The sequence below is a fragment of the Aureibaculum koreense genome, from assembly GCF_034296135.1.
Lineage (GTDB): Bacteria > Bacteroidota > Bacteroidia > Flavobacteriales > Flavobacteriaceae > Aureibaculum.
The window spans coordinates 346,028-403,698 of the sequence record NZ_JAXKVV010000001.1; the positions used below are offsets into that span (position 1 = coordinate 346,028).

Annotated in this window: 43 protein-coding genes, 5 tRNA genes and 2 pseudogenes (2 of these 50 running past the window's edge); 5 read left to right on the forward strand and 45 right to left on the reverse strand. The window is 34.8% G+C overall.

From position 1 onward, the window contains the following. The 20 genes and pseudogenes from rpoB to lysS all read right to left on the reverse strand — a co-directional run. Positions 1-2,327: the 5' portion of a DNA-directed RNA polymerase subunit beta gene (gene rpoB / locus UMM65_RS01705; protein ID WP_321974731.1), read on the reverse strand. Its footprint begins 1,489 nt before the window's first position; only the first 2,327 of its 3,816 coding nucleotides appear in the window; the start codon lies at positions 2,325-2,327; its stop codon lies beyond the left edge, outside the window. A gap of 133 nt (positions 2,328-2,460) precedes the next feature. Further along, positions 2,461-2,838 (reverse strand): 50S ribosomal protein L7/L12, encoded by a 378-nt coding sequence (rplL, locus tag UMM65_RS01710; protein WP_321974732.1) that lies wholly within the window; start codon positions 2,836-2,838, stop codon positions 2,461-2,463. A 48-nt stretch (positions 2,839-2,886) separates the two neighbouring features. Further along, positions 2,887-3,402 carry a 50S ribosomal protein L10 gene (gene rplJ / locus UMM65_RS01715; RefSeq protein ID WP_321974733.1) on the reverse strand — a complete coding sequence of 172 codons (516 nt, stop codon included), beginning with the start codon at positions 3,400-3,402 and terminating at the stop codon, positions 2,887-2,889. A 12-nt stretch (positions 3,403-3,414) separates the two neighbouring features. Then, positions 3,415-4,113 carry a 50S ribosomal protein L1 gene (gene rplA / locus UMM65_RS01720; protein WP_321974734.1) on the reverse strand — a complete coding sequence of 233 codons (699 nt, stop codon included), beginning with the start codon at positions 4,111-4,113 and terminating at the stop codon, positions 3,415-3,417. Between the two features lie 21 nt (positions 4,114-4,134). Next, positions 4,135-4,572, reverse strand: coding sequence for a 50S ribosomal protein L11 (rplK, locus tag UMM65_RS01725; RefSeq protein WP_321974735.1), 438 nt, complete (start codon positions 4,570-4,572; stop codon positions 4,135-4,137). A gap of 68 nt (positions 4,573-4,640) precedes the next feature. Beyond that, positions 4,641-5,189: a transcription termination/antitermination protein NusG gene (gene nusG / locus UMM65_RS01730; RefSeq protein WP_321974736.1), complete on the reverse strand. Its 549-nt coding sequence runs from the start codon at positions 5,187-5,189 to the stop codon at positions 4,641-4,643. Between the two features lie 6 nt (positions 5,190-5,195). Next, positions 5,196-5,387 (reverse strand): preprotein translocase subunit SecE, encoded by a 192-nt coding sequence (secE, locus tag UMM65_RS01735; RefSeq protein ID WP_415859539.1) that lies wholly within the window; start codon positions 5,385-5,387, stop codon positions 5,196-5,198. Positions 5,388-5,460: 73 nt separating this feature from the next. Continuing rightward, positions 5,461-5,533: transfer RNA gene (locus UMM65_RS01740), tRNA-Trp, on the reverse strand. A gap of 74 nt (positions 5,534-5,607) precedes the next feature. Next, a complete protein-coding gene (tuf, locus tag UMM65_RS01745) occupies positions 5,608-6,792 on the reverse strand; it encodes an elongation factor Tu (protein WP_321974737.1) in 1,185 nt (394 codons plus the stop codon). Positions 6,793-6,850: 58 nt separating this feature from the next. Further along, positions 6,851-6,922: transfer RNA gene (locus tag UMM65_RS01750), tRNA-Thr, on the reverse strand. A 281-nt stretch (positions 6,923-7,203) separates the two neighbouring features. Beyond that, positions 7,204-7,276 (reverse strand) — tRNA-Gly (locus UMM65_RS01755). 247 nt (positions 7,277-7,523) lie between these two features. Continuing rightward, positions 7,524-7,606: transfer RNA gene (locus UMM65_RS01760), tRNA-Tyr, on the reverse strand. Between the two features lie 37 nt (positions 7,607-7,643). Beyond that, positions 7,644-7,717: transfer RNA gene (locus UMM65_RS01765), tRNA-Thr, on the reverse strand. A 99-nt stretch (positions 7,718-7,816) separates the two neighbouring features. Continuing rightward, the gene (gene hpf / locus UMM65_RS01770) at positions 7,817-8,122 is read right to left on the reverse strand and encodes a ribosome hibernation-promoting factor, HPF/YfiA family (RefSeq protein WP_321974738.1); all 306 of its coding nucleotides are present in this window, start codon (positions 8,120-8,122) and stop codon (positions 7,817-7,819) included. 6 nt (positions 8,123-8,128) lie between these two features. Further along, the gene (locus UMM65_RS01775) at positions 8,129-9,019 is read right to left on the reverse strand and encodes a tyrosine-type recombinase/integrase (protein WP_321974739.1); all 891 of its coding nucleotides are present in this window, start codon (positions 9,017-9,019) and stop codon (positions 8,129-8,131) included. Between the two features lie 107 nt (positions 9,020-9,126). Continuing rightward, positions 9,127-9,324 carry a 30S ribosomal protein S21 gene (gene rpsU, locus UMM65_RS01780; protein ID WP_321974740.1) on the reverse strand — a complete coding sequence of 66 codons (198 nt, stop codon included), beginning with the start codon at positions 9,322-9,324 and terminating at the stop codon, positions 9,127-9,129. Positions 9,325-9,499: 175 nt separating this feature from the next. Further along, entirely contained in the window at positions 9,500-11,992 is a 2,493-nt protein-coding gene (locus UMM65_RS01785; protein ID WP_321974741.1) for a zinc-dependent metalloprotease, read from the reverse strand. Positions 11,993-12,112: 120 nt separating this feature from the next. Beyond that, positions 12,113-13,594 (reverse strand): SLC13 family permease, encoded by a 1,482-nt coding sequence (locus UMM65_RS01790; RefSeq protein WP_321974742.1) that lies wholly within the window; start codon positions 13,592-13,594, stop codon positions 12,113-12,115. 336 nt (positions 13,595-13,930) lie between these two features. Then, positions 13,931-14,361, reverse strand: a pseudogene (tnpA, locus tag UMM65_RS01795) (IS200/IS605 family transposase). Positions 14,362-14,423: 62 nt separating this feature from the next. Beyond that, positions 14,424-16,115 (reverse strand): lysine--tRNA ligase, encoded by a 1,692-nt coding sequence (lysS, locus tag UMM65_RS01800; RefSeq protein WP_321974744.1) that lies wholly within the window; start codon positions 16,113-16,115, stop codon positions 14,424-14,426. Between the two features lie 241 nt (positions 16,116-16,356). On the opposite strand from lysS, the gene UMM65_RS01805 reads away from it, so the two are divergent. The 3 genes from UMM65_RS01805 to lipB are packed head-to-tail and all read left to right on the forward strand — an operon-like array spanning position 16,357 to position 17,964. Beyond that, a complete protein-coding gene (locus tag UMM65_RS01805) occupies positions 16,357-16,515 on the forward strand; it encodes a YqaE/Pmp3 family membrane protein (protein WP_321974745.1) in 159 nt (52 codons plus the stop codon). A 7-nt stretch (positions 16,516-16,522) separates the two neighbouring features. Then, complete coding sequence (locus UMM65_RS01810; protein ID WP_321974746.1) at positions 16,523-17,260, forward strand: hypothetical protein; 738 nt, start codon at positions 16,523-16,525, stop codon at positions 17,258-17,260. Beyond that, the gene (gene lipB, locus UMM65_RS01815) at positions 17,257-17,964 is read left to right on the forward strand and encodes a lipoyl(octanoyl) transferase LipB (protein ID WP_321974747.1); all 708 of its coding nucleotides are present in this window, start codon (positions 17,257-17,259) and stop codon (positions 17,962-17,964) included. Before UMM65_RS01810 ends, lipB begins: the two co-directional genes overlap by 4 nt. A 116-nt stretch (positions 17,965-18,080) precedes the next feature. Here the strand turns inward: lipB and UMM65_RS01820 are convergent, their stop codons facing one another. From UMM65_RS01820 to UMM65_RS01835, 4 genes are all read right to left on the reverse strand, one after another. Further along, on the reverse strand, positions 18,081-19,130 hold the full coding sequence (locus UMM65_RS01820) for a nucleoid-associated protein (RefSeq protein ID WP_321974748.1): 1,050 nt from the start codon (positions 19,128-19,130) through the stop codon (positions 18,081-18,083). 90 nt (positions 19,131-19,220) lie between these two features. Beyond that, the gene (locus UMM65_RS01825; RefSeq protein WP_321974750.1) at positions 19,221-19,907 is read right to left on the reverse strand and encodes a TapB family protein; all 687 of its coding nucleotides are present in this window, start codon (positions 19,905-19,907) and stop codon (positions 19,221-19,223) included. Between the two features lie 2 nt (positions 19,908-19,909). Beyond that, positions 19,910-21,238, reverse strand: a complete 1,329-nt coding sequence (locus UMM65_RS01830) for an OmpA family protein (protein WP_321974751.1) — start codon at positions 21,236-21,238, stop codon at positions 19,910-19,912. Between the two features lie 139 nt (positions 21,239-21,377). Next, complete coding sequence (locus UMM65_RS01835) at positions 21,378-21,980, reverse strand: ribonuclease HII (RefSeq protein ID WP_321974752.1); 603 nt, start codon at positions 21,978-21,980, stop codon at positions 21,378-21,380. A 355-nt stretch (positions 21,981-22,335) separates the two neighbouring features. Between UMM65_RS01835 and UMM65_RS01840 the strand changes: the two genes are divergently transcribed. Next, on the forward strand, positions 22,336-24,306 hold the full coding sequence (locus UMM65_RS01840; RefSeq protein ID WP_321974753.1) for a putative porin: 1,971 nt from the start codon (positions 22,336-22,338) through the stop codon (positions 24,304-24,306). 80 nt (positions 24,307-24,386) lie between these two features. Here the strand turns inward: UMM65_RS01840 and nhaC are convergent, their stop codons facing one another. Continuing rightward, the gene (nhaC, locus tag UMM65_RS01845) at positions 24,387-25,883 is read right to left on the reverse strand and encodes a Na+/H+ antiporter NhaC (RefSeq protein ID WP_321974754.1); all 1,497 of its coding nucleotides are present in this window, start codon (positions 25,881-25,883) and stop codon (positions 24,387-24,389) included. A gap of 144 nt (positions 25,884-26,027) precedes the next feature. Here nhaC and UMM65_RS01850 point away from each other — a divergent pair, with 144 nt between their 5' ends. Beyond that, positions 26,028-26,606 (forward strand): DinB family protein, encoded by a 579-nt coding sequence (locus UMM65_RS01850; RefSeq protein WP_321974755.1) that lies wholly within the window; start codon positions 26,028-26,030, stop codon positions 26,604-26,606. Between the two features lie 271 nt (positions 26,607-26,877). Here the strand turns inward: UMM65_RS01850 and UMM65_RS01855 are convergent, their stop codons facing one another. The 20 genes and pseudogenes from UMM65_RS01855 to UMM65_RS01950 form a co-directional block, all read right to left on the reverse strand. Then, positions 26,878-27,306: a DUF6526 family protein gene (locus UMM65_RS01855; protein ID WP_321974756.1), complete on the reverse strand. Its 429-nt coding sequence runs from the start codon at positions 27,304-27,306 to the stop codon at positions 26,878-26,880. A gap of 66 nt (positions 27,307-27,372) precedes the next feature. Next, positions 27,373-28,464: an acyltransferase family protein gene (locus UMM65_RS01860; protein WP_321974757.1), complete on the reverse strand. Its 1,092-nt coding sequence runs from the start codon at positions 28,462-28,464 to the stop codon at positions 27,373-27,375. 107 nt (positions 28,465-28,571) lie between these two features. Further along, a complete protein-coding gene (locus UMM65_RS01865) occupies positions 28,572-29,888 on the reverse strand; it encodes a sugar MFS transporter (RefSeq protein ID WP_321974758.1) in 1,317 nt (438 codons plus the stop codon). 206 nt (positions 29,889-30,094) lie between these two features. After that, positions 30,095-31,255 (reverse strand): alpha-hydroxy acid oxidase, encoded by a 1,161-nt coding sequence (locus UMM65_RS01870; protein WP_321974760.1) that lies wholly within the window; start codon positions 31,253-31,255, stop codon positions 30,095-30,097. Between the two features lie 12 nt (positions 31,256-31,267). Beyond that, a complete protein-coding gene (locus UMM65_RS01875) occupies positions 31,268-33,646 on the reverse strand; it encodes an alpha-L-fucosidase (RefSeq protein ID WP_321974761.1) in 2,379 nt (792 codons plus the stop codon). A 112-nt stretch (positions 33,647-33,758) separates the two neighbouring features. After that, positions 33,759-35,915 carry a beta/alpha barrel domain-containing protein gene (locus tag UMM65_RS01880; protein WP_321974762.1) on the reverse strand — a complete coding sequence of 719 codons (2,157 nt, stop codon included), beginning with the start codon at positions 35,913-35,915 and terminating at the stop codon, positions 33,759-33,761. A 118-nt stretch (positions 35,916-36,033) separates the two neighbouring features. Then, entirely contained in the window at positions 36,034-38,586 is a 2,553-nt protein-coding gene (locus UMM65_RS01885) for a sulfatase-like hydrolase/transferase (protein WP_321974763.1), read from the reverse strand. Beyond that, on the reverse strand, positions 38,583-39,494 hold the full coding sequence (locus UMM65_RS01890; protein ID WP_321974764.1) for an alkaline phosphatase: 912 nt from the start codon (positions 39,492-39,494) through the stop codon (positions 38,583-38,585). Before UMM65_RS01890 ends, UMM65_RS01885 begins: the two co-directional genes overlap by 4 nt. 9 nt (positions 39,495-39,503) lie before the next feature. Continuing rightward, positions 39,504-40,838 carry an alpha-L-fucosidase gene (locus UMM65_RS01895; protein ID WP_321974766.1) on the reverse strand — a complete coding sequence of 445 codons (1,335 nt, stop codon included), beginning with the start codon at positions 40,836-40,838 and terminating at the stop codon, positions 39,504-39,506. A 2-nt stretch (positions 40,839-40,840) separates the two neighbouring features. Further along, positions 40,841-41,095 (reverse strand): glycoside hydrolase family 95-like protein, encoded by a 255-nt coding sequence (locus UMM65_RS17605; protein WP_415859541.1) that lies wholly within the window; start codon positions 41,093-41,095, stop codon positions 40,841-40,843. A gap of 54 nt (positions 41,096-41,149) precedes the next feature. Next, positions 41,150-43,199, reverse strand: a pseudogene (locus UMM65_RS01905) (glycoside hydrolase family 95 protein); the annotation flags it as partial. 17 nt (positions 43,200-43,216) lie between these two features. Continuing rightward, positions 43,217-45,031, reverse strand: coding sequence for an alpha-L-fucosidase (locus tag UMM65_RS01910; RefSeq protein WP_321974769.1), 1,815 nt, complete (start codon positions 45,029-45,031; stop codon positions 43,217-43,219). After that, positions 45,015-46,445, reverse strand: a complete 1,431-nt coding sequence (locus UMM65_RS01915; RefSeq protein ID WP_321974770.1) for an alpha-L-fucosidase — start codon at positions 46,443-46,445, stop codon at positions 45,015-45,017. The genes UMM65_RS01910 and UMM65_RS01915 overlap by 17 nt, the downstream gene beginning before the upstream one ends. A 17-nt stretch (positions 46,446-46,462) precedes the next feature. After that, entirely contained in the window at positions 46,463-47,869 is a 1,407-nt protein-coding gene (locus tag UMM65_RS01920) for a sialate O-acetylesterase (RefSeq protein ID WP_321974771.1), read from the reverse strand. Between the two features lie 15 nt (positions 47,870-47,884). Beyond that, complete coding sequence (locus tag UMM65_RS01925; protein WP_321974772.1) at positions 47,885-49,999, reverse strand: GDSL-type esterase/lipase family protein; 2,115 nt, start codon at positions 49,997-49,999, stop codon at positions 47,885-47,887. Continuing rightward, on the reverse strand, positions 49,999-51,450 hold the full coding sequence (locus UMM65_RS01930) for a sulfatase-like hydrolase/transferase (protein WP_321974773.1): 1,452 nt from the start codon (positions 51,448-51,450) through the stop codon (positions 49,999-50,001). The genes UMM65_RS01925 and UMM65_RS01930 overlap by 1 nt, the downstream gene beginning before the upstream one ends. A 9-nt stretch (positions 51,451-51,459) precedes the next feature. Continuing rightward, the gene (locus tag UMM65_RS01935; RefSeq protein WP_321974774.1) at positions 51,460-52,314 is read right to left on the reverse strand and encodes a fumarylacetoacetate hydrolase family protein; all 855 of its coding nucleotides are present in this window, start codon (positions 52,312-52,314) and stop codon (positions 51,460-51,462) included. Between the two features lie 29 nt (positions 52,315-52,343). Further along, positions 52,344-53,942, reverse strand: a complete 1,599-nt coding sequence (locus UMM65_RS01940) for a sulfatase family protein (RefSeq protein ID WP_321974775.1) — start codon at positions 53,940-53,942, stop codon at positions 52,344-52,346. A gap of 133 nt (positions 53,943-54,075) precedes the next feature. After that, entirely contained in the window at positions 54,076-56,367 is a 2,292-nt protein-coding gene (locus UMM65_RS01945; RefSeq protein ID WP_321974776.1) for an alpha-L-fucosidase, read from the reverse strand. Between the two features lie 4 nt (positions 56,368-56,371). After that, on the reverse strand, positions 56,372-57,671 hold the 3' portion of the coding sequence (locus UMM65_RS01950) for an alpha-L-fucosidase (protein ID WP_321974777.1). 173 nt of this gene lie beyond the right edge of the window; only the last 1,300 of its 1,473 coding nucleotides appear in the window; its start codon lies off the right edge, out of view; the stop codon is at positions 56,372-56,374.

A 57,671-nucleotide genomic window follows, 5' to 3' on the forward strand; every position in this document is an offset into this window, starting at 1 on the left:
TACCCTTTCCAAGGCATAAAAGCTACTTTCATATTTCTACCCAAGGCTAACTCACCTTTTTCAGTAGCGTACCCTTCACATAAAACTTGACCTTTAACAACTTTATCACCTTTAACAACAATGGGATGTAAGTTAATAGATGTACCTTGATTGGTTTTTCTAAACTTTATTAAATCGTAAGTTTTTTCATCTTCAGTAAAACTTACTAATCGTTCTTCGTCCGTTCTGTCGTATTTTATAGTGATTTTATCAGAATCAACATATTCAACAACTCCATTTCCTTCTGCATTTATCAAAATTCTTGAATCCGTTGCTACTCTACGTTCCAAACCTGTACCTACTATTGGAGACTCAGGTCTCATTAAAGGTACTGCCTGACGCATCATGTTAGATCCCATTAATGCACGGTTAGCATCATCATGCTCTAAGAATGGAATTAAAGAAGCAGAAATCGAAGAAATCTGATTTGGTGATACGTCCATATAGTTTACTTCCTCAGGAGTTACCAATGGAAAATCCCCTTCCTCTCTTGCTACAACTTTATCTAATTCTATTTTACCCTCTTTATCTAAATCTAAATTAGATTGGGCAATTTTTTTACCTTCTTCCTCTTCAGCACTCAAGTAAATCGGTGTTTTCTTAATATCAACTTTACCTTCAACCACCTCTCGATAAGGAGTTTCAATAAAACCTAAATTATTCACTTTAGCATAAACAGATAAAGAAGAAATCAGACCAATATTTGGTCCCTCTGGTGTTTCAATTGGACAAAGTCGACCATAATGTGTATAGTGAACATCACGAACCTCAAATCCTGCTCTTTCCCTAGATAAACCTCCAGGGCCTAATGCTGATAATCTTCTTTTGTGTGTAATCTCTGCCAATGGATTGGTTTGATCCATAAATTGAGACAACTGGTTGGTACCAAAAAATGAGTTAATAACCGAAGATAATGTTTTTGCATTAATCAAATCTATAGGCGTAAACACCTCATTATCACGCACATTCATACGTTCTCTAATGGTACGGGCCATACGAGAAAGACCAACACCGAACTGACTTGCCAACTGCTCTCCAACAGTTCTAACACGACGGTTTGATAAGTGGTCAATATCATCAACTTCAGCTTTAGAATTTACTAACTTGATTAAATTCTTAATAATTGTAATGATATCTTCTTTGGTAAGGACACGTTCATCAATATCAATATCCAACCCTAATTTTTTATTCATTCTGTAACGACCAACCTCACCTAAATTGTAACGTTGTTCAGAAAAGAACAATTTATTGATAATACCTTTTGCAGTTTCATAATCTGGCGGTTCAGCATTACGCAACTGACGGTAAATATGTTCTACTGCCTCTTTTTCAGAGTTGGTAGGATCTTTTTGTAAGGTGTTATGTATAATGGCATAATCACCCATTTGATTATCTTCTTTGTGTAAAAGAATTGTTTTAGCCCCAGCATCGAGAATTTCCTCAATATGCTCTTTTTCAAGTACCGTGTCCCTATCTAAAATAATCTCGTTACGTTCAATAGAAACAACTTCTCCAGTATCTTCATCAACAAAATCTTCGTGCCAAGTTTTCAATACCCTTGCCGCTAATTTGCGATCCAATACTTTTTTCAAACCACTTTTTGAAACTTTAATTTCATCAGCAAGATCAAAAATTTCTAGAATATCTTTATCTCGTTCAAAACCAATAGCACGGAATAATGTTGTTACCGGTAATTTTTTCTTTCTATCAATATAAGCATACATTACTTGGTTGATATCCGTAGCAAATTCTATCCATGAACCTTTAAAAGGAATTACCCTGGCAGAATATAATTTTGTACCATTGGCATGAAAGGATTGACCAAAGAAAACCCCTGGCGAACGGTGCAATTGCGATACAACGACACGCTCAGCACCATTGATGACAAACGTACCACTTTGCGTCATATAAGGTATTGTACCTAAATACACGTCTTGTACAATAGTTTCAAAATCCTCATGCTCAGGATCGGTACAATACAATTTTAGCCTTGCCTTTAACGGAACGCTATATGTTAAGCCTCTTTCAATACATTCCTGAATGGAATATCGTGGCGGATCAACAAAATAATCTATAAATTCTAATACAAATTGATTTCTGGTATCGGTTATTGGAAAATTGTCTGAGAAAGTTTTAAATAAACCTTCATCACCTCTTTCGTCTGCTTTGGTTTCCAACTGGAAAAAATCTTGAAAAGATTTTACTTGAATATCTAAAAAATCTGGATAGTCAGTAATAAGCTTTGCAGATGAGAAATTTACTCTTTCGGTACTTGTATTTGTTGCCAATGGAGATATTTTTTAATTAAAAAAACGATGAACTTTTAAGAACGAATATATACGCAAAATGGTTTAGGTCAATCACGAACCTTCGTAATGACCTAAACCTTAATTGTTTAGTCCCGTTTAACGGGAAGGGAGCTTATTTAAGCTCAACCTCAGCTCCAGCTTCTTCTAAAGATGTTTTAAGACCTTCGGCCTCTTCTTTAGATACTCCTTCTTTAATTGCTTTAGGAGCACCATCAACTAATTCTTTAGCGTCTTTAAGACCTAAACCAGTTAATTCTTTAACTAATTTTACAACCGCTAGTTTAGAACCACCAGCCGCTTTTAAAATTACATCAAATTCTGATTTTTCTTCTGCCGCATCTTCACCAGCACCAGCACCAGGTCCTGCTACTGCTACAGCTGCTGCTGCAGGCTCTATACCGTATTCGTTTTTTAAAATATCAGCTAATTCGTTAACCTCTTTTACAGTTAAGTTAACTAATTGTTCTGCGAAATCTTTTAATTCTGCCATTTTTGTTTGTTTTAATTTTTTATTATTTAGTTTATAAGTGCGTACTTTTTATTTTTCTGATAAAGTCTTAATAATTCCAGATAATTTCTGACCACCTGATTGTAATGCCCCAATAACATTTTTAGCTGGAGACTGTAACAATCCGATAACTTCACCAATAAGTTCCTCTTTAGATTTAATGCTTACAAGAGTATCTAATTGGTTATCACCAACATAAATTGACTCTTCGATATAAGCTCCTTTGAGAACCGGTCTGTCAGATTTTTTACGGAATTCTTTAATTACTTTTGCTGGAGCATTACCAACTTCTGAAATCATTAAAGAGGTGTTCCCTTTTAAAACTTCTGGCAATTCTCCAAAATCTTTATCAGATTTTTCCATTGCTTTGGTAAGCAATGTATTTTTAACAACTGCCAATCTTACATTAGCTTTAAAACAAGCTCTACGTAATTTTGTAGTGTTTGAAGCATCTAAGCCTGATATATCCGCAAGGTATATAGTGCTATTATCAGCTAATTGGCTTGTTAAGTCGTCTATTACTTGTGATTTTTGTTCTCTAGTCATTTTTCTAAACTTTTAACTTGCTACAACTGATTTGGTATCTATTTGGATGCTAGGACTCATGGTACTAGACATAAATACACTTTTTACATATATTCCTTTGGAAGTTGTCGGTTTCAGCTTCATTATTGTTGTAAACAATTCTTTAGCATTACCCGCAATTTTATCGGCATCAAAAGATGCTTTTCCAATGGCAGCATGAATGATTCCTGTTTTATCAACTTTAAAATCAATTTTACCACCTTTAACATCTGCAACAGCTTTTGCAACATCCATAGTTACGGTACCGGTCTTAGGGTTTGGCATTAAGCCACGCGGACCCAATACTCTACCTAAAGGACCTAACTTACCCATAACACTTGGCATGGTTACAATTACGTCAACATCTGTCCATCCTCCTTTTATTTTTTGAAGGTACTCGTCTAATCCCACATAATCAGCACCCGCTTCTTTAGCTTCAGCTTCTTTATCTGGTGTTACCAATGCAAGAACTTTAACATCTTTACCAGTTCCATGAGGTAATGTTACCACACCGCGAACCATTTGATTTGCTTTTCTAGGATCTACTCCCAAACGAACCGCAACATCTATAGATGGATCAAACTTTACATTAGATATTTCTTTTACTAAAACAGAAGCTTCATCTAAAGTATATGCTTTTGTAGCATCTACCTTTGCTTTTGCTTCTTTTCTATTTTTAGTTAATTTCGACATTTTTTTATAAAATTATAAAGTTTAAGCAGGAAAACTTCCTTTAACTCTTATTCCCATTGATCTTGCTGTACCTGCAACCATTTTCATTGCTGATTCAACCTTAAACGCATTCAAATCTTGCATTTTATCTTCAGCAATGGTTCTAATTTGGTCCCAAGTTACTGTCGCTACTTTTTTACGATTAGGTTCTCCTGAACCCTTTTTCGTTTTAGCAGCTTCTAGTAATTGTACTGCTGCAGGTGGTGTTTTTACAACAAAGTCAAAAGACTTATCTTTAAAAACAGTAATTACCACTGGTAATACCTTGCCCGGTCTATCTTGAGTTCTAGCATTAAACTGCTTACAGAACTCCATAATGTTTACCCCGGCAGCACCTAAAGCAGGTCCAACAGGTGGTGAAGGGTTTGCTGCTCCTCCACGAACTTGTAATTTTACAACCTTACTAACTTCTTTTGCCATTTTTTAAACTTTAGTTTAGACTATATTCAATGGAAAGCTTAAATTTAGTCCTAAATATGTAACACTTATTATACTTTTTCAACTTGCATATAGCTTAATTCTAAAGGAGTTTTTCTCCCAAAGATTTTAACCATAACTTCAAGTTTACGTTTTTCTTCATTTATATTTTCGATAGTACCGTCAAATCCGTTGAATGGTCCATCAATAACTTTAACCGTTTCTCCTTTTACGTAAGGGATAGCAACATTTTCATTTTGAACCGCCAATTCATCAACTTTACCTAACATTCTGTTCACTTCCGACTTTCTCAAAGGCACAGGGTCACCACCCTTAACCTCTCCTAAAAAACCAATTACCCCAGTAACGGATTTAATAACATGTGGAAGTTCTCCAGTTAAATTAGCCTGAATCATTATATAGCCCGGAAAATAAACCTTTTCTTTATTAACTTTTTTTCCTTGACGTATTTGAATAACTTTTTCTGTAGGCACCAGCACTTGGTCGACATGATCGGAAAGACCCAATCGAGCAATTTCATTCTCAATATAAGTCTTAACTTTATTTTCTTGACCACCTATAGCTCTTACCACATACCATTTCTTTACAGAATCAGTCATATTCTTTTAATTAAATATATTAAAATATTGTTCTAAACCTAATTGAAATACTTTATCAACGCCAAATACGGCTAAAGCAAATAAAACAGTAAAAATAGCTACTACAACAGTAGATTTTTGAGCTTCAGTAAAAGATATCCAAGTAACCTTTTGGTTTAATTCTTCAAAAGACTCTTTAATGTATGTAACAATACCCATTATATTTATTTTTTGTAACGCCTAATCTAACTTACTTAGGGTAAATTTAATTTTGAATCACTCTATTTATTTGCACGGGTGGAGAGGCTCGAACTCCCGACACCCGGTTTTGGAGACCGGTGCTCTACCAACTGAGCTACACCCGTATAGAATATTAGGTGCTCCTTTAAAAGGAGCACCTATTCCTATAATATATAATTAACTAAAAGTCTCAGGTGTCTTACAATATTTCAGTTACCTGACCAGCACCTACTGTTCTACCACCTTCACGTATTGCAAAACGTAAACCTACGTTCATTGCAATTGGCTGATGTAAATCAACAGTAATAGTTAAGTTATCACCAGGCATTACCATTTCTACACCAGAAGGCAAGTTAATAGTGCCTGTAACGTCAGTTGTTCTTACATAGAACTGAGGACGATAATTGTTATGGAATGGAGTATGACGTCCACCTTCTTCTTTTTTAAGGATATAAACCTCTGCTTTGAATTTATCGTGTGGAGTTACAGAACCTGGCTTACAGATTACCATACCTCTTTTAATTTGATCTTTTTCAATACCTCTTAATAAGATACCAACGTTATCACCAGCTTCACCTCTATCTAATATTTTACGGAACATTTCAACTCCAGTAACGGTAGAACCTAATTTTTCAGCTCCCATACCTATAATATCAACAGCATCACCAGTATTGGCAACTCCAGTTTCAATACGTCCAGTAGCCACAGTACCACGACCAGTAATTGAGAATACATCTTCTATTGGCATTAAGAAAGGTTTATCAACATCACGTGCAGGCAATTCAATCCAACTATCAACAGCTTCCATTAATTCCACAACAGAATTAACCCATTTTTCTTCACCATTTAAAGCCCCTAAAGCAGAACCAGAAATTACAGGTCCGTTATCACCATCGTACTCATAGAAGTTTAATAAGTCTCTTACTTCCATATCAACAAGCTCTAATAACTCTTCATCATCAACCATGTCAACCTTGTTCAAGAAAACAACAATTCTAGGAATACCAACTTGGCGACCTAATAAGATATGCTCTCTAGTTTGAGGCATAGGTCCATCAGTTGCAGCTACAACCAATATAGCACCGTCCATTTGGGCAGCACCAGTAACCATGTTCTTCACATAATCCGCGTGACCAGGACAATCAACGTGTGCATAGTGACGATTTTCAGTCGCATACTCAACGTGAGATGTATTAATTGTTATACCTCTTTCTTTTTCTTCTGGAGCATTATCAATTTGGTCGAAATTTTTAACTTCTGAATAGCCTTTATCAGCTAAAACCTTTGTAATTGCTGCAGTTAATGTTGTTTTACCGTGGTCAACGTGTCCAATTGTACCAATATTTAAGTGTGGTTTTGAACGATCAAAATTTGCTTTTGCCATGATTGTTTAATTTTAAATCTTAGTTATATATATTTAGTTATTCTTGTATTCAATTTTGAGCCAATGACGGGAATTGAACCCGTGACCTCTTCCTTACCAAGGAAACGCTCTACCCCTGAGCTACACCGGCTAATCAGGTTTTAAGTTCAAAGTACAAGACTAAGAACAATAACTCAAAGTTATTCAGCGAAACAACTTTACATTAAGTAATTTCATTTAGAGCGTGAGACCATGATTTAAGGCATGAAAACATCTACTCTTTGAGCGAGAGACCCACCTTCATTACATTTCGGACGGGCAGGCCAAGTTTACCTCGACTTCGCTCGGCACAGGCTTCTCACCCTGTATTTCAAAACCTCAACAAACTTTTCCTTAAAACAAATGGATTTTGTCAATGTTTTAAACTCTTTGAGCGAGAGACCGGGTTCGAACCGGCGACATTCAGCTTGGAAGGCTGACGCTCTACCAACTGAGCTACTCTCGCATTTTATCTATATAAATAATATAGAGATGGTAAATCAATATTTCAATAAACTTTTTAATTCTTATTTTGAGCTTTACAAAAGCAAGCTTTTGACGATGAAAATTCAATTTTAAACTTGTTCAGTTCCACTATCAAGGATTACCTCACTATCGTTCGGTGATCCTTTCGGGTGGCCCCGAACATAAAATTTTCTCTTCACAACTTTACAAAAGCAAGCTTTTGACTTTTGCTCTTAGAAAATTTTATGTGGGGAGAGCAGGATTCGAACCTACGAAGACGAAAGTCAGCGGAGTTACAGTCCGCCCCAGTTGGCCGCTTTGGTATCTCCCCAAAAATTTAATTCAAAGAACTAATTTCAATATTATTGAGCCGATAGAGGGACTCGAACCCACGACCTGCTGATTACAAATCAGCTGCTCTAGCCAGCTGAGCTATATCGGCTTATTATATAAAAAAACAAACCGCTTTTTCTAACGGTTTGCAAATGTATAAAGTTTTATTTTTTTTACAAAACTTTTATGTCTATTTTTTTATTTATTATTACGCATGGTAAGATCGTTGTTTTTCTTTCTTTTTACACAGCTGTCTTTTTAACGATTCTGTTATCAAATCAATCGCTTCTTCAAAACTCTTACATTGCTTTTTTACTATTAATTCATCGCCAGGGATAAGCAACTTGATTTCTGCAATTTTATTTTCCTTTTCACTAGTGTTTTGTACTTTTAAATAAACATCTGCTCCAATTATTTTATCATAAAATTTTTCAAGGTTTTCTGTTTTGGTCTGAACAAAGCCTACAAGACTTTTATCAATATTAAAATTTACTGATTGAATATTTACTTTCATAATAAATTAGGTTTTAGAGCTCCTTGGATGAGCTTGGTTATAAACTTTTTTTAATTCATTTAAACTACTATGGGTATAAATCTGTGTCGAAGCCAAACTTGAATGCCCCAACAGTTCTTTAACTGAGTTTAAGTCTGCCCCTTCGTTTAATAGATGTGTTGCAAATGAATGCCTAATAACATGAGGGCTTTTTTTAACTTTAGAAGATACTTGACCAAAATACTCATTTATTATTCTATAAACAAGATTTGGATATATTTTATTGCCTTTGTTTGTTATAAAAAGATAGTTGCCAGTATAATCTAATTGTTTTCTTTCAGAAAGATAATCGGTTAACGTTTGTTGTACAGAATTTAATAAAGGAACATACCTTTCTTTATTTCTCTTACCTATTACCTTTAGCGTAGCATTGTGAAGATTAACGTCACTCAATTTTAATTCAATAAGTTCTGCCCGTCGCATTCCGGTTGAATATAATAACTCAACAATTAATTTGTTTCGGATGCCTTCAAAATCTATATCGTCGAAATTCAAATTATCTAATACTTCTTCAACTTCTGCTTGAGAAAATGGAACTTGCATTTTCTTTGAAACTTTTAACGCTTGATGGCTTAACAGCGGAGTTTCCTTTATTTGCTTGGTTTTGACCAAATATTTATAATACGTTTTTAAACTGGTAATTTTTCTGTTGATAGTTCTGTTAGATTTTTTTTGATTAACCATTTCTACAATCCATGACCTAACTTGACCGTAGTTTATTTCAGTCAACTTATCTGAATTATAAGTTTTTTGACAAAATAATTTAAAAGATTTTAAATCGTCTTGATATGCTCTAACGGTATGCGGTGAGTATTTTTTCTCTGAAGTAAGATAATCGATAAATTGAATTATTGACATAAAAAAAACCGTTAGTAAACAAAGCTACAAAATATGTAGTGGTTTTACTAACGGTTTAACTTATTTTTAGTAGAAATCAGATACCTATATATAATAGGTATAATTTACTAACCTTGTTCTTCTTCTGTTCTAATGTTCTGAACATATTGAGCTTTCTGAATCTGAGCTCTTCTTTCAACTGAAGGTTTTGTAAAATGTTTGCGATCACGCAACTGCTTCATAGTTTTAGTTCTATCAAATTTTCTCTTAAAACGTTTTAACGCTCTATCGATATTCTCACCATCTTTTACTGGAATTATTAACATAATGTTGCACCTCCCTTCATATGTACTCTTTTAGATTTTTAAAAAAATATGGACTTTTTCCATTTCCGTTTTCTTAACGGACGGCAAAGATACAAAACTATTTGCGATTAAAACATATATAGTATTATAAAAAAAAATCCGACTTACGCCGGATTTTTAAAATTTCCAATTTCAGTTACTTCGGATCTAATATGTTCTCTATCCTTTCAGCAATATCTTGTAGGTGAATTCTTTTCATGCCTGATGAACTTGCAGCAGCAGATCTTGCCGATCTTTGTATACTTTTAAGTTCAGCTCTAACTACAGGTCTAATGTCAGATTCTTTTACATTTACATTAGTTCTGGTTACCCATCTTCTAAATTGAGCTGGGATAGGCGTTTGCTCTTTTGTCATTAAATATTCCATCCTATCGATATAGGCACGTTGTAAGTTTCTTCTATACGTATCTATTGAACGTCCGTTGTAAACCTCGCTCCAAACACCTCTTCTTAAATCTCGCATCATATCTAGCAAACTATAAGCTTTGTTTCCGTTCAGTGTTTCATTCTCTATCATTCTGGCCATTCTGCCAAAATCGAGAATATTATCTAAAGTTCTGGCTTGCATACCTCTAATTCTTTCAACGGCACCGGCACTTTCAAATTTATTGAAAAGATTATCATCAATCATCCATGTTGGTGTTTCAAATAAATTTTTATGCAAAAATTGTAAAGATTCTTTTTGTTTCTCTTTTGCAACATGTGTATATATTGCCCCTTCTTGGTCTGATGTTTTATAATTTTCGTATATACCACCAATATTTGAAGTTACATGACCCATATAACGGTTATATTGAGAAATTACATGACCGTACATTGTTTCCAGATCATCATAATTTTCACCTTCTTTTGATGTCCATTTAATCAAGTTAGGAATAATACGCTTAAGGTTTGCAATTCCATAATCACTAGCTTTTATCGCATCGTCACCTAAATCTTCTGTTTGAGAACTTGGGTCAATAGCCCCACCGCCCTGCTGACGACCAAATCTGTACATTGGGTCCCCTGCATGTTTTAAAATCCATGAACCCAATGTTTTCTTTTCATCCGTTGGCGTCTTAGCATCTAAAATCGGTCTGTAACCCCAAGCTATAGCATATTTATCGTAAACCCCAATATTTGGCATTAAAGCCACACCTTCGTCTTCTGGCTGGGCAATATAGTTAAAACGAGCATAATCCATTATAGAAGGAGCCGTACCATATTTTTGGGTAAATGTTTTTGAACGTAAGGAATCGACAGGATATGCAACGCTACTCCCCATGTTATGTGGCAAACCAAGTGTATGACCTACTTCATGAGCAGAAACAAAACGAATTAAACGGCCCATAACCTCATCTTTAAATTCAGCAGTTTGAGCATCAGGATTTATAGCAGCCGTCTGTACAAAAAACCAACCGTTTAATAAACTCATTACATTGTGGTACCAGTTAATATCCGATTCTAAAATTTCACCAGAACGCGGATCACTTACGTGAGGGCCATTGGCGTTAGGGATTGGCGAAGCCAAATACCGAACCACAGAATACCGAACATCTTCAGGACTCCATTCCGGGTCTTCCTCAACAGTTGGCGGATCTTTTGCTATGATAGCGTCTTTAAACCCAGCAGCTTCAAAAGCCACCTGCCAATCTTCAATACCATCTTTAATATACTGTCTCCATTTTACAGGTGTTGCTCTATCAATATAGTAAACAATTTGCTTTTTAGGAATAACCAATTCGCCCCTCTTAAACTTCTCTATATCTTCATCTTTAACTTCTAAACGCCATCTATCCAAATAGGTAACTCTTTCGCTTTTTTGAGCTTCTAAACCATAGTCTATTTGACTAGAAGTAAACCAACCAACCCTTTCATCAAACATTCTACGTTGCATGGGTACTTTTGGCAACAACACCATAGAATTATTAATTTCAATAGAGATTGTACCTGTACTTGAATTTGATGGTGGCGAACCCGCCATATATGTTTTTACATGACGAGCTTCTATATTTTCAGGATAACTTTTAATACTTTCTATAAAAGATTTATCTGCATCCAATCTTGTAACTTTGTATTGCTTTCTTCTAGAGTCAGGCAAACCTAATGCCTTAACATCCTTATTAAAAAAATCAGTTACGTCTATAACCGTGGCAGTGGAATCTTTACTAAAAGCTTTAATCGGAAAAGTAAATAGTATAGGTTCAAAATTTGAATTTACAACCGCTTCGTGCACAGGCAAAGAATCTGCCGCAACTACGGAATGCGAAACCACTCTGGCAATTATTTTTTTACCGTGTTTCTGCCAACGGACAACTTTTGTGTTTTGCTTACCTCCACCAAAACCAATACCCGAAGCTGTTTTAGCAATACGGGTTACCATTAACATTTCACGTTCTAACAAAGAATCTGGAATTTCGTAAAAATACTTTTCATCCAATTCATGTACCTTAAACAAACCTTCGTCTGTTTTTGCCTCTTTCGTAATTACTTTGCTGTAAGGTTGAATGTCTCCTTTTTTAGCAGGTGGTTTTTTTGCTGTTTCCGCCGCTTTAGCCTTTGATTTACTTGCTTCTTTTGTACTTGAGCAGGAAGCAGTTAACAATGCCATTATAACAACAGTCATTGCAATAGGTAGTCGTTTGAACATAAATTTAATGGAGTAAAAGGGTTAATTAAAAAATTTTTAAAAAAGCGAAAATATTGAATAATGATTAATTTATTCTTAATGAAATGTTAAAGAAGTAGTTAATTTCTAAATTATAACGTACTACTTTTTCAATTCCTCAGGAAAACCTTGAACTGTCAAATCCCATAATTCAGGTAAAACGAAATACACAAAAAGCGTTAGAATAATTATGGAAATAACATTCATAACAATCCCTTTAGATACCATATCAGGTATCCGCAAATAACCTGAGCCAAAAACCACGGCGTTTGGTGGTGTTGCCACAGGTAACATAAAAGCACATGACGCAGCGACAGCGGCGGCAGTCATAAGTATAAACGGATGTACATCAACAGTTAACGCCATTGGTGCCAGCACAGGTAAAAGCATGGCTGTTGTAGCTAAATTAGAAGTAATCTCTGTCAAAAAATTAACAGAGGCAATCAATACAAAAACTAATAAAATCAATGTTAATCCACCAAAAGCGGTCATTTGATTACCGAGCCAAAACGCCAATCCGCTAACTTCAAATCCTTTTGCCAATGCCATACCACCACCAAATAAAATAATGATGCCCCAAGGTAACTTTACGGCTTCGTCCCAATTGATTAATTTTTCTTTTTTATCTTTTGATGGGATTAAAAACAAAAGTACTGCAAAAGCTATTGCAATAATGGTATCATCCAATTGAGGCAATATTTTTTCCAATAAAAAAGAACGCGTTATCCAACAAAAGGCGGTTAGTGCAAACACAAATGTCACTACTTTTTCTTCGTAGGAAATTTTCCCTAATTTTTGTAAAAGCCGCTTTATTTCTGCTCTACCTCCTGGGAATTCTTTTTGCCTAAAAGTAAATGCAAATCGTGTTAAATATTTCCAGCATATAAATAGAAGTACCACAGAAATTGGAAAGCCGAACATAAACCATTGCGAAAAAGTAATTTCGTAGCCATAGGTTTCTTCGACTACACCGGCCAATACTAAATTTGGTGGTGTGCCAATAAGCGTGGCGATACCGCCAATTGAAGCACTATAAGCAATGGATAACATTAATGCTTTACCGAATATTTGGTTTTCGTCTTCAGCGGTATTAGGGTTATCTTTTAACTGTTTTATAATGGCGATACCAATGGGTAACATCATTACCGAAGTAGCTGTATTTGAAATCCACATGGAAAGAAATGCGGTGGCTAACATAAACCCTAAAATAATTTTCCGAACATCAGACCCGATGAGATTGATAATATTTAAAGCAATACGTCTATGAAGATTCCATTTTTCAATGGCAATGGCAATGATAAATCCGCCCAAGTATAAAAACACATATTTATGTCCGTAAGAACCACTTGTTGAAGCAATATCCAACCCACCAGACAATGGAAATAAGACAATGGGTAACAAGGCAGTAACTGCAATAGGAATGGCTTCGGTTATCCACCAAATGGCAATCCATAAGGTAGCGGCTAAAACCGCATTGGCCTCTTTTGATAATCCTTCAGGATGGAAAAACAGCAATGTTAAAGCAAAAACTATTGGGCCGAGAATTAGTCCTATTTTTTGGGTTATGGTTGTGGAGTTAGACATTAGATTTTAGACGTGAGACATTAGAATCTATGGGTAAATCTAATGACTTTTTTTGAGCTAAAATGTTTGTTGTAACAATTGTCCCCTTGAGGGGACAATACTCACATTGAAATTTCTATAGAATATTACTCTTTTGGTAAATCTAATAATACAAATTGGAGTTTATATCCTACAATTTTGCATCATTTAAAAATGGATAAATCCATCCATATTAAAAAACGGGATAAATCCATATTAAAAAACGGGATAAATCCCATTTCTATTCATTGAATTGCATCCTGATTTATCAGGATGTAAAAATTATGAAATCATATTAGGGCTTTAGCCAAAACATTATTAATTATCCTCAAATCCAAATTTTGAAATAAATTCTTGATATTCATCTTCAAAACTCTTTTACCATGGTGGATTTCCTGATTTTTTATATAATTCCTTACTTTATCAATCATTGACTCAGAAACGGAAACTGCAAAATATTCATCTTGCCATTGAAATTTCTTTTTTGTTAAATTCTGTTTATTAATCCAAAAAGAGGATTCTCCTTTAATCAATTGCATTACTTTTTGAATGGTTTGATCTCGCCCCAAAGAGACCAAACAATGACAATGGTCTGAATAACCGTTAATAAAATCAATAAAAATGCCTTTTTCTTTGGCATTTTCCCGTATGTGGTGCCATACTTTCTTTCTCAACTCCTTAGAGTCAAGATATGGAACTCGATTTTTTGTACTCCAAACAAAATGTATGTATGTTTTTACAAATGGCATTAAATAGACGTTTGCACGATTAAATAATATTAAAATGGAATAAACCCAATTTCCATTCAAATTTAAACCACCTCGACAAACAACCCATCATCATTTTTTACAACTTTAGCCAATTTATGCTTAGTCAGTCCCTTAATGGTTTTATCCCACTTTTTATTGCTTAGTCCTGATTGCGATTTAAGTTCGTTTAAATCCATGGGTGAGTTTGCTTTTAACAATTTCAACACAGCTTTTTCTTCATCCGTCATTTCAATTGCTTTCTTTTCAGGTCGCATTTGTGGGAAAAACAACACTTCTTGAATGGATTGTTGATTGGTCAAAAACATAATCAATCTGTCCATACCAATACCTAAACCAGAAGTTGGTGGCATGCCATATTCTAAGGCACGTAAAAAGTCATAATCTATAAATTCGGTGGCTTCATCATCACCTTTTTGAGCCAATTTTAATTGATGTTCAAAACGTTCTCTTTGATCAATTGGGTCATTGAGTTCAGAATAGGCATTGGCAACTTCTTTACCACAAACCATCAATTCGAACCGTTCGGTCAGTTCTGGATTCGTACGGTGTTCTTTACACAACGGACTCATTTCTTTTGGATAGTCTGTTATAAACGTAGGTTGAATATAATTACCCTCGCATTTTTCACCAAAAATTTCATCAATCAATTTACCTTTACCCATAGTTTCGTCAACTTCAACATCCATTTCTTTTGCCGCTTTACGGATTTCATCTTCCGTTTTGTTGGTAATATCAAATCCAGTAAATTCTTTAATGGCATCCGTCATAGTAACACGTGGATATGGAGCTTTAAAATCGATATTATGTTTACCAAAAGTAGCTTTAGTAGTTCCGTTGACTTCTTTTGCACAGTATTCCAAAAGATTCTCTACAAACTCCATCATCCAATTATAATCTTTGTATGCTACATAGATTTCCATAGCCGTAAACTCAGGGTTATGGGTTCTGTCCATTCCTTCATTACGGAAATTTTTGGAGAATTCATACACACCGTCAAAACCACCAACTATCAGTCTTTTTAAATACAGTTCATTGGCGATACGCATATACAAAGGCATGTCCAAACTGTTATGATGCGTAACAAATGGTCTTGCTGCTGCTCCACCGGGAATGGGTTGTAATATTGGTGTTTCCACTTCAAAATAGCCCGCATCATTAAAATAATTACGCATGGCATTAAAGAGCTTAGTCCGTTTAACAAAAACCTCTTTGACGTGTGGATTTACCACCAAATCTGCATAACGTTGTCGGTAACGCAACTCGGGGTCGTTAAATTCATCGTGGATATTTCCTTCGGCATCTACTTTTGGTAATGGTAAGGGTCTCAGCGTTTTACTCAACAAAGTAAAATCCTTTACTCTAATGGTTTTTTCACCCACTTTAGTGAGGAATAATTCCCCTTCAATACCTATAAAATCGCCAATATCCAATAGCTTTTTATAAACATCGTTGTATTTACTTTTATCATCACCAGTACAAATTTCGTCGCGATTAAAATATACTTGAATTCGCCCATCACTATCTTGCAACTCCGCAAAACTGGCATTTCCTTGAATACGACGAGACATTAAACGCCCTGCAACTATAACTTTTTTACCTTGCTTAAAATTAGATTTTACCTGTTTTGAAGTATGATTTACAGGAAATAAATCTGCCGGATACGGGTTGATTCCTAACTGACGTAATTTTTGTAATTTTTCTCGCCTAACTATTTCTTGTTCTGACAATGCCATAAAAATGCTATTAATTTGGCGGCAAAGATAGTACTTTGGGATTGAAGATTTAAAATTTGAGATTTAAAATTTCTTTGCCTTCCAAGGCCTGACTACTATTCTGTAACAAACTTAGTCAAAAAACGTCCTATTAATTGATAAAAAGTTCCTGTGCTTTATGATTTTATGCATTTCTTAAAAACCGCGAACTGAAGTCTGAATACTGCCAACTTTTTAATCTATATTTGTAAACGAAATTATTATGGGTTGTTTTAGGGTATTACTCTCAATTATTTGTCCTCCTTTAGCGGTTATTGACCAAGGTTGCGGTTCAATTGTAATTGTACTAATTCTCACTTTATTCGGCTGGGTGCCAGGTGTAATAGCTGCACTGATTATTTTAAACAATCCTAAAAACTAAATTTACAATGTTAAAAAAATTCTTATTTATTATTAGTTTACTATTACTTGTTACGAGCTGTACTTTTACCGAAGAAGTTCATTTTAACAAAGACGGAAGCGGATCTTATAATTTTGAAGTTGACATGAGTGAAATGTTACAAGAAATGAAAGATATGGGTACAAAAGAAGACTCATTAAGCGAACCTGAAGTTATAGATACTACTTATTATTTTAGAGATATTCTTGAAGAAAAAAAAGATAGTATTGCCCAATTGTCTGAAGAAGATCAAGCTTCTTTACGAGCTATTGCGGATATGAATGTACATATGCAAGTTGACGAGGAAAAAGGTAAGATGTTAATGGCTTTTGGCTTAGATTTTAAGGATGTTTCCGATATAAAAAACATAGAAGAAAAACTGTCTAAAGCCATGGCGGTTAATAAGAAGCAAACGAACAATCCACCTATGTTCAACAAGTCGAATGTAACTTTTAGTTTTGATGGTAAAAATTTTACTAGAAAAACAATACCTAAAGACTTAACAAAAGAAGAGGAAGAAGAAGTAGATAAAGGTATAGAGCAATCAGGTTCTTTTCTGGAAGGAAGTACATATAAATTAATCTATCATTTTACGAAAAAAATAAAAACCGTTACCTATAAAGATGCCAATATAAGCAATGACGGCAAAACACTTACCATTGAAGTGCCAATGGATTCTTTAATAAAACACCCAACACTATTGGATTTTAAATTAAAATTGAATTGATAGTAAAAAATAAGAACATACTACTTCAAGATTTAGGTACAAAAGATTACAAAGAAACTTGGGATTATCAGGAAGAATTGTTCGATGCCATTGTTCAGATAAAACGCAAGAACAGAAATGAAAATTTAAATATTGAAACTCCAAATCACTTTTTATTTGTAGAGCATCCACATGTTTATACGTTGGGCAAAAGTGGTGATCTAAATAATTTATTATTAAGTGAAAAACAGCTCAATGATAAAGGCATAACCTTTCATAAAATAAATCGTGGTGGCGATATAACTTATCACGGATTTGGCCAAATAGTTGGCTATCCTATTTTGGATTTGGATAATTTTTTTAATGATATAGGCAAATACATGCGTGGCTTGGAAGAAACCATCATTCGCGTATTGGCAGAATACGGATTAAAAGGAGAACGCAGTAAAGGCGAAACAGGTGTTTGGTTGGACGTTGGCACTCCATTTGCCAGAAAAATTTGTGCTTTGGGCGTAAGAAGCAGTCGCTGGGTAACTATGCACGGTTTTGCACTAAATGCAAATACCAATTTAGGTTATTTTGATCATATTATTCCCTGTGGCATTCGTGGCAAAGCAGTTACTTCAATGGAGGTCGAATTGGGTAAAAAGTTAAACATTGAAGAAATAAAGTCAAAAATTCTTAATCATTTTGGAGATGTTTTTGAATGTGCTATCTTAAAATGAATCTTTACTCGCTTTGAACGAGAACTAACTGAATATAATCCGTCTGCTCGTTCTGAATGACAGATAAAATTGAAGACCGTGGTCAAAAAACTGCCAACTGAAGACTGATAACGATATCAATCCTCCTCATTAAAATAGACTTTATAATATTTCATTTTACGGTTTTCGTCATAACCTTTTTCTAAATATTCTTCAGCGGCATCAGGGGCGTCAATATCCAATTTAATTTGGATGTTTGTATCTAGTTTTATCTCCGTTTTTATCTTTTTCTTTTGCTTTTTTACAACGGCTTCAGAAATAGAAAACTGATTACGCACCAATACGCCATTAATATCTTCAAATTGTTTTTTATAACCATCAAAGAGTTCTTTTCTATTATCTTCTTCAAAAACGGTTTCTTTAAAATCGTGTACATTTACACTTTCATTTTCTTTAAAAAAATCTATAGTTTGTGCTAAAAACTGATTTTGTTGCTGATTGCCAAACTCTTGTTTTATAACTTCTTCAGAAAAATCTTTACATAAATCTATATATACTTGTGTATGACGGTTGCTATCATCAGCATATTTGATATTTAGGAAATTTTGAATCCAATATTGAGCGTCATAGTTATTATTATCAACAGTTAAAACAGTATATCCAGCATCGTCTTGTGAGTTAATGACCAAACAACCTTTGTCCAATTTTTTGGTACTAATTCCTTTTTGAACAAAAACATCAAAACTATTATTCTCTAAATACGTTTGAAAAAAATCGGCTTTGTTTTCGATTTTAAATATCCCTAAAGCTTGTGTATTTACATCTCTATATTCAATGTCTTCAAATAATGCCACAATAACATCTCCCGTTTTTATTTGGGCAGAATTGGACTGTTCGAACAAATGCTTTACAATATTTCTAGAAATTTCTATAAAACTATTATCATCTTTAAATACATGTTGAGCATAGCTATTTATTTCATTTAAACTAATATCCGCATGATGATTAAAACGATAACTTTCCGTTAAATTCCCAAAAGGTTTTAACAAAAAAGGTTGCATTAATTTGTAACTATCTTCATCAAAAGTTATTACATCTTCAGAAAATACATTTTTAGCTTCGTTAAATTTATTACCTACTTTATGAATAATGAATTTTGAAATAAAAGCCTTGTTTCTTTTGATCATTTGAATAGTAATTTAAGAATGGCAAATGTAAGGCTTACATTTTTTAATTTTCAATATAGAAAACTATTTTTCTTTCTGAATTTTGTAAAATTATTTGATGATTTTAGTCAATTCTTGAGAGCCAATTAGTTTTCCCTTTTTATTGTATGATTCAGATTTAACTATAGCCTTGTCTTCACTATGCCATTCTACTCCACTACCCTTTACTTTTATAAAACCTATTTTGCTTTCAAAATCATAAGACAACTTAGTGCAATCAAAAGTTCCAGCAGAGGTTGTAATCTTTTCATTTCCTACAATTTTTCTATTGGTTATATCCATGGTAACGGTAACAATTTTCAAATCATTATTAAATACTTTAACCGTGATAGATCCATCGTTCAAATTAGTACCAACTTCCATAGTACTAGGAAATTCTAGGATATCACCCTGCATTTCAACCGTGAAATCATCACTATTATAACTAGAAATCTGACTGCTATCAAAAAATCGAATCATATCTATTGCAATCATCCCTTCAGTACATGACACTTTATATTCTGAACTGAATGTTTCCTCCTTTTCAGTTGCAGTAGTCATGTTGATCAGAGCAGTGACTTTACCATCTTGATTACTTATATTTTTAGTTTTGTGCGTGCTTTTTGAAGTTTCTTTACCCTTCTTATCAAATTGGGTATATTCTAATGTTACACCTTCATTTAAAATTAAAAAATCGCAATCTTGGGCAACTATTTGTAATGTAAAAAGCAAGGTAACACCTAGTATAATTTTTTTCATAACTACATTTTTATAAATTCAACTCTTCTGTTTTGGGCTTTACCATCGGGTGTATTATTATCACCAACAGGTACACTTTCGCCTTTACCCTCGGTTTGTAATCTACTGGCATCAATATTATAAACTGAAATTAGAGCATTTTTTACCGCATCAGCTCGTTTTTTGGAAAGCGTTTTATTAGCTTCGTCACTACCATCGGCATCTGTATGACCAATAATATTTAATTTCATATCGCTCTCTTGTAATAATACTTGAGAAATTTGTCGGATTATTCCATACGATTGAGGTTTTATATTGGCGGAGCCTGAATCAAATAAAATACCATTGGTAGAAACCTTACCTTCCTCTATGAGTTTTCTTCGTAAATCAACCCCTCCTTCTGCTACTTTAACATTTCTTATAAATACGCGTTCTTTGCCATCTTTAAAATTATTCAAATTGAATTTTAAGGCACTTAAAACATTTCCTTGAGGAATCATTCTAGGTACATCAACATATTTTTCTTCGTTTACCCATAATCTATAACGCTGTTTATTAACCGCAATTGAAATATGTGGTTGATTCAATATCTCATCTCTAATATCTACCTGAATATCTGTATTTATATCTCCTCCACTTCTATTAACATAGTTTTTAACTCGTATTGGAAATGCTCCATACTGACCAAAAGGAATAGTCGCATGTACATAGTTATAACCATGATCGAATTTATTATCATCACTCAAGGATATTGTTAACCTTGCAGTAGAAGATGTTTTATTATCTATTCCGTCAGCTAGTATGTCAAACTCAATAGTGTATGATTCAGGCAACTTAGGCACATCAGGTATATAATAAATATTGTAACCAGAAATAAGTTCTAACCATTTATCGGACGAGTCATTTATAGTAACCAATTCTCCACTTCCGTTAGTATTCCATTTTGATGGAAAATCGCCTATATAATCTTTAGAAAAATCATCAAAAAATAACAAGTTATCTCCAGGCACAAAATCAAATTTACTGTAAACTTCCATTGATTTTGATCCATTGTCGCTTTCTGAAGTTTGACTTGGATTGGTAGGACTATCATTAGGTACTTTAGTGGTTGGCGATTGTGTTTGTCCGCCATTTGTTGGGCTTTTGCCTTTTTTACCAGGTTCCAAAATACTGTCTAAAACTTCGTCCGTTTTCTTTTCGGTTTCTTGTTCAACCCTACGTTCTACAGTACGTTCGGCGGCTTTTTGTGCCTTTTTACCTAATTTTTTTAGTATTTGAGCTTCTATGCTTTGCGGCAAAAAAAGAAAACCAAAAACAAATACGCTCAACAATATTTTAATTGAAATTTTCATGTCTTTATATTTTAAAAATGTGTTTTTAAGTAAATCAGTAGCGTTTAATACGTAATGAACGCTATGGAGAGCCTAACAAAATTAGTAAAAGAATACGGTCAAGTCAAGTTATACATTAAAAAAGGGGAAAAATCCCCTTTTAAAATTTCAACTTTAATTGCTCAGGTAACAATTTAAAAGATTTTCTATGATGCTCCGTAACACCGAATTCTTCAATTGCCAACCTGTGCTGTTTGGTAGGATAGCCTTTGTTCTGTTTCCAATTATAGTGCGGAAAATCATGGTGTATTTTTTCCATATATTCATCACGGTAGGTTTTTGCCAATATGGATGCTGCTGCAATACTCATATATTTGCTATCGCCTTTTACAATGGTTGCGTGCTGAATCTTTTTATAAGGTTTAAATTTGTTACCATCAATAATAATAAATTCAGGCTCGGTTTTGAGTTGCGAAATAGCTTGGTGCATTGCTAAAATAGAACTTTGTAAAATATTGATTTCATCGATTTTGCCTTGCCAAACAAAACTGACTGAAAAGGTTAAGGCATTCTTCTCAATAAAAGGTCTTAATTCAATTCGTTGTTTTTCAGAGAGCTGCTTTGAATCGTTTAATAACGGAAGCTCAAATTTTTCGGGCAAAATCACTGCCGCGGCCACCACTGGGCCAGATAAGCAACCTCTGCCCGCTTCGTCCGTGCCTGCTTCTAATTTGAATCCTGAAAAGTTGAGTTGTAAGGACATAGATTGAATGTATTATTGTGAATTTTTTGCAACGAATTCACGAATAATTACAGAAATAATTTAAAAAAATGACTCTAATAACCGAACTCTGCTCAGTTAAATTAGTGAAATTGACATGTAATTAAAGCAATATATTCAAAATTTCAATTCGCGAATTCGTGGCAGTTTTTTTAATCCAGTAGTTCTCAATGAGTACCAAAAATAGTTCTAATTGTTAAAATCAATGCGAAATTTTATCAAAAATCAAAAAAAATCATTCTGGTTCACTCTATTATTCTGGCATTTAACAAAATTTTTAAAAGATTCCCGTTTTTACGGAAATAAAAACTTTTACCTTTGTCGCAATTGTTAGCCTATGCACAAATTTGTTTTTTTAATTTTTATCTTGTTTTTTAGTGGTCTGGTATTTGCTCAAATTACCCCTGAAGAACGGGATTTTAACCGTGGTTTTGAAGAGACGGGAAGAGATACTATTGATGATAGAATGATCGATGTTCAGTTGAGCGGTAAAACACATTATACAGATTATAAAATAATTTCTTATAAAGGTGATACTACTTATGTCGATACCACTTTAACTATCAATAAAGACTACAAATTCAATTATTTACGTAAAGACAATTTTGAACTGATACCCTTTCATAACCAAGGGCAAACTTTTAACAGTTTAGGTTATGATTTCTCAGAAGTTTCGTTATTTCCAGCAATGGGAAATAGAGCCATGCACTTTAATTACTATGAAGTAGAAGATATCAATTATTACAAAGTGCCTACACCAACTTCCGAATTGGCATACAGAACTGGTTTGCAGCAAGGTCAATTTTTGGATGCTCTGTTAACTTTTAATACTTCTGAACGCCAAAACATTTCTATTGCTTACAAAGGTTTGCGTTCATTGGGCAAGTACAGAAGTTCATTAAGCAGCCACGGAAATATGCGTTTTACGTACAGTTATCAAACTAAAAATGATGCTTACAATATTAAAACTCACATTACGGCACAAGATTTATTTAATGATCAAAACGGCGGTTTGCCCGAATTGTCTTTAGGCTATTTTGAGACCAAAGACCCAAATTTTAGCGATAGGGGCAGAATTGAAACGAACTTTTCAGATGCTTCGAACTCATTGAGAGGAAATAGATATTTTTTAGCACACGATTATAAAATATGGCATCGCATTGATACTGCTAAAACTAAAGAAAGTTACTTAAAAGTAGGACATATTTTTAATTATGAACGCAAACACTATTACTATGAGCAAGATGCCGCAAATGATATGTTTGGTGATGCTTTTGACACGAGTATAAGAGATAAATTAAATTATATTACCTTGAAAAATGATGCCTTTGTGGCATTAAAATCGCCCTTGGTATTAGGTGAAGTTAAATTCAAAGCCACTCAATTTAACTATAATTATAATTATAACAGTGCCGTGTATTTTGGCGATTTTTTAATTCCCTCCACCATTAAAGACAACTCCATTTCAGTTGGTGGATCTTGGAAAACAAATTTTAAGAAATTCAATATAGATGTAGAAACGGCCACTACTGTAACTGGAAAACTTATTGGAAATTATTTTAAAGGCTCCGCAAGTTTTAAGCAGGACAGTCTTTTTACTTTTAAAGGTACTTTACTGACCAATAGTAAATCGCCCAACTTAAACTTTGAGCTAAATCAGAGTAATTACATTAATTACAATTGGTCTAACTCCTTAAAAAATGAACGTACTAGAACACTGTTGTTCGATTTAAAATCGGATCGGATTTTAAATGCTTCCGCACAGATTACACAGATTGATAATTATACTTACTTTACGGATATTTCAACTACAGAATCTACAGATATTAAGCCTTTTCAATTTGATAAAACCATAAATTATCTAAAATTAAAAGTTTCTAAAGAGTTGAGGTTGGGCAAATTTACCTTGGACAACACCATCATGTACCAAAAGGTGGCACAGGGCAGTTCTGTTTTTAATGTACCTGAATTGGTGACCAGGAACACATTGTATTTCGCAGATCATTTGTTTAAAGGAGACCCTTTATATCTTCAAACTGGAGTTACTTTAAAATATTTTACGGCTTATAATATGAATAGTTACAGTCCTGTTTTATCAGAGTTTTACGTACAAAACGGAGAAAAAATAGGTGGATATCCCATGTTGGATTTCTTTATAAATGCCCAAGTACAACGTACACGGTTATACTTAAAATTTGAACATTTTAACTCAAGTTTTGGTAAAACCGCAGATTATTATTCAGCCCCTACTTATCCTTATCGGGATTTTGTAATACGTTTTGGGTTGGTTTGGAATTTCTTTATTTAGAAGCCCCTCCCAAGAAGCCCCTCCCAAGATTTGCAAGGGCAAATCTTGACCTCCCCTCAGGGGAGGTATCCTTGATAGGATCAATCCTTTGCAAAGTTTTCCTTCCCTCTCAACATCCTTATCTTAATATTTAAAGCAGCAAATAATAAAGTAGTAAAAGGGCTTAAATAATTGAAAAAAGCAAATCCCATATAAGAAAAAGTATCTACACCCAACACACCTGCCTGATAAGCACCACAAGTATTCCATGGAATTAAAACCGAGGTTACAGTACCTGAATCTTCTAAAGTTCTACTTAAATTTTCAGGAGCTAATCCTTTATCTTCATAGGCTTTTTTAAACATTTTACCTGGAATAACAATGGCTAAATATTGGTCGGATGCCACGATATTCAATCCTAAACAACTTACCACAGTACTTGCAAACAATCCAAAAACAGAAGACGCTAAACTTAACAAGGCTTTTGTAATTCTAGCTAAAGCCCCAATAGCATCCATAACACCACCAAAAACCATTGCACAAATTATTAAAAATATGGTCCAAAGCATTCCTTTCATACCTCCAGCACTAAATAGCTCATTGAGCTTTTCATTTTCAGTAACTATTTCCGTATCAATAAAAATAGCATTGATTATTGATTGAAAACTACTGCCCGATAAACTTTTTAAAATATTCGACTGAAATATAAATGCAAAAACCGCCGCCAATAGCACACCTATTGTTAGAGCCACAAGCGGTTTTGTTTTCATCAAAATTAATACGATTACAACCAACGGAACAATAAATAAATAAGGGGAAATATGAAATGTTGTATTAATAGTATTTAATAAACTACTTACATCCGCACTTCCGCTCGTATCCGTAGTTGCACTTAAAATACTAAAAATTATTAAGGTTATTATAATTGTAGGCACTGTTGTAAATGCCATATACTTTATATGCGTAAATAAATCGGTACCTGCCATTGCTGGGGCAAGATTCGTGGTGTCGCTCAAAGGCGACATTTTATCGCCAAAATAAGCACCGGAAATTACGGCACCGGCTATCATTCCCGATGGAATTCCCAATGCGGCACCAATACCGACCAAGGCGATTCCTACAGTTGCAGAAGTTGTCCATGAACTACCTGTCGCAATTGAAATTACTGCGGCAATTATTACAGAAGCTGGTAAAAATATAGCTGGACTCAGCAATTGCAATCCGTAATATACCATTGCCGGAATTACACCGCTCACCAACCATGTTCCTGCCAAGGCACCAACTAAAAATAAAATTATTATAGGAATAAAAACGCTTTTCCAATTTTCCCAAATTTCAGCAACCATTCTACTTAATGAAACTTTATTGTAAAATCCAACAATAGCGGCGATGCCACCACCCATTAATAAAATAAACTGATTGGAATACTCCCCTAACCATTCACCTCCGGCATAAAAAATATTATACGCTAACAACCCCATTAAAATGATAACTGGAATCAAAGCTTCCCAAATATTGAGTTCTTTATTATCTATAATTTTCTGATGTGACTCCTCAGAAGTGATGTCAATTTTGGAAATATTCTTTTTATCTTCCATTAGGTTGGTTTTATACTGTAATGATACAAAAAATCCTAAAGATTATAAAAATGCATTATAAATTCTAATTATTAGGTCAAATACGCTCAATACCAGTAAATTAAAAATTATTATTACCTTTATTGCAAACTAAACTATTTTATCATGAAAAAATTTATTATTTATTTTACCCTCGGACTACTCGTTATGAGTACTATTGCTTTTATGAAAGTTGAAAGCAAAACAACTAAAACTGCCGACGTAGAGGCGTATCTAACAACATTAAATGGTTCAAAAACCTACACATTGCAAATAGCGGAAGCAATGCCTTCTGATAAGTACGACTTTCGACCCACCGATTCGGTTCGGAGTTTTGGCGAACAAATGGCCCATATTGCCATGTCTTCAAAATTTTTAGTGGATATGTTTGTAAAAGGAGAGCCCATGCCGAGCCAAGAAGATTTTGCCGCTGCCGCTAAAATGGAAAAGGAAATGGGAGCTTCTAAAGAAGCTTGTATCAAAGCACTTACAGAAGCTTATGATTTGATTGCTGCTACTTATGAAAACATGAGTGACGATCAATTGGCAGAAACATTTGTTGTGGCTTTTGACCCCAAACAACCATCGTTCCCAAAAGAAAAAGCGTTTCAATTTATTAGTGAGCATAATGCCCACCATCGTGGACAAGCTTTGGTAGCTTTGAGGATGCAAGGTATTAAATCGCCAGATTACAAATTGTATTAAAAATTTATTGATTATCCGTTATTAGCAATAATATTGTGTACGTCATGCTGAACCTGTCTGCCGCCAGGCAGGCTCGTTTACTCATGCGTTTTTTATTGTTTTTTAATTAAATTCATGAATCTTCGATTTCAGCATCTCATAACTACTTAAAATTCAGATATTTATTTGATGCGACCCTGAAACAAGTTCAGGGTGACGAACCGATTATGTCACATTATGGATAATCAAAAAAAATTAAAAACGGTTTGAATTTAAACGTTCAAGCCGTTTTTTATACCCTGTAATAATCGCCTCTCCAGTTTTTAATTGATTTTTTAATCGCCTTTTCTGATAATTTTTCAGTAATGGCTTTTTTGGCCAGATCAGGAAATTCTTCATCAGATGCAAAACGTAATCCTATGATTTGACGCATGGTCAAATTCATATCTAATGGTTTTCCTGTAAGCAAATAATGCCTAAAATTTTCTTCAGCCTTAATAGCTCTATCTTGAGCTCTTAATGAAAATACCCTTGCGTAAAATGCGGTCAACATTATTAATATGGCTCCAAAAACGAGTAATGAAGCATTGTATAAGTTTTCCTCGTAAGATTTTACAAGATTAACAATGGTTCCTATAACTAAAATAGCCGAGCCTAATAATGTAAAAAAGTGATACAAGGGAACAAAACGAGGGTGATTTTTATAATTTTGGGTATTCATAATATTGGAGTTAAGATTAATTGAATGGGTATAAGTTAGGCATTATATTTTTACTAATGGACAAACTCAAACCTTGATAAAAATCTTTTTCTTGTACATTACGTAACCCAATAATAAATAAAATGCAATAACGGTCAAAGCATAGGTAAGCGAGGCCAGTTTATCGACGGAAATCCAACTGGTATAAAATGTTTCGTATAACCAAGAATGTATATTATAGTTCTCATCTATTTTTGTAAGATAGAATGATTTTGCTATAAAACCAGAAAGAAAAAATATGGTAATGGCATTCATGCCCACATATTTAAAAATTCTTCCTACTTTGACTTTTTTAACATCTGTAATAAAATAAACAATAGCTAAAATTACGGTTGCCCACCCACTTGTTACCAAAACAAAACTACTGCTCCATATAGCTTTGTTTAACGGAAACCAATTGCTCCAGCCGTAACCTAAAACCAATAACAACAAACCGATAATTAATAAGCTTCTTGTTTTTCTAAATTCTCTGGAAGCCAAAACTCGACCTATTAAAATTCCAGAAATGCAAGTAGCGATAGCGGGTAATGTACTTAACAAACCTTCTGGGTCATAATCATCTTTCCACATGTGATTTCCTAACACTTTTAAATCAATATAATTTGCCCAGTTGTTAGGTGCTCTATTAAAAGTTGGTTGAGTTCCGTCGGGTAATGGAACAAATCCTAAAAACAACCAATAACCGATTAAAATGGTAACACCAATACCTAGAAGTTGTTTCCAATTAAAATTAAGAAATAGAATTGCAGAAATAAAGAACACGACACCGATACGTTGTAATACACCAGGAAACCTTAAGGTTTCAAAATCTTTAAAGAAAGGCCAATAAGGCAAAAACCAACCCAAAAATAATCCCAATCCAATCAGTTTTAAACTTCTGATGGTTATCTTTTTATAGGTTGACCCAGTATTAGCTTTATTTTTATAGGCATAAGAAATTGAAATGCCCACAATAAATAAAAAGAATGGAAAAATCAGATCTGTTGGTGTTAGCCCGTGCCAATCTGCATGTAATAAAGGTGCATAAACACTACCCCAACTACCGGGATTGTTAACCAAAATCATAGCGACTATGGTTAAACCCCTGAGTATATCAACAGACTCTACTCTGTTTTTCATTTTAGAATCTTATTTAAATAGGGAACATACCCCTAAGAACTTCGCTAGGTGGCTTTGAAACATAACATATTTTGTATCTAACTAATCCTAAAGGGACAATCCTAGTTTTATTTCTTTTTCAGCCCTAACTTATGTCCCCAAATAGCATAATATAAAATGATTGCATAACATGGTAGTAAAATCCAATAACTACTATTGGCTGCAGTTGACATTGCTTCTGCTTCTGTTACACCACTTGCAATCAATTCATGCTTTCCTGAATCAACCAATCTACCATATAATGGTGGAATAATTGCACCCCCAGAAATTGCCATTATTAGTAATGCCGATGCGGTCTTAGTAAATTTCCCTAATCCCTTAAGCGTTAAGGGCCATACTGCCGGCCACACTAAGGCATTTGCAAAACCTAGAGCAGCTATAAATACTACAGAAGTAAAGCCAGACGTTGATAATATACAGATAGAAAAAATGATTCCCAATACAGCACTTATTCTTAATGCTAAACTCTGACTTAGATATTTTGGTATTAAAAATACACCTATAGCATACGCCACGACCATGGCCATCAGTGTATAAGAAGTAAAAAACTTAGCCTCTTCGCCTGGAAAACCTAATGAAATACCATAGGCAATAATGGTGTCACCAGCAATAACTTCTGCTCCTACATAAACAAATAATGTTAGTACCCCCAACCACAAATGTGGAAATTGTAAAATACTGGTTTTAGCTGTTTCGCCTTCTTTCAATTCTTCTTCAGCCTCTTCTTCAACATGAGGAAGTGGGGCTTTTAAAATTAATATACCTAAAACGAATAGTACAGCTGCCATTGCAATATAGGGTGTTACCACACTATCTGCCATAGTCTGTAACAACTGTGATTTTTCTTCGTCTGAAACCACTTGCACCTTCTCTTTTACTTCATCAATACCAGACAACAGCAATGCCCCAAAAATTAAAGACCCTAGTGCTCCAGCCACTTTATTAGCAATACCCATTATTGCAATTCTTTTAGCACCGCTTTCGATAGGTCCTAAAATTGTAATATAAGGATTTGCGGCGGTTTGTAATAAAGTCATACCTGTGCCTTGAATAAAAATACCTGTTAAAAAGACCCAATAAGTCCTTGCTTCCGCTGCTGGTATAAACACTAATGCACCAATAGCCATTATAATCAAACCAATGGACATCCCTTTTCTGTATCCTACCTTCTTAAGCACATAAGATGCGGGTAGAGCCATTACCACAAAGGAAATATAAGAGGCTGATGCTACCCAATATGATTGTGCTTCCGTTAGCTCATTGATGGTTTTCATAAAGGGAATTAACGCTCCGTTAATCCAGGTTACAAATCCGAAAATAAAGAACAGTCCAGCAATAATTGCTATAGGTATAAGATTATTGTTGCTTTTGTTAGTAGTTGACATAAGTTTATTTTATTAAGGTTGTTTTTAAAAAAGACGGTAATGTACTAAATATATTTATTAATAAATATAATTTTCTACAATTGACAATTTAGCTTCGTTGAACAATACATTATAGGCTACAAAAAGTTATTTGACCTCACCCAGAACTGTTAAAAAACAGTTCTGACCTCTCCCAAGGTGAGGTAAAAAATACATCGGGATAATATTCAGATCAAGTGATTAGGGAAATCTTTAACATTTTCGCAGCAAACTTGTTCCATAACTTGTTGCAATTCTGTTTTTAGCAACGAAATTGTATGATTTCCTCCTTTTGATCCTAAGGCCGCAACGCCATACATAAAAGAACGCCCCATAAAAGTAAATTTTGCACCGCTTGCCATAGTTCTGGCAATATCTGGTCCTGAACGAATACCACTATCCATCATTACGGTAACTTTATCACCGTATTTTTCAGCGATACGAGCCAAAGGTTTTATGGTTGATTCGCCTGCATCCAATTGTCTTCCTCCATGGTTAGAAACTATAATACCGTCCAATCCTAATCGTAACGCTTTTTCAGCATCCGCTTCATTGGCTACTCCTTTTAAGACCAACTTCCCTTTCCACATATCGCGAATCGGTTTTATTTTTTCTTCATTCAATCTACCTGAAAAAGTTTCGTCCATAAATTTTCCCAACTGGGTCAAATCTAAATTTTTGGGCATATATGGTCTTAGCACTTCAAAATTAGGTTGTCCGTGTCGCAATGTTTCCATTGCCCATCTTGGTTTTCCCAATACTTGCACTATGTTTTTGATTGACATCTTTGGAGGCATTGCTAGTCCGTTTCTAATATCTCTAGGTCTGAATCCGAAAGTTGGGACATCACAAAGAATAACAAGTACCGGACACCCGGCAACCTCGGCACGTTTTAGAATATCGTCTCTTAACCTGTTTTTAGTAGGATGATACAATTGAAACCAAGCATTACCTTCCGTAATTTCGGCAATCCGTTCTATACTTGACGTGGTAACTGTACTTAATACAAACGGAATATTATGTTCAAAAGCGGCCTTTGCCAGAATTTCAGGAGCATTTGGCCACATTAGACCTTGTAATCCAACAGGAGCAATACCAAAGGGAGCATCATAAACATGACCGAACAGTTCTGTTTTCATACTAGAACCTTTATGCTTGCTCAAATAATAAGGCAACAACTCTACTTGACGGATTTCATCTGTATTTTTATGCAAATTAACATCTTCGTTGCAACCACCGTCTAGATATTCAAAAGCAAATTTTGGAATACGCTTTTTTGCCTTATTCCTTAAATCATCTATGGAGGGATAATTCGAGTTAAATTTAATTTCTTTTTTATTCTCACTCATGTTTTCATGGAATTATTCTACCGCATAAACGCTAAAGTTCTTAATTTTTGGTTTTTTGTCAGATGCTAGTATTCGCATACGGATTCGACTTGCATTTATATTATCAAATTTCTCAATCCTTTTATGTCCAACACTTTCTCCTTTCGAGATTATAGACCATTTTCCATTAACCCTAGCCTCCAATTGATATTTTCTAATCCGTTCACCAAATTTAATATTTTCTTGAATTATAATATGATTTATTGTTGTAGGTTCTTTGAGTTTTAATTCAATGGTATGGCCGTCACCCGAAGTTGTGGCAATTGGTTTTGAAAACCGTCTTTTTATTTCATCGCCCCATTCTTTTAAGCGTCTCACATCCGGTTTTGGCAACAAACCATCAGGATTTGGTGTAAGACCCATAATCAGAGTGGAATTACGCCCAACGGACTTATAATACATTTCCATTAAATTTTCGAGTGGAAAAATATGCTCTTCATCGTCAGGTTCCCAAAACCATTCGTGCCTTCCATTATAACCTCGTAGAGGTGCATCAGCCATTGCAGGTACCCAATATTCACCATTTTTATCGCCTTGTTTTAATAACTTATAATCATTCTCATAAATATGCTTTTGAGCAGTTTCGCCAGCACCCGTAGAGCGGTATGGAAAAGTGGACCAATTAGGATAACCAACAGTACCCGATTCTGACCCTCCCCAACGTGCTTCGGCCAATTGTCCGTTATGATAAAAAAGACAATTTGGTTGATGCTTTCTCACAATTGGCAACACCTCTGGTGCTCCATTTTTGGGGTGGTCAGCACCACCATCAAACCAAATTTCGAACAATTCGCCATAATTGGTGCAAATTTCCTTGACCATGCCCTCAACCATTTGGTTGTACCATTTTTGTCGATGTTCCCTAAATTCACCTTCTCCATTAACTTTAAAATCATGTACACCCATAAAAGAGTTCCACCTAATACCTAAATAAATTCCAGGCTTGATTCCATATTTTCTACAAGAAGCGACAAAGTCCGCAACCACATCACCTTTACCATCTTTCCATTTTAAAGCCTTTACGCTATAGGGATTTACATCAGATTGAAACAATGCAAAACCGGTTTCATGGGTGGCAGTAAGGATTGCGAATGTAGCACCTGCCTCTTTGGCTGCCTTTACCCATTGGTCGGTATCCAATTTTTCGGGATTAAATATTTGATAATCATCAATTGGATCTATACGATTGTTACCTTGGCCATACTTTTTCCCGTCAAAAACATGTAAATCGTAATGAAAAACGACACCCAATTCCGCTTCTTGCCAAGCCAGTTGACGCTTGTTTGGTATTGGATATTCCTTTTTTTCAATAGGTATAAAAACCGAATACGATTCATCATCTTTTTTTACGGAGACCATTAACAAAATCGGATTGCCATTTTCATGATAAATAAAAGGGCGTTCCATTCTATCTGGCTTTAACAAAGTACCATCCGTTTTCTCTATTTCTTTTATTTTTAAGACATATTCAGTAGCCTTTTCCCAATCCAATCCATTTTCAGAAGTGACCAAACCTATAAAATTATGGGCATGAAAAACTCCATAAAAACGTTCCCTATTTTTATCGTACCAAACAGACATGTCTTCAGTGTCTAAGTAGTCTATTACAGGTTTATCTTGAATGATAAAACTACCATCAGGTCTTTCTGATACCGCTACGGCTTGATTCCTAATAAATCTCGTATCATTGGGTTTATCACCCTTTACAATTAAATAATAGTTACCGTCTTTATCTTGGTCAATCGCAGGGTTTACAGTTAAAGTAGTTATTGGGCCATTAGGTTCAATTAAGGGTTTATCTTGTTTAGTCCAAGACCCATTTAAAGTATTTGAAACGGCAACTCCTGTACGTTGGTTGGGTCTTAAAATTTTCCAATTTGTATGGCTATAGCCTGTTTTGGCCGTCTCAATCAAGTCTTTTTCAGAATATTTTTTTTCTCCTAGATTTGTACTTATATAATATAAGTAGTACTTCCCTTCAAAATACTTAATCTTTGGATTATGAGCCGTCATCGCATCCCAATAACCTTTACCTCTTCCTGTTAAAACGGTTTCTTTATATTTCCAAGGCCCCGTTGGCTTTTTGGCTGTTGCATGAGCAATTTCAGAATGCGTTAACCAACCTAAAAATCCATATTCTTTTTTCCATCGTGAATAAAACAGATGGTACTTCCCTTTTGTGTCTTTTATGATTGAGCCTCCCCAATTGTAGTAATTGGGAGTATTAAAAATATTTTCTTCTGAAACAGGTTGAAAATTATCATATAGATATAAATCATCTTCTTTTTGTTGGGCAATAGACACAAATAAAAAAAGTTGAAAAAAAAGGGTTAGGGAGATTTTAGAGGTCATTATTTTTAATAATTTATTTAATCAAATCAAACTTTATCTTTTCTGCAAAAATATCATTTCTAAAGCCCCTCCTTTTGAAAGAGAGGATTTTTCAATTAATCTTTTCTACTTATTATTTTATCACAAACCAAGTATATCCATTTACTGGAATTTTAACTTTTAATTCCACTTCATAATTTCTATCCAGCTCAATTTTTCTACCTTTTTTCTCACCTTCTTCATATATGGTGGCAACTTCGGTAATGCCCGTGTAATATAAAGGTAATTTAATTTCTTCTTCCAATTTTATATTGGTAGGATTAAACAACATTACAAAACCTTTTTCAGCATTATCGGGATTTGCGTGCATAAACCCATCCCAAGATCTACCGTCTGGTCTTCTTAAATGGATAATATCAGAATTGAGGATTTCTCGATATTTCTTGTAGTGTTCAATTTGCTCAATAACCAACTCTTTTGTTTTCTGGGTATCATATAATCTAGGCCCTCTATAACAAGCTTGTACGCCCGAACCATAATTTTGAGCCATATGTGCTTCGTACGCATCTAAATGTTTGTTTAAAGGTTCTAAGGTAGCTTCCGCTCCTCCACCATGGTATTCCGTTAAGGGTACAAATGTCCATGCCATGGAAGGTGTTTTCTCCCAAGTGCCATCATAGATATTTTGCCTGCCCAACATTATTTGCTGCTCTCTTGGTAATGACCAATTGACTTCTCTATACCCAATTCCACATTTGTTAGAGCCTTTTAAATAATAAAAATCTGGTGCGTTTAAATAAATCCTTTTGTCTTTTAGCCAATGGTAAAAATCTGTGGTCATTTTCCATTGTGCCCATTGCGAATCTTCATAACCTTTGTGGTATTTATGAGTTGTAGAGGCACAAAAATCACCTGGATAAGGCCCGTCATGTTCTAATAGATCAAACCCTGTTTTATCTAAAAAATATTTTAATTTTTCAAGATAACTGTGTCCCCATTCACTTGCCAAACATGGTGCGTTTCCGAATTTTGCCCCACCTGGTTTGCCAGTTTTCTTATCGATCACATCAACCTCATCGCTAATTTTTCTACTTGAAAAAAGCGAATAGCCTCCCAGTTCAATACCTTGGCTATGGGCATAATCTGCTAGGTTTTTAAATTTTTGAATATTGACGGCAGTGGTATCTTCCATATTCAAACCACTACCAAAACTTAAAATAACCATTTCGTAACCGGTTTCCTTGCATTGGTCTATAGCAGAAACTACTTCAGTAGAATCCGTGCTGGTTAAGTGCATAAAAATGGGGTTTTCCGTTGACCATGGAGCTAACAAACGATACATTTTACGTTTGCTTAAAGAGTTTCTTTCTCTGTCAGTACCGTCCAATAACAATTCATAAGTATGAAAGCTTTCAAAACTTTCTTTGGGCTGTAAAACTTTGGCCGGACCAACTTTCAACTTGCTTTCCAATAAACATGGAGTTTCCATTTTCCAATTTACCTGAGAAGTATATTCAGGATCTTTTTCATAAAAAATAGTATGATTGGCAGAACTTGCCGAAAATCCGCCAAAAGCATAATCACTTTCTACATGCATATTAGGCCTTAACCATTGTTCTGGCTCGTCAACTGCATTTTCTGGTTCTGGAAAAGCCAAGATTTCATTTTTAAACCCATCGATTTTTATGGCTTTATCACTATTATTTTCAATCGTTATCCACTTGGAAATCAACGGAGCCCCGTTATAAATTTCATAATGAACAAATACTTTTATTTTTTTTAAATCAGGTGAATCATGTCGATATTCCATCACAATTTCCCTGCCTGTAGCATAGCCCTTAGTAGCTAAATTAAATTCTTTGTTTTTACTCCACTTTATTTTTCTATCAATGGGACTGTCGGTATAATCTTTAAATTGAAAAGCATCATCATCAGTTTCCAACTCATCTATCCATTCGTTTTTTAAATAACCGTGTTCTTTAAGCCCTGTCAATCCTCCTACGGCGTAGGTCTTACCGTCTATGGTAACTTCGGCTTCGGGCTTTATGCTACGCAACATGGTTTCGCCAGTAACTTCATTTTTAAACTCGACGGTGGCCGCGTTGGGACTCATTCTAATTTTTCTAGTAACGAGGCCATTGGTTAACACAATATCTTTGCCTTTGTTAAAGACTTGGGCTTCATAAACCGTATTGTCGATTAGCCAATCGTTGGGATTGTTGGTAATAATCGTAAAACTTAGTATTAAAGTTATACTCAATAATGCGGTTAATTTTAGGATTGATTTCATTTTTAAATTTGTTTTGATTAAAGTATTTAGCTTTAATACATATAACGCATAGCAGAACTATTTGTTTTGGTCAAATTGGAAACTTCAATTTTATACGGAATTAATTATCCTAATATTTTTAAATGTTAATTTTAAATACGTGTCCAACAGTCCGTTCTCCTCCAAAAATATTCCATCCTCCAGGACCGTAAAGATATGCAGGCTTACCGTTTATCATTAAAATTTTTGGGCGTTCTAATTTAGGGTCTGATCCATATATTTTGGTAACCTTATTTTCGTCATATTCAGAATAGTAAGCGGGCAATCTGTCATAAGCAATGGTGGCATCTTCCAACTTAAAGGTTTTACCATCTTTTGATTTCCACAACGTTCCACCACCAACAATACCTGTATTATGGCCATGATTATCAGTGGTCAGCAAATAAATATGATTATCATATTCAAACACAGTTCCATCTTCCAAGGTACCTTTATTGGAAGTTACCGGATTATCCGTTATAATATAAGGTCCTTCCAAATTATCGGCAATAGCCAGACCGTACATCAATTGGTCGTTCTTATGTCGTGTTTTAAAATAGAGGTAGAACTTATCATTAAATGCCAAGAAAGCAGGGTTGGCAACACCGTTTTCGGACTTATAATTCCATTTTTCAGGATTGTTGGCATCCAATATTTTACCATCTTTACCTACTTTTTTCCATGGCCCATAGGGACTTTTTGACAACGCCATACCAATACTTTGGTTGGAAGGATGTGGTGGTTGGTTATAATCCGTATTCGCTATGTATAAAAGCACGTATTTATCACCGACTTTTTTTATTTCGGGATTATGCGGAGCATATTTATCCCAAGTATCTTTATTTGTTCCTTTTATGGCAACATCGGAAAAAACAAAAGGACCTTCTGGACTATCGGCAACGTAATGTGCTATTTCTGATGATTTTCTCCAAGCAGGATCTACATTTTTCTCGGGCCATCTTGCTGCGAACAAATGGGTTTTGCCATCATCTCCTTGGATCGGGGCACATCCCCAAATGGTATACTCTTTATCCTCTAATGCAACGCCTTTAAATTCTAAATTTTTTGATATAAAAGAATGTGCAACTATATTTTCAGTGTCAAAAAAAGAAGCTGGATATGGAATTTGTTTACCAGTTTTCTTATCCTTAGGAATTTGAGCATTTGATTCCTTTAAATAATTGGTCAATACAATTGACAGCTCCTTAGCCTTTTCTGGATTTTTCTCCACCAAATTGTTTAACTCACCTATATCTTCTGCAATATTATATAACTCTATTTTTTGATTTTCATAAAAGTAAATCAATTTCCAATCGCCTAATCTAATGGTACTACTTGAACCAATACCTGGGCCTGATGCTCCCCAAAAATTTGGGTAATGCCAAAACAATGGGCGTTCTTCTGAGTTTGATTTTTCCCCTAATAATTGAGAAACAAAACTCTGACCATCTACTTTTTGAACCGTTTTCTGATTTTCAATTCCTGCCATTTCAAGAATAGTAGGATAAAAATCTTCAATAATTACATAATCATTTGTAACCGATTTTTCTTTTACTTTCCCGGGCCATTTCACTAACATGGGCTCTCTAATACCGCCCTCATAAGCCGATCCTTTTCCGCTTCTTAAAGGTTTATTATGGGTATGCTTCTCTCCTCCTCTCGCCACGGCACTCAATCCGCCATTATCTGACATAAACAAAATAATTGTATTCTCGGCAATATTTTTTTCTTCCAAATAATCCATAATATCACCCAAACTTTTATCCATACCTTCCACCATTGAAGCATATTTAGCTTCGGTAGAATCTATGCCTTTATCATAATATTTTTGGACAAATCTATTATCTCCCATTATCGGAGTATGTACGGCATAATGTGACATGTACAAGAAAAATGGATTTTTATTTTGTACTGCAGTATCTATAGCTTTAAGAGCTTCCAATGTAATAGCTTCTGATAAATAAATATCTTTACCATGATACTGCTCTAAGCCCGGTACTGCCCATACTTCTCTACCTTTTTTTCCATTCCCAAAATTATCTAAACCATAATAACTAGCTGGAGCACCTGCGGCATGGCCCGCTATATTTACATCAAAACCCAAATTTAACGGATTTGCACCGGGAGTACCAATTGCCCCTAAATGTGCCTTTCCTGAATGAATTGTATAATAACCAGCATCATTCAACACCTTTGGCAATGGAGTAGCATGCACTGCGTTTGTATCTCCAGAAACAGGATTCAAACCATTCACATTCCACTTTGGAAATGATAAGGTTTTGTGATTTGTTTCCATAGGCTGTAGAGCGTCTTTTCTTAAGGTCCAATTGGTTACTTGATGTTTGGCGGCATTCATTCCTGTCATTAAACTTATACGTGTTGGTGAACAAACCGCCGTTGCGTAAGCTTGGGTAAATTTCATACCTTCATTTGCCAGACGCTCCATATTCGGGGTTTGGTATAAATCGTTAAACGGAGTTCGTTTATCCCAGAAAGGGACTGAAGTGTCTTGCCAACCCATGTCATCAACTAAAAAAAGGACAATGTTGGGCTGGCCTGTTGAAGCGTTTTCTTTTTTTTCTTTGCCTTTTGCTTTACAATTTACAATTAATAATAAACTAAAAATTGTAAAGATTATATTAATTTTTCTCATGGTTTTACTATTTCTTTAATGGGTACTCCTCTCCAAAAATCTGGTATTTTTAATCCTAGCAGATAAGCAATCGTTGAGGCCGTATCATAAGTTACTATGCTTTTTTCTAATTTGCCACCGTTTACAATGTTTTTACCATAAACAATCCATGGTATTTCAACCTCTAACAGTGTTTTACCACCATGTCCTTTTGCCACGCCACCATGATCAGAAGTAAAAATAATGACGGTATTATCCATCATCTTATTCTTTTTTAAAGTAGTTATAATTCCACCAATTTGACTATCAACTTTCTCAACTGCTCCATAATATTCAGGTGTATCGTGTCCAATTTCATGCCCTTCCACATCTGGATGATCTAAATGAATAAACATTAATGCTGGTTTTTCTTTTAAAAAGAATTCCATACCTTTTTCTATAGTTTTTTCATCGGATGATCCGTTATAGTTAAGGTCAACAATACTCTTTTCAAATAGATAACCAATTCCTCCCCAGGTGTAAGAAACACCCACTTTCGCATTTGGCATCTGCTTATCGAGCAAACTAAAAATAGTTGGATAAATACCATCTTTACCAATAACTCTTGAAGGCAATTCTGGGGTTTTACTTCCCCATTCCGTGTAGCCATGTAACTCTGGGCCAGAACCCATAATCATAGATGCCCAATTAACCGCACTTGATGAAGGCAAAACCGACCTTGCTTTTAAGGAGTACGAACCCTCTTTCATCATCATTCTTAAATTTGGTACTTTAGCTTTGTTAAAAGCATAAGCTCCAAATCCATCAGAACCAATTAGAATAACATGTTTAACGAAATCTTGTGAAGTATTTGCTTCAACCTTTTTTGATTTACATGCACTAAAAATAAGCACAATCAACGTTAATATTAAAAAATATAAATTTTTCATTGATTAATTTTAATTACTCTCTATTACAGCTCCATCTTCACGATAAAGATCAACCTTTCCATCTAATAATACAGCAATTACCGTCATTTCCTCGTCCAGCACATATTCTGGAACATCAATATATGTTATACCAGGATAATGACTCCAATACACCTTACTTACTACCTTATGAGATAGTTTTGTTCCTTCGCCAACTACCCATATTCGATTGATTTTATTCTTTAATCCACGAATAACCACTTCACCTTTTGGGTCTCCTTTTACAAATAAATAGAGCATGGTTTTATCTTTTGACAAAGTTGTTGGTCCGTAAAAATGTTCTTTAGATATCCCAGCTATCGTTCCATAAATAGCTTCTTTGTGTTTATTTGTCCACCTGCCCAAACCTTCCAACACTTCCACTTGTTCTTTAGGGATAGTACCATCACCTTTTGGGCCTATATCCAATAATAAATTTCCGCCATTGCCAATTACATCCGCAAAAATACCGATGATTTGGTTTGTGGTTTTATAGTTATGGTCATTTCTTTGAAATCCCCAAGAATCGTTCATGGTCATACATAATTCCCAATACTTACTTTCAGGTCGTGTAATTGGCATTCCTTGTTCTGGTGTGGCATAATCGCCTTCTTCACGAAGACGCGAATTTAGAATTGCATTCGGATTTCTATCCAACAACATTTGCTTCACCTTTGGGGCTTGCCATTCTTCGGAATTATGCTCCCAATCACCATCGAACCAATATAAATCGGGATTGTAATTTTCAGAGAGTTCTTTGAGTTGACCTTGATAATAGTTTAGAAATTTCTGCCATCTTTTAGGTTCATCTTTAATTTGATAGCGTATAGAATCTCTGGTAAAATGAGTGTAATCGGCATAAGACCAATCTGGTAAGGAATAATAAATACCCACCTTTAATTTGTGCTTTCGTAATGCTTTAACAAATGGGGTCAATACATCTTTTTTTGAGGCCGCTCCTTTTACCGCATTCATATCTCCATATTTGGTGTTCCATAATGCAAAACCATCGTGATGTTTTGATGTAATAACGGAATATTTAGCACCACTTTTCTTTATTAACGATGCCCATGCCTCTGGGTCATAATTTTTTGCGGTGAACCCATCAGTTTGTTTCATATAATTCTGATGTGAAATATATCCGTTAAAAAATGACCAAGATTCGTCAATTCCGTTTACGGCATATAGGCCCCAATGGATAAAAATACCCAATTTGGCATCTTTAAACCATTGCATTTTTTCTTGTTCTTGTTGGATAGCGTCTTTTGTTTGGCTCCATGTATTCAAGCTTATGAAGCATAATGTTATAAGGGTTAATTTTTTCATTGTTAGTCTAAATTTGAATTTAATTGTACTTTTTGGTTAGCTTTTAGAGCAATCTCTTTAATAATGCCTTTATATTTTATTTTAATCGTTTTATTTTTTTGTGATTTTAATCCTAAGGAAATTAAATTTCCATTTTCCCAAGTGATATCAACCTCAATATTCCCTCTTGCCTTTAAACCTTTTATTGAACCTGTGGGCCAATTTTTGGGCAAAGCGGGCAAAATTCTCAAAAAACCTTCATGCGATTGCAATAACAATTCAGCAACACCAGCGGTATAACCAAAATTTCCATCAATTTGAAACGGTGGATGTTCATCAAATAAATTATTGGCTATCGAAATCTGCATAAATTTAGTAATATTTTCTTGGGCAGCTTTAGCATCCAATAACCTGGCATTCATATTAATCATCCAAGCCCTGCTCCAACCTGTACCCGCACCACCATGTTGTAATCGAAAATCAATCGTTTTTTGAGCCGCTTTAAATGTTTCGGGGGTATTTTCTGTAATGTCATCTCCTGGATGCAAAGCATACAAATGCGACATGTGTCTATGTCCTTTTTCTGGTTCTTCATAGGGTTCATTCCATTCTAAAATTCGTCCATCTTCGCCAACAACTATTCCAGGAAATAATTTCTCTCTTAGCTTTTACTTCTTTTACAAAATCATCGTTTATTCCTAAAATTTTAGCGGCCTCAATGGTATTGTCAAATACTTCTCCAATAATTTGATGCCCCATGGCACTGCCAAAAGAAAGTGCTGCAGGTTTACCATCATTTGCTAAATACGAATTTTCTGGTGAGGTTTCTGGGCTAGAAACCCATGATTTACTTTTTTCGTCCCAAACCAGCCAATCTAAATAAAATTCAGATAAGCCTTTTAATGTAGGATATGTCCTATTTTCTAAAAATTCTTTGTCTTCTGTAAAGCGGTAATGCTCCCAATAATGTTGACCCGACCATCCTCCGCCATGGATCCAAGCACCCCAATAAGCCTGAGCCGCACGCATCCAAGGGGTGGCCCATAAATCTGTGGTATGATGTGCAAAAGTTCCTCTTTCTATACCGTATTGTTCTTTAGCAGCAATTCTACCACGTTCAAATACCCTGTCAAGAAAGTTAAAAAACGGGTAGTGCAATTCACTTAAATTAGTAACCTCAGCTGGCCAATAATTCATTTGTAAATTGATGTTTAAATGATAATCTGCATTCCAAGGTGCTTCAATATGTTCGTTCCACAGCCCTTGTAAATTTGCTGGATTTGTACCTTGACGTGAAGAAGCAATCAATAAATAACGACCGTATTGAAATAATTTTGCTGCTAAATTAGGGTCGTCATTTCCATCCTTTATTCGTTGTAAACGCACATCGGTTGGTAAACTATCCAAAGCATTGTCGCTCAATGTAAAGTTTACACGATTATAGAATTCTTGATAATCTTTTTGATGCGTTTCAAACAATTCTTTGAATGATCTTTTGTCAACTTCAGCTAATGTTTTAGTATTTTCAGCTTCAAAATTATCATGATAAAATGACGTATTGGCTACCAAATAAATGGTAGCTTCTTTAACACTTTTTAATTTCAAAGTTCCATCTGCAGCCGTTATTTCCCCTGAATCATTGATAACTTTTAGACGGGTTTCAAACTTTACGCCATAATCAATAGGAAAGGGCTCCGAAAACTTTTTACCACCATATTGGGTTACAACACCTTTCATACTGATTTCATTCTCAGACGGATTGCTCAAAGTTACCGTTTTATGTCCTTTATCCTCGGGACGATTCATTTTTAATGAAAAATCCATCCCATCGGGATTTGTAGTTTTAATTTGAATAACTAATACATCATCAGGGTTAGAAGCAAAAACTTTTTGCGTAACTTGATGTCCATCAGCATCGTAAACCATTTTTGCCAATGCGTTATCCAAATTTAAAGACCGTTTATAATTTTCAACTTTTTTGTTGCCGTCAAAATCAATAAACAAATCGCCCATGGTTTGATGTGACCGAACGATTGACTTATAAGATAATTTTTCCACAATCATTTTGTCTGCTTCATGAGCCTTGCCCTCTTTTAAAAGTTGACGAATTGCTTCTAAATCATCTTTGTTGCCTTCGGAATTTCCCCAATCTGGTCCACCTGGCCAAAGAGAATCCTCGTTTAATTGAATGCGTTCGCGGTTTGGATCTCCAAAAACTATGGCTCCGAGACGGCCGTTACCAACAGGCAAAGCCTCCATCCATTTTGTGGCAGGTTGTGCGTACCACAATGCATTACTCTCTTTATCCTCATTACCGTTATCCGTTTGAGAAGAACAGGATAAAAGTCCCATTACTAAGATCAATAATATCAATCTCTTCATTCTAATATGTTTTTTAATTATTTAATCTCTTCCAACCATAACCATTGAAAGTTAATACTTTCCTCTTTTGGTGCAAGTATGTTTAGTTGAATATCATAATACCCTGCCCTATCCAATATTATCTTCCCCAAGCGATGCGATGCGTAATTGTCAATAACATCATTTTGACCAGGCTCATATACTGTTTTTCCAGTATTTGCAACAATGTGTTTTAACTCCTTTCCATTAACTCTAACGGTAAGTGTACCATTGTTTGGCTTTCCTTGAAAACTATAAGATGCATCAATATAAAATTCTTGTGGTTTATCTACAAAAATTTTCCACAGAAGTGATTCCGTACCATTCACATTGGTATGCCCAGGTATAGATAAATATTTGCCAGATTTTGGTATGTTCTTGCTCTTGATAGGAGTTGCCACATTGTTTCCTGTAAAAGAAAAGCCCCCTGAAACTTTTTGTGCTACTAAACTGTTATCCGTTGATGGTTTTTTATCATATTCCATCACCACAACGGATACGTAGGGATTAGGAGCGTTATTTGGCAAATTGATATTTGTCAATACTCCATTATGTTCAAAACTAGGTGATGCCTGTTTTTGATCTGTAAGCAAATACAGTTTTTTTGGAGCATCTTTAATACCCGTTACCACAAGTTTTTTATTTAACGGCCAGTTGAATATATGAAGATAAACCTTATGCTTTCCCGTTGGCTCTTCTTTGTAAGTGATACTGCCCCAATCATGCTTGTCCGAGTTTAAATCAAAAGCACCTGCACCATAAATAGATTCTCCATTTTCCGTGAGCCATTCCCCCATTTGTATTAATCTACTTGAAATTTCATAGGGAACATCGCCATTGGCACGAGGCCCTATATTGAGCATAAAGTTACCATTCAAACTTACATTCCCAATCAATGCTTTTAAAAGAGAAGTAGTTGATTTCCATTGATTTTCATACGCATTGAAGCCCCAAGAATGTGCAACCGTACCCGGTGTTTGCCAAGGGTAATCGAATTTTTCATTGCCCAATTGATTATCACCCAGTGTTCTAAAATCAACATCTGGATCTTCTTCTATAGAAAGTCCTAATCTAGAATTTATCAAACAATCTGGTTGCAGTTCCCTTATCAATGTTTTAAGCTGTAATAATTGCTCCTTAGTAACTATAGTATTGGAGTGATGAATCCACATATCGAACCAAATGATACCAATATCACCATAATTGGTAAGTAATTCCCTCATTTGAGGCATTACTTTTTCCTGCCAATACTGATTATATTGTTCGGCGGAAATAGGATATACTTCCATGGTATGATCCCAACCGTATTTGTGGCCCCAATCTATCCAATGCGAATAGTACAGTCCCATTTTTAGCCCATGCTTTTTACAGGCTTCGGCAAGTTCTTTTACAATGTCTCGCTTTGTATCACTTTGTACATAAATATTATACGGATCGCTTTTGCTGTTCCAAAGTGCAAAACCATCATGGTGTTTGGCCGTGAGGGTTACATATTTCATTCCTGCTTTTTTGGCCAGCAACACCCATTCCTCAACATTAATATTGTCCCAATCAAAACGATCTAAAAGTGTAAGGTACTCTTCTTTTGAAATTCTGTTTCTATACTGTATCCACTCGGCATAGTCGTTTTTATATCTCAAATGTTCACCTTTCCAAATACCTTCCGCACCACTATAAAGTCCCCAATGGATAAACATTCCAAAACGATCGTTTACAAACCATTTTGCACGTTCATTCGTTTGGTTTTGAGCATTGCAACACCCACATAAACCTATTAAAAGAAGAAGAAAACTATTTTTAATTGTCCAATTCATTTCCTGTTATTTTAAACACCCAAGCATTTGTTTCATTAATAGATGCCAACACTTTTGACGGAATATCTATTTTTAAACCTTCACCATCTGTAAATGTCCATTTTAAGGGCATGTCAGAACCCAACATGAAAATATCAGAACCGTCATTAGGTTTCAAGTTGGTAAAAACAATTTCTTTTTTTGGCGACACCAAAGAAATACCGTAATAAGTATTACTATCTTTCTTCTTGGTGAAACGGATGTCTTCTCCCTGTTTATAATTGGTTTTTAGCTTTTCCGTACCATAAATAGCTTCACCGTTCCTATCCAACCATCTCCCAATTTCAGAGAGCCTTTCAATACTAGGTTCAGGTATTAAACCTTCAGCAGTTGGCCCCACGTTTAATAAATAATTACCTCCTTTTGCGGTTACATCAATTAAATTATGGATTAAAACTTTAGCTGATTTCCAATTTTCGTCGTACGATTTGAATCCCCAAGTATCGTTCATGGTCATACAAGATTCCCAGTCAAAATCGGAAGTTGTTTCTAATATTTCCTGTTCAGGAGTTCCAAAATCGCCAGCGTAATCGCTATCTGCTTTATTCATTCCTCGCATTCCGTCACGCCCTTTATCTACACGGTTATTAATAATTATATCGGGTTTTAAAGAGCGGACATATTGGTATAATTCTTTGCCCTGTTCGTGAGTAAATTCCGAAACCCATTCGCCATCAAACCACAAAATGGAAGGATCATAATTATCAATTAATTCCTTTAATTGAGGTTTCATATACTCTTCCAAATACTTTTTAAAATTCTCGCTATAATCGGTTTTGTCTTCTTTATCCCTCAAAAAAGAATTGAATTGGGCATCGGGATGGTGCCAATCCATAATGGAATGGTACAAACCAAATTTTATACCTTCTTTTTTACAGGCATCCGACAAGGCCTTTAAAATATCTTTTCCATAAGGGGCAAAATCAACCACATCATAATCTGAAACTTCAGAATCCCATAATCCAAATCCGTCATGATGTTTGGAGGTAATTACCACATATTTCATCCCTGCCTGTTTCATGGTTTTTGCCCATGCGGTAGCGTCAAATTTATCAGGATTAAACTGTTTTGCATACTTTTCATATTCTGCAACTGGTATTTTAGCATTATGCTGAATCCATTCGCCAATTCCATCAATTTTTTCTCCGTTGTGAATACCCGCCGGAACGGCATAAACACCCCAATGGATGAACATTCCAAAACGGGCATTACGCCACCACTCCATTCTTGCATCAAAATCTGCCTCAGATTCATTCAAATAATTAACCTCGGCAATTTCTTGATTAGATTCTTCCTTTTTTTGTTCTTTTTTGCATGAAATTACAATAAAAAGAATTGACATTAATACTATTAAAATTTGCGTTATTTTTTTCATTTTATTTTGTTTCTATTTTACTGATTAACTTCAATTTCCCAATTATCCGTTCTAAAAGCGGATGCCGGTAACCCCTCTTTATTGAATAAATTTGGCAATGCACCATTTGTAAAAGCAAACCTGACGGCTTTGGGTTCTTTAACTTCTCTAGCAGAAACCACAACGGTATTACCAACAATTTTAGCCTTGGCGGGATAAAATTTTTGATCTTCGCCAGCTATATAAAACTCGGTTAAGCTCTTTCCTTTTTTTGTTAATCCCTTATCGGCATGGTCAAAATTTAAGATGATTTTCCTTTTTTTAGTTTCCATAGATTTATAAACTGGACCACTATACACTAAACCCGTTTTCCCATAGTCTTTTGCCAATGCCCATAAAGCTAGTCGTTTACCAACATCTTGCTTATTGATTGGGTGAATATTTTCTAAATTGCCTATATCATTCGTTACCACCATACCTGTTTTAGGCACGGTTAACATGGTTTTTAATTGAGCATCTCTAACAATTGCGGCATCAACACCGTTAATATTATCATATTTAAATGGAGCAATTTGCACAAAATAAAACGGAAAATCTTTATTAAATGCCTTTCTCCAAGAATCTATTAACAACGGAAAGGATTCGTAATACGAAGGTACATTTTGTCTATTTGATTCGCCTTGATACCAAATAACGCCAGCAATATTAAAATTTAGAATAGGGTGTATCATAGCGTTATAAGCTACACCAGGATCTTTAGGCCTGTAAGGGTTGTCCCCGATTTTTTTAGCAGCTTTGCTGAGTTCACTATCTTTTTTAATCAAATCTTTATCTATCCATGTTTCAACCGGTGTGCCTCCCCAACTTGAATTTATTAAACCCACAGGGACAGACAAATCCTGATGTAATTTTCTACCAAAGAAATAAGCAACTGCACTAAAATTTTGCATCGTTTCTGGTGTGCAAACCATCCACTTACCAAGTGTCTGATCTTGCGGATATGTTGATTTGTGTCTTAAAACTTGGAAAAAACGAATCTCAGGATAATCTGCATTTTTAATTTCCTCCTTAGCATTCTCTATTCCGCTATTGGCCGACCATTGCATATTAGACTGACCTGATGCTAACCAAACTTCACCAATTAACACATTATTTATTACAATTGTTTCGTGCCCTTCTATGGTCAATGAATAAATACTTCCTGATTTTGGAGTTGGTAATTTTAATGACCAAACTCCCTGATTAGCTTTAGTTGTGAATTTTTTATTATCCCAAGAACCATAAACACTTATGGTTTCACTTGAAGAAGTGGTCCAGCCCCAAATGGTGACTTCAGATTGTTGCTGCAATACCATATTATCAGATAAGATTGATGGCAACCAAATTTCTGCAAAGACTTGATTGAAAAAGAGGATTGCAATTAGTAATAAAACTTGTTTTTTCATACGTTTGTGGTTAATCTATTTAATATTTTCTTTAAGATATTTTGCCCAAATGGTATAGCCTTCGGGTTTTAAATGTATGCCATCACCAGAATAATAATTTTCTTTTAAAAACCCGCTATTATCTGTGAATAAAGAAATAATATTATGATAACTTACATTATTCGGATATTTTAAACTACTTAATAATTTATGAACCTTATTATATTTTTGTCTTCTTTTGCTTGATGGGTCTATACCTGTGGGCAGTGGTCCAAAAAGCATAATTTTTGAATTTTTAAATTTAGTGCTAGAAAGTTCCATTACTTTTTCAATACCGCTAACAATTTCATCGGCATTGTTAAATGGAAAATTATTAACGCCTATTGCCAAAACCACAGTCTTAGGGTTTGCTTTTTCATAAGACCCATTTTGCAATCGCCATAAGATATGTTCTGTTCTATCTCCAGAAATACCAGCGTTCATCCAAACCAAATCCTTAAAATAAGTTTTGACAGCTTCTGCACCTCCATAACTATTGATGTAATTTCTACTATTGCCACCCCAACTTTGGGTAATTGAATTCCCGATAAGCAATAAGTCAATATTTTTTAATGATTGAGTCATCGAATCAATATCTTTAGCTTGTACCCTCCAATCGGTTCCATTTGTCCACCCAGCACCAGAACGGTATTCTGCTGAAGGTGATGGTATTACCGCAAAATTTATTTTTTGATTTGTAGCTCTTAAAATAAAATCTACAATTGGTGTTGGATTTTGCAAACTATGCGGATGATGTCCATTATTTGGTTTATATATAACCTCAATATTACCGCCTAGAGAAGTAATTCCTTTTTCAAACGGAACTGTATTTTCAGAAATAGGTACAACCTTATCGGTTTCGCCAACTACATGGAACATTGGAAAACCTGCCTTTGCGATTTCATTTATTTTGTGAATAGGATTTCCTTTAAAAGTATCTAAATTTGATTCGTTTTTAATATCATACATTTTTTTGAAGCTTTCCCAATCATTAGGACTCCCTTTACCAACTCCTTTACCACCAGGCCAACTTTTACCATCTAAAACTGGAGCATCTGCATAAATAGCTGCTACTTTTTCTGGATTTTCTGCAGCCCAATTATAAACAATTAAACCACCGCGACTCATACCTTCCAGTACGACTTTTTTAGATAAACCTAAACCAATCATCAATTGATAAAAATCATTCCAACGTTCTACTGCTTCTCTATTCCCATAAAGATTGCCAACATCACAGTAGGCTATATGGAAACCTCTTTCTAATAAAGAAATGTCCGTTTGTGGTTCGTGTCCCCAAAATCTTGCTCGTAAAACCCACGGGGTTCCTTTGGCAATTTTTTTAGGTGTAACAATTTTGCACAAAACGCTATCCATTTTAAAATTGATAACTGAATATCCATAAAAATTTTCAGTATTATCCGTCTTAAGTTCTTTACTGTCAAATAAATTAATGGGTTTGTTTTGTTCTTGTTTTATAACACCGAACAACCTTCTGGCAATTACCGATTGTCCTAAACTAGAAGGATGAACACCGTCAGGAATTAGATGTTCTTTATCAATAAACAACTGGTACAAATCAATAATTTCAACATTAGCCTTAAAAGCAACAGATTGTGTCATTGGAATAATTTTATTCTTTATAACAGGATCCCAAATACGCATAGAATCTTTTGTAAAAGCAGGGACAGGGAGTAATAAAACGATTCGGGTATCTCCATTTTTCTTCTTAAAGGAGTTAATTAATTCAGTATAATTATTTTCAAATTCGTCTAAATGAATTCTATTTTGCAGTTTGCTATCATTTGTACCTAGTTTTATAAATACAACATCGGGTTTAAATTCGAGAGCTTTTTTGTAAGCCTCTGTTTCCCAATAAGGATGGTCACCTTTTTTTAAAAGGGTTCTACCACTAACACCATAATTCTTTACAATATATTTATCACCTAGTAATTCCTGTAATTGAGCTGGGTATGCATTCTTTTCGCGATTAACAACGCCAGAACCATAAGTGATACTATTACCGATACAAGCAATTTTTATAGGTTCTTGAGCTGTTGAATCTAATGAAAAAGTTATCAGTAACAGCAATAATATGAAGCGTATTTTATTCATTAAATGCTATTGTAAATTGATGTTAAATCTAATTTATCTCCCATAGTTTGCTGTAACTGCATTAACTCTGAAAAAAGGTTTTTTATTTTTTCTTTATTTTCAGAAATCGAAGCAATGTCTTTTAGTTCTTGCGGATCATCTTTTAAGTTATACAAAAGGATTTTCTCACTTTTAGGATAAACAATCAGTTTAAATCCATCTTTCCTAATCATTCGTTGAGAGTTTTTCTCATACGTTCCATAAATAGCATCATAGCTTCCTTTAGTTTCATTACCATTTATTTGTCCCATTAAACTATTGAATTCGACATAATTTGGTTTTTCTACTCCTCCTAAATCGAGTGCAGAAGCCATAACATCTTGCAAATACACATCATTTGACACTTTATTCCCTTTTGGGATATTTGGACCTACCACCATCAATGGCACCCTAACGCTGTGGTCATACATATTTTGTTTACCGATGAGTCCGTGTTCTCCAACTGATAAACCGTGATCGGAAGTAAAGAATATATAGGTATTCTCTTTTAGTCCTTTTTCTTCCAAAGCGTTGATAATATCTTTTAGCTGATCGTCTAAATGTGTTGTAATGGCATAATATTCTTGTCGATTAACCTTCACGGAATATTCCGTTCTTGGAAATGGAGCTAATTTTTCATCCCTCAAGTTTTTACCCGAACCCATGGTTTCTGCATAAGGATATTTGGGCATAAAGCTTTCAGGAATACTGATGCTATCCAACGGATACATTCCCACGTATTTTTTTGGAGATTGTCGAGGGTCGTGCGGGGCATTAAACGCGATATACATAAAAAATGGCTTTTCCTTGGTAGAAGCACTATCTATAAAAGCAACCGCATCGTCTTTAACCAATTCGCTCCAATGTTTACCACCTTCCCAATACCCCCCAAATTCTTTTTTCCAAGGAAGCCAAGTAGTATCATTTTTAGATAAGGGACGGTTATATCCTTCCGGTGTATCAAAAGGCATTCCTCTTAAGACATGACCTACATGATTAAAGATAGAATCTGCTTTGGCCGAAATATGCCATTTCCCTGTGGTATAGGTCTCGTAACCTACACTTTCCATAAGCTTTGGCCAGGTTTTATTGAGATCGTTATTTTTGGCAAAATTTTGTGAAACTTCTTGTGCTCTCCAAATCGAACGCCCACTAATTATCATCGCTCTTGAAGCTAAACATATTGCTCCGTTCCAACCACCCATATTATAAGTATGAGTAAATGTGGTGCCTTCTTCGGCCAACTTATCCATGGTTGGTGTTTTGATTTCTTTGTTGCCCAAAGCGTTGACGGCCTTAAAACTTTGATCATCAGAAAACAAGAAAATAATATTGGGTTTTTCAGTAAGTTTTGATTCAGTCGTATTTTTTTGGCTGATTTCTTTACATCCAAACAGGCATAAAAAAATTAAGAATTTTATAATGCTTTTCATTATTAACTTTTATTTATAGGCTCTAGCCACTTGCCTTGATGTTCCCAAACCTTCAATTCCCAATTCCATAACATCACCAGGTTTTAAGTATTTTGGGGGATTAAACCCTAAACCAACACCGAATGGAGTACCTGTTGAAATAATATCGCCTGGAAGCAATGTCATATATTGACTAATATACGAAACCACTTCTTCCACGTTAAAAATAAAATCTGAAGTTGATGAATGCTGTAACCGTTCTCCATTAACTTCTAACCATAATTCTAAGTTGTTCGGGTCTTCGATTTCGTCTTTAGTTGCAATAAATGGTCCTAAAGGAGCAAATGTATCACAACCTTTTCCTTTACACCATTGTCCTTCTTTTTCAATTTGAAAAGCTCTTTCAGAAACGTCGTTATGCAAAACATATCCGGCAACGTGATTCATGGCATCAGCCTCTTCAACATACGATGCTTTTCTGCCAATAACGATTGCCAATTCTACTTCCCAATCTGTTTTTTCAGAGTTTTTAGGAATAATAACATCGTCATTTGGACCGCATATCGCTGATGTGGATTTAAAGAACAAAACAGGTTCTTTCGGTACTTTCATACCTGCTTCTGCAGCGTGTTTTGCATAATTTAACCCTACACAAACTAGTTTTGAAGGACGCACCAATGGCGACCCTAATCTCGTTCCTTTTGGAATTTCTGGACAATTATCTTGATTTTCTTTTAACCATTTCTCTAATCTTTCTAATCCATCACCGCCAAAAAAAGTTTCCGTATAATCCTCTCCAAATGCCGAGACATCTATTTTTTTTCCGTTCTCTAATTGTATTCCAGGCTTTTCATTTCCTATTGTTCCAAATCGTATTAATTTCATTGCTTGTTTATTATTAGTTTTATTAATTCTTATTCTAGTGCTATCTCGTTAAATTTTTTCACCTGTTTCCATTCTCCACCATTCATTGGCAAATCATTGGTTTGATTTTCTCCCTTTGAACTTCTACCATTCCTAATAATTTCTATCATTAATTTTTCCAATTCCTCTGCAATTTCAGGATTATTCTCGTATAGATTTTGTTCTTCTGAAGGATCTTTTTCTAAATCAAACAGTTGGTACTTCGGTAATGATTTTACCAAATCAGAATTAGGTTTTGGTTCTGACCAACCACCAGAATCAGGACAAAAAATCATCTTCCATTTTCCTTTTCGGATGGAAAAACTTCCATTAATGGAGTGGTGTATTGTAGCTTCTCGTTTATAATCATTGGCATTTTCAAATGAAAATAATGGAAGCATGGAAAAACTATCTTCACCTTCATTATCTTTAAGTTCTGTATTTGTAATATCAGCAACGGTTGCCAATAAATCTGTTGTGCAAATCGTTTTATCTGAAACCGAATTTGGTTTGATAATCTTTGGCCACTTTACAATAAATGGTACACGATGTCCACCCTCAAAAATATCAGCCTTATGTCCGCGATAGATGTAACTTGGATTGTGCCCTTTTTCTGCCAAGATTTTAAAATCAGCCTGAGGAGAACAACCATTATCACTCGTAAAAATTATGATAGTATTTTCTGAAATACCCGCTTTTTCAACAAACTTTTGTAACTTCCCTATATAACCATCCATTTCCATCATAAAATCCGCATAGGGATTGAGTCCACTTTTTCCCTTCCACTCTTCTGTTGGTAGAATTGGGGTATGTGGTGAGGGCAATGCTAAATATAAAAAGAAGGGTTTGTCTTCTTTCACCTTTTGTTTAATATATTTAAATGATTTTCGGAAAAAATTTGGTGTAACATCATCGTGGATGAAATCAGATGCGGTCGGACCTTCACGAAACCAACCATATTTAGAAGTATCAACTTCAACTCTGTTGGGCATAGCGGTCGGCATTCCGTTTTCCACATATACATAAGGTGCCATGTCCAAAGAACCGGAATGTCCGTAAGAATAGGTAAATCCTAGTTCTTTGGGTCCATTTTTTATGGGCTTTGAAAAATCAATATTGTCGTAATCATTGGGGTTCCAACCCGTACCTCCAACAGAATCACCTTGTTTCAATGCCCAATCCCAACCTAAATGCCATTTGCCTATAAAACCAGTTTCGTAGCCCTTATTTTTTAATAAAGAAGGCACAGTTGTTCTGTCGTTTGGAATTAGAGCTTTAGAAACGCCAGTTAGCACACCACTTTTTATGGGACTCCGCCAATTGTATCTGCCTGTTAAAATTCCGTATCGTGTGGGTGTACAAACGGAAGATGATGTATGAGCATCTGTAAATTTAATTCCGTTATTAGCCAATTGATCCAAGTTAGGTGTTTTTATTTTTCCGTCAGGATTAAAAGCACCAATATCTCCATAGCCTAAATCGTCAGCGAGAACATAAATGATGTTGGGAAGTTTTTTATCGCTATCTTTTTTGTTCTCCTTTTTTTTATTACAAGAAACTATAAGACATAATATGAATATAAAAAATAATAATTTTGTAAGTGCTTTCATACTATTATGCCATTAATTTGTCACGCTCTCTATGGTTATTTGGATTTGCTGATTTTATGATAGAACTATTAGATAGATAAATTACTTTACCCGAATAGACCTACAAGGTCTTGGAGACCTTGCAGGTCGTTTTTTATTCAACCAAGAAATCAATTTCGGCAATTGCTGCGGTTTTATTACCTCCGGCAATTACTTTAGATTCAATTCTTATAAATTGTGCGTTGATTGGTTGTTTAAAATAATGTGTTCTTGCAGTTGGGTCATTAATTAAATTGCCAAATTCAAACTCATCAATTAACTGCCAGCTTTTTCCGTCTCGGCTTGATTTTATCACACCTTTTTCAATCATACCGTCATTGTGTTCTTTTTGTGGTGTGTAGATAAAACCTTTTATACCATATTCTTTGCTTAAATCAATTTCAATATAATGTGGATTTCCTTTAATACCAGATTGCCAAAAGGTATTTGGATTTTCATCAATAGCATATTCGGATTTTTGTTTGCCTGAAAAACTATCTTCTGCAACAATTTTCCAATCTTTTTTTACAATGCCAAATAATTGCGATGCTAAACTACCCTTTTCATCATTAGCTTCAGCTTTTGCTCTAACTTCTCCTGAGGCTAACAAAAACGGTTCTTTATAAATATCAGAATCTGATGTTGGCTCTGTACCATCAATGGTATATCTAATTTGAACGCCAGAATTAATATTTTCAGAAGCATTTTCACCATGTGGTTTCCAACCGAAATCATGCTGTTTAGGGTGAATATTCACTAAACCGTTTAAATCTCTATTAATGACCAGTTGAGGTGGTTTGGGTTTATAATAATGTGCGGTTATATTTGAAATAGTTGGATTAAACCGAGATTCCAACACTCTAATTCTAAACTTATTGGAGCTTACCTCAGGGAAACGTAAAATTCTTTTATAACCAATATTTGTTGCTTTTGCAATCTCTTTCCAATCATTATTTATCCAAACATCCAACGCATGTTTTTCAACACGCTCACCATGGGTAGCTATGGCTTCTTGTAAAACAATTCGATTGATCGTAACTGGTTCTTTTGAAGTAATAACAATTTCGTTATTGACTGAATCCAATACCTCAAAACTAGCTAAATCACCATCCAATACATTTGTTGAACCCTCCGCACCTTCAAATAAATTTTTGCCGTACGTTTCATTAATACGTTTACCTACTTCTTCTAAAACGTTAACATCTTCTGGCGAGAATTTACCATCTCTATTGGGTGGAATATTCAACAAAAAAGTAGAGTTACCACCTACAGATCTTTCATAAATATCAAAAACATCATCAGCACTTCTTACTTTTTGTTTGTCATCATCTCTGTAAAACCATCCTTCGCGAATAGAGGTATTTGTTTCCGCTGGTTGATAATGTAAGTAATTAGCTTCATATAATTTTTTGCGACTTGCAATATCCTCACCTGTAATATCCGCAAAACTGTTCATCTGATTCGGGTTTTCTTTATAAGGAATTACATTAAATTCGGTGTCTCGTGTTCCACCAGCCTCATTGCCACACCAACGAATATCTTGTTTTCCAAAAATTACCGCTTCGGGTGCAAGTGTATTTATAAGCTCTTTCCAAGCCAAATAGTTGTAGGTTTGCCCTCCTTTTCTTTTCGGGTGAGCACCATCAAACCAGACTTCGTGGATAGGGCCATATTCAGTTAACAATTCAAAAAGTTGATTGAGAAAATATTCATTATAATCGTCAACATTAAAAGTAAAAGTAGTTTTATCTTTAAAAGGGCGGCCTTCAACTGGCCGTGGGATGGTTCGTTCCGAATATTTACTTAGATTTCCATAAAGTCCTTCTTTATTTTCTATTTGGTATAAATCGGCAGGTGATAAATAAACCCCTAGTTTTAAGTCATATTTTTTACAAGATTCAGATAATTCTCTTAAAATATCACCCTTTCCATCTTTAAATGGTGTGGACATAATACCGTGTTTAGTATATCGGCTTTGCCAAAGAACAAATCCGTCATGGTGTTTTACCGTTATTATCACCTTTTTCATTTGTGCAGCTGCCATGGCCTTACACCATTGGTCGGTATCTAAATTTTGTAGATTGAATATTTTTGGATCTTCCATACCATTGCCCCATTCCATTCTAGTAAAAGTATTAGGACCAAAATGGATAAAGGCAATAAATTCATCTTTTAATGCCTCGTATTGATTTTCTGTTGGCACAATATGAGCCGCTTTAAGAATAATTGAATCGTTGTTATCATCATCTTCTATTTCAATGGTACTAGAAACTGGCATTACAAGAGAATTGATTTCTGTTTTGTTTGTCTTTTCTTGGGCACAGGAAATGAGTAGAATTAAAAATACTATCTCCAGCACTTTCCTAAGAAAAAGGGATTTTACACAACTAAAATTTATAATTTTCATAATATTATCCTTTTGTAATCTTAAAAACATAGGCATAATCATCTTCTTCGTTCATTTTATTCGGATTATAGGCTGGAATTAAAATTTTCATATCCTTACTCACTTGTTGCCATTTCAATTCTTCACCTGAAGCCAATAAAGTAACTTTTGCTTTTGAAGAAGGTTTAAAATCTTTGATTATTAGTTCTTTTTCTGGCCATTTTGGTGAAACAGCAAAATAAGCATCGTAGTTCTGTGTAAAAAATAATTCCTTTACCGCATAACCAGGTTCAGGATCCACCGTTTGTTTAATTATAAAATCGCCACCCAAATAATGTTGTACAGGTTTAAAATTTCGTTCACCATCCGACCATTGAAAAGAATTTTTCCAAGGTGTGGTATTATAAATTGCAATACCATTTCTCTTTAGCCATTTACCCATTTTCAGCAATCTATCTTGCATAATAGGGGGGATTTTACCTCTGGCATCAGGGCCAATATCCAACAATAAATTGCCACCAGTACTCACTATATTTACCAGCATTAAAGTCAAAGCTTTAACAGAATTGTAATCCTCCGCATCTTCGTTTTGATTGTATCCAAATGAGAAGCCCATTCCACGACATTCTTCCCATGGTTTTGAAAACTCAGAGGTCTCGGCCTCATATTCTGTAGTAAAATAACCTCCATGATGTTTTCTAACTCCTTTACCCCACCTGTCATTTACAACAATATGGTCTTTTGCAACAGATTCATTAAACAGCCACGCCAAAAATTCTTTTGATTTCCATTTTTCCGCTTCCATATCCCACTCCCCATCTGCCCAAAGTATATCTGGTTCATAGTTTTGTACCAAGTCTTTTACTTGAGGTAAAAAATGTTCGTCCACAAAACGTTCTTTATCATTAATCCACCAAGGGTGATACCATTCATATAAGGAATAATACAATCCCATTTTTAAACCAGCACCCTTAACTGATTCTGACAATAAACCCACTAAATCTTTTTTGGCACCGACTTCCATGCTGTTCCACGCAAAACCCCTGTCATTGGCTTCCTTGTTTGGCCAAAGGGTAAAACCGTCATGATGTTTTGAAGTTAATACCACATATTTAGCACCTGCTTCTTGGAATAATTCAGCCCATTTATCGGGTTCAAAAAGATCAGCAGTAAACATTTCCCCAAATTGGTAGTAAGAAAAATCTTCACCGTAAGTTTTATTATGATAATTAACTACTTCATCCCCTTTAAACTTACCATTCCCAAAAAGACTTTTGCTTTGTAGCCAATATTGATACCATTCAGAGTAAGTTCCTTTTGGCGAC

Excerpts from the sequence above, each read along its gene's own strand:
- rplL (WP_321974732.1), bottom strand. The coding sequence starts at position 2,838 with ATGGCAGAATTAAAAGATTTCGCAGAACAATTAGTTAACTTAACTGTA.
- rplJ (WP_321974733.1), bottom strand. The coding sequence starts at position 3,402 with ATGACTAGAGAACAAAAATCACAAGTAATAGACGACTTAACAAGCCAA.
- rplA (WP_321974734.1), bottom strand. The coding sequence starts at position 4,113 with ATGTCGAAATTAACTAAAAATAGAAAAGAAGCAAAAGCAAAGGTAGAT.
- rplK (WP_321974735.1), bottom strand. The coding sequence starts at position 4,572 with ATGGCAAAAGAAGTTAGTAAGGTTGTAAAATTACAAGTTCGTGGAGGA.
- nusG (WP_321974736.1), bottom strand. The coding sequence starts at position 5,189 with ATGACTGATTCTGTAAAGAAATGGTATGTGGTAAGAGCTATAGGTGGT.
- secE (WP_415859539.1), bottom strand. The coding sequence starts at position 5,387 with ATGGGTATTGTTACATACATTAAAGAGTCTTTTGAAGAATTAAACCAA.
- tuf (WP_321974737.1), bottom strand. The coding sequence starts at position 6,792 with ATGGCAAAAGCAAATTTTGATCGTTCAAAACCACACTTAAATATTGGT.
- hpf (WP_321974738.1), bottom strand. The coding sequence starts at position 8,122 with ATGAAAGTAAATATTCAATCAGTAAATTTTAATATTGATAAAAGTCTT.
- UMM65_RS01775 (WP_321974739.1), bottom strand. The coding sequence starts at position 9,019 with ATGTCAATAATTCAATTTATCGATTATCTTACTTCAGAGAAAAAATAC.
- rpsU (WP_321974740.1), bottom strand. The coding sequence starts at position 9,324 with ATGTTAATAATTCCAGTAAAAGATGGTGAGAATATCGATAGAGCGTTA.
- UMM65_RS01785 (WP_321974741.1), bottom strand. The coding sequence starts at position 11,992 with ATGTTCAAACGACTACCTATTGCAATGACTGTTGTTATAATGGCATTG.
- UMM65_RS01790 (WP_321974742.1), bottom strand. The coding sequence starts at position 13,594 with ATGTCTAACTCCACAACCATAACCCAAAAAATAGGACTAATTCTCGGC.
- lysS (WP_321974744.1), bottom strand. The coding sequence starts at position 16,115 with ATGGCATTGTCAGAACAAGAAATAGTTAGGCGAGAAAAATTACAAAAA.
- UMM65_RS01805 (WP_321974745.1), top strand. The coding sequence starts at position 16,357 with ATGGGTTGTTTTAGGGTATTACTCTCAATTATTTGTCCTCCTTTAGCG.
- UMM65_RS01810 (WP_321974746.1), top strand. The coding sequence starts at position 16,523 with ATGTTAAAAAAATTCTTATTTATTATTAGTTTACTATTACTTGTTACG.
- UMM65_RS01820 (WP_321974748.1), bottom strand. The coding sequence starts at position 19,130 with ATGATCAAAAGAAACAAGGCTTTTATTTCAAAATTCATTATTCATAAA.
- UMM65_RS01825 (WP_321974750.1), bottom strand. The coding sequence starts at position 19,907 with ATGAAAAAAATTATACTAGGTGTTACCTTGCTTTTTACATTACAAATA.
- UMM65_RS01830 (WP_321974751.1), bottom strand. The coding sequence starts at position 21,238 with ATGAAAATTTCAATTAAAATATTGTTGAGCGTATTTGTTTTTGGTTTT.
- UMM65_RS01835 (WP_321974752.1), bottom strand. The coding sequence starts at position 21,980 with ATGTCCTTACAACTCAACTTTTCAGGATTCAAATTAGAAGCAGGCACG.
- UMM65_RS01840 (WP_321974753.1), top strand. The coding sequence starts at position 22,336 with ATGCACAAATTTGTTTTTTTAATTTTTATCTTGTTTTTTAGTGGTCTG.
- nhaC (WP_321974754.1), bottom strand. The coding sequence starts at position 25,883 with ATGGAAGATAAAAAGAATATTTCCAAAATTGACATCACTTCTGAGGAG.
- UMM65_RS01850 (WP_321974755.1), top strand. The coding sequence starts at position 26,028 with ATGAAAAAATTTATTATTTATTTTACCCTCGGACTACTCGTTATGAGT.
- UMM65_RS01855 (WP_321974756.1), bottom strand. The coding sequence starts at position 27,306 with ATGAATACCCAAAATTATAAAAATCACCCTCGTTTTGTTCCCTTGTAT.
- UMM65_RS01860 (WP_321974757.1), bottom strand. The coding sequence starts at position 28,464 with ATGAAAAACAGAGTAGAGTCTGTTGATATACTCAGGGGTTTAACCATA.
- UMM65_RS01865 (WP_321974758.1), bottom strand. The coding sequence starts at position 29,888 with ATGTCAACTACTAACAAAAGCAACAATAATCTTATACCTATAGCAATT.
- UMM65_RS01870 (WP_321974760.1), bottom strand. The coding sequence starts at position 31,255 with ATGAGTGAGAATAAAAAAGAAATTAAATTTAACTCGAATTATCCCTCC.
- UMM65_RS01875 (WP_321974761.1), bottom strand. The coding sequence starts at position 33,646 with ATGACCTCTAAAATCTCCCTAACCCTTTTTTTTCAACTTTTTTTATTT.
- UMM65_RS01880 (WP_321974762.1), bottom strand. The coding sequence starts at position 35,915 with ATGAAATCAATCCTAAAATTAACCGCATTATTGAGTATAACTTTAATA.
- UMM65_RS01885 (WP_321974763.1), bottom strand. The coding sequence starts at position 38,586 with ATGAGAAAAATTAATATAATCTTTACAATTTTTAGTTTATTATTAATT.
- UMM65_RS01890 (WP_321974764.1), bottom strand. The coding sequence starts at position 39,494 with ATGAAAAATTTATATTTTTTAATATTAACGTTGATTGTGCTTATTTTT.
- UMM65_RS01895 (WP_321974766.1), bottom strand. The coding sequence starts at position 40,838 with ATGAAAAAATTAACCCTTATAACATTATGCTTCATAAGCTTGAATACA.
- UMM65_RS01910 (WP_321974769.1), bottom strand. The coding sequence starts at position 45,031 with ATGAATTGGACAATTAAAAATAGTTTTCTTCTTCTTTTAATAGGTTTA.
- UMM65_RS01915 (WP_321974770.1), bottom strand. The coding sequence starts at position 46,445 with ATGAAAAAAATAACGCAAATTTTAATAGTATTAATGTCAATTCTTTTT.
- UMM65_RS01920 (WP_321974771.1), bottom strand. The coding sequence starts at position 47,869 with ATGAAAAAACAAGTTTTATTACTAATTGCAATCCTCTTTTTCAATCAA.
- UMM65_RS01925 (WP_321974772.1), bottom strand. The coding sequence starts at position 49,999 with ATGAATAAAATACGCTTCATATTATTGCTGTTACTGATAACTTTTTCA.
- UMM65_RS01930 (WP_321974773.1), bottom strand. The coding sequence starts at position 51,450 with ATGAAAAGCATTATAAAATTCTTAATTTTTTTATGCCTGTTTGGATGT.
- UMM65_RS01935 (WP_321974774.1), bottom strand. The coding sequence starts at position 52,314 with ATGAAATTAATACGATTTGGAACAATAGGAAATGAAAAGCCTGGAATA.
- UMM65_RS01940 (WP_321974775.1), bottom strand. The coding sequence starts at position 53,942 with ATGAAAGCACTTACAAAATTATTATTTTTTATATTCATATTATGTCTT.
- UMM65_RS01945 (WP_321974776.1), bottom strand. The coding sequence starts at position 56,367 with ATGAAAATTATAAATTTTAGTTGTGTAAAATCCCTTTTTCTTAGGAAA.